This is a genomic window from Pseudomonas sp. NPDC087612, from assembly GCF_044743505.1.
Taxonomy (GTDB): Bacteria; Pseudomonadota; Gammaproteobacteria; order Pseudomonadales; family Pseudomonadaceae; genus Aquipseudomonas.
In genome coordinates this window covers 129,765-184,709 of sequence record NZ_JBIUWO010000005.1, presented here as the reverse complement: position 1 = coordinate 184,709, position 54,945 = coordinate 129,765, and the positions used below count along the sequence as shown (strand labels likewise).

55 protein-coding genes (1 of these 55 cut by a window edge) are annotated in these 54,945 nt (G+C 62.6%); 28 read left to right on the top strand and 27 right to left on the bottom strand.

Going from position 1 to position 54,945, the window contains the following annotated elements:
- The 8 genes from ACIOVF_RS12065 to ACIOVF_RS12030 all read right to left on the bottom strand — a co-directional run.
- Positions 1-890: the 5' portion of an ABC transporter ATP-binding protein gene (locus ACIOVF_RS12065; protein ID WP_045196592.1), read on the bottom strand. Its footprint begins 79 nt before the window's first position; only the first 890 of its 969 coding nucleotides appear in the window; it begins with the start codon at positions 888-890; its stop codon lies beyond the left edge, outside the window.
- Positions 891-900: 10 nt separating this feature from the next.
- Positions 901-1,830, bottom strand: a complete 930-nt coding sequence (locus ACIOVF_RS12060; protein ID WP_045196274.1) for an ABC transporter permease subunit — start codon at positions 1,828-1,830, stop codon at positions 901-903.
- A 10-nt stretch (positions 1,831-1,840) separates the two neighbouring features.
- The gene (locus tag ACIOVF_RS12055; protein ID WP_036993941.1) at positions 1,841-2,851 is read right to left on the bottom strand and encodes an ABC transporter permease subunit; all 1,011 of its coding nucleotides are present in this window, start codon (positions 2,849-2,851) and stop codon (positions 1,841-1,843) included.
- A 74-nt stretch (positions 2,852-2,925) separates the two neighbouring features.
- Complete coding sequence (locus ACIOVF_RS12050; protein ID WP_045196276.1) at positions 2,926-4,521, bottom strand: ABC transporter substrate-binding protein; 1,596 nt, start codon at positions 4,519-4,521, stop codon at positions 2,926-2,928.
- Between the two features lie 72 nt (positions 4,522-4,593).
- On the bottom strand, positions 4,594-5,919 hold the full coding sequence (locus ACIOVF_RS12045; RefSeq protein WP_401289972.1) for an OprD family porin: 1,326 nt from the start codon (positions 5,917-5,919) through the stop codon (positions 4,594-4,596).
- A gap of 225 nt (positions 5,920-6,144) precedes the next feature.
- Positions 6,145-7,737, bottom strand: coding sequence for an ABC transporter substrate-binding protein (locus ACIOVF_RS12040; RefSeq protein WP_401289633.1), 1,593 nt, complete (start codon positions 7,735-7,737; stop codon positions 6,145-6,147).
- Between the two features lie 254 nt (positions 7,738-7,991).
- Positions 7,992-9,617 (bottom strand): ABC transporter substrate-binding protein, encoded by a 1,626-nt coding sequence (locus ACIOVF_RS12035; protein WP_045196280.1) that lies wholly within the window; start codon positions 9,615-9,617, stop codon positions 7,992-7,994.
- Positions 9,618-9,931: 314 nt separating this feature from the next.
- Positions 9,932-10,651, bottom strand: coding sequence for an SIMPL domain-containing protein (locus tag ACIOVF_RS12030; protein ID WP_093388139.1), 720 nt, complete (start codon positions 10,649-10,651; stop codon positions 9,932-9,934).
- A gap of 202 nt (positions 10,652-10,853) precedes the next feature.
- Here ACIOVF_RS12030 and ACIOVF_RS12025 point away from each other — a divergent pair, with 202 nt between their 5' ends.
- Both ACIOVF_RS12025 and ACIOVF_RS12020 read left to right on the top strand, forming a co-directional pair.
- Positions 10,854-12,110, top strand: a complete 1,257-nt coding sequence (locus tag ACIOVF_RS12025; RefSeq protein WP_045196284.1) for an ATP-binding protein — start codon at positions 10,854-10,856, stop codon at positions 12,108-12,110.
- Positions 12,110-12,670 (top strand): response regulator transcription factor, encoded by a 561-nt coding sequence (locus ACIOVF_RS12020; protein WP_010223415.1) that lies wholly within the window; start codon positions 12,110-12,112, stop codon positions 12,668-12,670. The genes ACIOVF_RS12025 and ACIOVF_RS12020 overlap by 1 nt, the downstream gene beginning before the upstream one ends.
- Positions 12,671-12,729: 59 nt before the next feature.
- Here ACIOVF_RS12020 and ACIOVF_RS12015 read toward each other — a convergent pair whose 3' ends face one another.
- The gene (locus tag ACIOVF_RS12015) at positions 12,730-12,921 is read right to left on the bottom strand and encodes a hypothetical protein (RefSeq protein WP_093388142.1); all 192 of its coding nucleotides are present in this window, start codon (positions 12,919-12,921) and stop codon (positions 12,730-12,732) included.
- A gap of 14 nt (positions 12,922-12,935) precedes the next feature.
- Positions 12,936-14,576, bottom strand: a complete 1,641-nt coding sequence (locus tag ACIOVF_RS12010; protein WP_401289627.1) for a phospholipase — start codon at positions 14,574-14,576, stop codon at positions 12,936-12,938.
- A 182-nt stretch (positions 14,577-14,758) separates the two neighbouring features.
- On the opposite strand from ACIOVF_RS12010, the gene ACIOVF_RS12005 reads away from it, so the two are divergent.
- Both ACIOVF_RS12005 and ACIOVF_RS12000 read left to right on the top strand, forming a co-directional pair.
- Entirely contained in the window at positions 14,759-15,700 is a 942-nt protein-coding gene (locus ACIOVF_RS12005) for an AEC family transporter (protein ID WP_093388147.1), read from the top strand.
- Positions 15,701-15,752: 52 nt separating this feature from the next.
- The gene (locus ACIOVF_RS12000; protein ID WP_045196293.1) at positions 15,753-17,126 is read left to right on the top strand and encodes an amino acid permease; all 1,374 of its coding nucleotides are present in this window, start codon (positions 15,753-15,755) and stop codon (positions 17,124-17,126) included.
- Positions 17,127-17,148: 22 nt separating this feature from the next.
- Here the strand turns inward: ACIOVF_RS12000 and ACIOVF_RS11995 are convergent, their stop codons facing one another.
- The 6 genes from ACIOVF_RS11995 to gatC all read right to left on the bottom strand — a co-directional run bounded on the left by ACIOVF_RS11995 (position 17,149) and on the right by gatC (position 22,363).
- Positions 17,149-17,526 (bottom strand): carboxymuconolactone decarboxylase family protein, encoded by a 378-nt coding sequence (locus ACIOVF_RS11995; RefSeq protein WP_045196295.1) that lies wholly within the window; start codon positions 17,524-17,526, stop codon positions 17,149-17,151.
- 10 nt (positions 17,527-17,536) lie between these two features.
- Entirely contained in the window at positions 17,537-18,580 is a 1,044-nt protein-coding gene (locus ACIOVF_RS11990) for a calcium/sodium antiporter (RefSeq protein WP_045196297.1), read from the bottom strand.
- Between the two features lie 62 nt (positions 18,581-18,642).
- Positions 18,643-19,014 carry a septal ring lytic transglycosylase RlpA family protein gene (locus ACIOVF_RS11985; protein ID WP_045196299.1) on the bottom strand — a complete coding sequence of 124 codons (372 nt, stop codon included), beginning with the start codon at positions 19,012-19,014 and terminating at the stop codon, positions 18,643-18,645.
- A 136-nt stretch (positions 19,015-19,150) separates the two neighbouring features.
- A complete protein-coding gene (gene gatB, locus ACIOVF_RS11980; RefSeq protein WP_045196301.1) occupies positions 19,151-20,596 on the bottom strand; it encodes an Asp-tRNA(Asn)/Glu-tRNA(Gln) amidotransferase subunit GatB in 1,446 nt (481 codons plus the stop codon).
- A gap of 11 nt (positions 20,597-20,607) precedes the next feature.
- Positions 20,608-22,059, bottom strand: a complete 1,452-nt coding sequence (gatA, locus tag ACIOVF_RS11975) for an Asp-tRNA(Asn)/Glu-tRNA(Gln) amidotransferase subunit GatA (protein WP_401289620.1) — start codon at positions 22,057-22,059, stop codon at positions 20,608-20,610.
- Positions 22,060-22,075: 16 nt separating this feature from the next.
- Positions 22,076-22,363, bottom strand: a complete 288-nt coding sequence (gene gatC, locus ACIOVF_RS11970; protein WP_045196305.1) for an Asp-tRNA(Asn)/Glu-tRNA(Gln) amidotransferase subunit GatC — start codon at positions 22,361-22,363, stop codon at positions 22,076-22,078.
- Positions 22,364-22,565: 202 nt separating this feature from the next.
- Here gatC and mreB point away from each other — a divergent pair, with 202 nt between their 5' ends.
- The 8 genes from mreB to tldD all read left to right on the top strand — a co-directional run bounded on the left by mreB (position 22,566) and on the right by tldD (position 33,708).
- Entirely contained in the window at positions 22,566-23,603 is a 1,038-nt protein-coding gene (gene mreB / locus ACIOVF_RS11965) for a rod shape-determining protein MreB (protein WP_008371426.1), read from the top strand.
- 167 nt (positions 23,604-23,770) lie between these two features.
- Positions 23,771-24,838 carry a rod shape-determining protein MreC gene (mreC, locus tag ACIOVF_RS11960; protein ID WP_093388156.1) on the top strand — a complete coding sequence of 356 codons (1,068 nt, stop codon included), beginning with the start codon at positions 23,771-23,773 and terminating at the stop codon, positions 24,836-24,838.
- Positions 24,838-25,326, top strand: coding sequence for a rod shape-determining protein MreD (gene mreD, locus ACIOVF_RS11955; protein ID WP_045196310.1), 489 nt, complete (start codon positions 24,838-24,840; stop codon positions 25,324-25,326). The genes mreC and mreD overlap by 1 nt, the downstream gene beginning before the upstream one ends.
- A 35-nt stretch (positions 25,327-25,361) precedes the next feature.
- A complete protein-coding gene (locus ACIOVF_RS11950; RefSeq protein ID WP_045196312.1) occupies positions 25,362-25,964 on the top strand; it encodes a nucleoside triphosphate pyrophosphatase in 603 nt (200 codons plus the stop codon).
- A gap of 80 nt (positions 25,965-26,044) precedes the next feature.
- Positions 26,045-27,502 carry a ribonuclease G gene (rng, locus tag ACIOVF_RS11945; RefSeq protein WP_045196314.1) on the top strand — a complete coding sequence of 486 codons (1,458 nt, stop codon included), beginning with the start codon at positions 26,045-26,047 and terminating at the stop codon, positions 27,500-27,502.
- 88 nt (positions 27,503-27,590) lie between these two features.
- The gene (locus ACIOVF_RS11940) at positions 27,591-31,406 is read left to right on the top strand and encodes a YhdP family protein (protein ID WP_401289614.1); all 3,816 of its coding nucleotides are present in this window, start codon (positions 27,591-27,593) and stop codon (positions 31,404-31,406) included.
- 8 nt (positions 31,407-31,414) lie between these two features.
- On the top strand, positions 31,415-32,266 hold the full coding sequence (locus ACIOVF_RS11935) for a carbon-nitrogen hydrolase family protein (RefSeq protein ID WP_401289611.1): 852 nt from the start codon (positions 31,415-31,417) through the stop codon (positions 32,264-32,266).
- Between the two features lie 2 nt (positions 32,267-32,268).
- The gene (gene tldD, locus ACIOVF_RS11930; RefSeq protein ID WP_093388168.1) at positions 32,269-33,708 is read left to right on the top strand and encodes a metalloprotease TldD; all 1,440 of its coding nucleotides are present in this window, start codon (positions 32,269-32,271) and stop codon (positions 33,706-33,708) included.
- A 42-nt stretch (positions 33,709-33,750) separates the two neighbouring features.
- On the opposite strand, the gene yjgA is transcribed toward tldD, so the two are convergent.
- Entirely contained in the window at positions 33,751-34,272 is a 522-nt protein-coding gene (gene yjgA, locus ACIOVF_RS11925; RefSeq protein ID WP_045196322.1) for a ribosome biogenesis factor YjgA, read from the bottom strand.
- Between the two features lie 108 nt (positions 34,273-34,380).
- Here yjgA and pmbA point away from each other — a divergent pair, with 108 nt between their 5' ends.
- The 6 genes from pmbA to ACIOVF_RS11895 all read left to right on the top strand — a co-directional run bounded on the left by pmbA (position 34,381) and on the right by ACIOVF_RS11895 (position 39,623).
- Positions 34,381-35,727 (top strand): metalloprotease PmbA, encoded by a 1,347-nt coding sequence (gene pmbA, locus ACIOVF_RS11920; RefSeq protein ID WP_195885732.1) that lies wholly within the window; start codon positions 34,381-34,383, stop codon positions 35,725-35,727.
- A 118-nt stretch (positions 35,728-35,845) separates the two neighbouring features.
- Entirely contained in the window at positions 35,846-36,247 is a 402-nt protein-coding gene (locus ACIOVF_RS11915; RefSeq protein WP_082075425.1) for a FagA protein, read from the top strand.
- Positions 36,240-37,616, top strand: a complete 1,377-nt coding sequence (locus ACIOVF_RS11910; protein WP_045196328.1) for a lyase family protein — start codon at positions 36,240-36,242, stop codon at positions 37,614-37,616. The genes ACIOVF_RS11915 and ACIOVF_RS11910 overlap by 8 nt, the downstream gene beginning before the upstream one ends.
- Positions 37,617-37,643: 27 nt before the next feature.
- The gene (locus ACIOVF_RS11905; RefSeq protein ID WP_045196331.1) at positions 37,644-38,105 is read left to right on the top strand and encodes a hypothetical protein; all 462 of its coding nucleotides are present in this window, start codon (positions 37,644-37,646) and stop codon (positions 38,103-38,105) included.
- A gap of 1 nt (position 38,106) precedes the next feature.
- Positions 38,107-38,718, top strand: coding sequence for a superoxide dismutase (locus tag ACIOVF_RS11900; protein WP_045196333.1), 612 nt, complete (start codon positions 38,107-38,109; stop codon positions 38,716-38,718).
- A gap of 11 nt (positions 38,719-38,729) precedes the next feature.
- Positions 38,730-39,623 carry a ZIP family metal transporter gene (locus tag ACIOVF_RS11895; protein WP_045196335.1) on the top strand — a complete coding sequence of 298 codons (894 nt, stop codon included), beginning with the start codon at positions 38,730-38,732 and terminating at the stop codon, positions 39,621-39,623.
- A 14-nt stretch (positions 39,624-39,637) separates the two neighbouring features.
- On the opposite strand, the gene ACIOVF_RS11890 is transcribed toward ACIOVF_RS11895, so the two are convergent.
- The 10 genes from ACIOVF_RS11890 to ACIOVF_RS11845 all read right to left on the bottom strand — a co-directional run bounded on the left by ACIOVF_RS11890 (position 39,638) and on the right by ACIOVF_RS11845 (position 46,648).
- On the bottom strand, positions 39,638-39,910 hold the full coding sequence (locus ACIOVF_RS11890; RefSeq protein ID WP_045196337.1) for an HPr family phosphocarrier protein: 273 nt from the start codon (positions 39,908-39,910) through the stop codon (positions 39,638-39,640).
- A 20-nt stretch (positions 39,911-39,930) separates the two neighbouring features.
- Complete coding sequence (gene rapZ, locus ACIOVF_RS11885; RefSeq protein WP_045196339.1) at positions 39,931-40,785, bottom strand: RNase adapter RapZ; 855 nt, start codon at positions 40,783-40,785, stop codon at positions 39,931-39,933.
- A 2-nt stretch (positions 40,786-40,787) separates the two neighbouring features.
- Entirely contained in the window at positions 40,788-41,252 is a 465-nt protein-coding gene (gene ptsN / locus ACIOVF_RS11880; RefSeq protein WP_045196342.1) for a PTS IIA-like nitrogen regulatory protein PtsN, read from the bottom strand.
- A 12-nt stretch (positions 41,253-41,264) separates the two neighbouring features.
- Positions 41,265-41,573, bottom strand: a complete 309-nt coding sequence (gene hpf, locus ACIOVF_RS11875) for a ribosome hibernation-promoting factor, HPF/YfiA family (RefSeq protein ID WP_010223385.1) — start codon at positions 41,571-41,573, stop codon at positions 41,265-41,267.
- An 81-nt stretch (positions 41,574-41,654) separates the two neighbouring features.
- Entirely contained in the window at positions 41,655-43,148 is a 1,494-nt protein-coding gene (locus ACIOVF_RS11870) for an RNA polymerase factor sigma-54 (RefSeq protein ID WP_045196344.1), read from the bottom strand.
- 179 nt (positions 43,149-43,327) lie between these two features.
- Positions 43,328-44,053, bottom strand: a complete 726-nt coding sequence (lptB, locus tag ACIOVF_RS11865) for an LPS export ABC transporter ATP-binding protein (RefSeq protein WP_038996944.1) — start codon at positions 44,051-44,053, stop codon at positions 43,328-43,330.
- On the bottom strand, positions 44,054-44,578 hold the full coding sequence (gene lptA / locus ACIOVF_RS11860; RefSeq protein WP_045196347.1) for a lipopolysaccharide transport periplasmic protein LptA: 525 nt from the start codon (positions 44,576-44,578) through the stop codon (positions 44,054-44,056).
- Positions 44,565-45,140, bottom strand: coding sequence for an LPS export ABC transporter periplasmic protein LptC (lptC, locus tag ACIOVF_RS11855; RefSeq protein ID WP_045196349.1), 576 nt, complete (start codon positions 45,138-45,140; stop codon positions 44,565-44,567). The genes lptA and lptC overlap by 14 nt, the downstream gene beginning before the upstream one ends.
- Positions 45,141-45,148: 8 nt before the next feature.
- Entirely contained in the window at positions 45,149-45,673 is a 525-nt protein-coding gene (locus tag ACIOVF_RS11850) for an HAD family hydrolase (RefSeq protein WP_045196351.1), read from the bottom strand.
- Positions 45,674-46,648, bottom strand: a complete 975-nt coding sequence (locus ACIOVF_RS11845) for a KpsF/GutQ family sugar-phosphate isomerase (protein WP_045196353.1) — start codon at positions 46,646-46,648, stop codon at positions 45,674-45,676.
- A 244-nt stretch (positions 46,649-46,892) separates the two neighbouring features.
- On the opposite strand from ACIOVF_RS11845, the gene ACIOVF_RS11840 reads away from it, so the two are divergent.
- The 10 genes from ACIOVF_RS11840 to hisC all read left to right on the top strand — a co-directional run bounded on the left by ACIOVF_RS11840 (position 46,893) and on the right by hisC (position 54,825).
- Positions 46,893-47,702 (top strand): ATP-binding cassette domain-containing protein, encoded by an 810-nt coding sequence (locus ACIOVF_RS11840; protein ID WP_045196354.1) that lies wholly within the window; start codon positions 46,893-46,895, stop codon positions 47,700-47,702.
- On the top strand, positions 47,702-48,499 hold the full coding sequence (gene mlaE, locus ACIOVF_RS11835; protein WP_045196357.1) for a lipid asymmetry maintenance ABC transporter permease subunit MlaE: 798 nt from the start codon (positions 47,702-47,704) through the stop codon (positions 48,497-48,499). Before ACIOVF_RS11840 ends, mlaE begins: the two co-directional genes overlap by 1 nt.
- Positions 48,499-48,966, top strand: coding sequence for an outer membrane lipid asymmetry maintenance protein MlaD (gene mlaD, locus ACIOVF_RS11830; protein WP_010223376.1), 468 nt, complete (start codon positions 48,499-48,501; stop codon positions 48,964-48,966). Before mlaE ends, mlaD begins: the two co-directional genes overlap by 1 nt.
- 9 nt (positions 48,967-48,975) lie before the next feature.
- Complete coding sequence (locus ACIOVF_RS11825) at positions 48,976-49,626, top strand: phospholipid-binding protein MlaC (protein ID WP_401289595.1); 651 nt, start codon at positions 48,976-48,978, stop codon at positions 49,624-49,626.
- Positions 49,623-49,928, top strand: coding sequence for a lipid asymmetry maintenance protein MlaB (locus tag ACIOVF_RS11820; RefSeq protein ID WP_045196361.1), 306 nt, complete (start codon positions 49,623-49,625; stop codon positions 49,926-49,928). The genes ACIOVF_RS11825 and ACIOVF_RS11820 overlap by 4 nt, the downstream gene beginning before the upstream one ends.
- Before the next feature lie 115 nt (positions 49,929-50,043).
- Complete coding sequence (locus ACIOVF_RS11815) at positions 50,044-50,283, top strand: BolA family protein (RefSeq protein WP_010223373.1); 240 nt, start codon at positions 50,044-50,046, stop codon at positions 50,281-50,283.
- Positions 50,284-50,306: 23 nt separating this feature from the next.
- On the top strand, positions 50,307-51,572 hold the full coding sequence (murA, locus tag ACIOVF_RS11810; protein WP_010223372.1) for a UDP-N-acetylglucosamine 1-carboxyvinyltransferase: 1,266 nt from the start codon (positions 50,307-50,309) through the stop codon (positions 51,570-51,572).
- Between the two features lie 107 nt (positions 51,573-51,679).
- Entirely contained in the window at positions 51,680-52,315 is a 636-nt protein-coding gene (gene hisG / locus ACIOVF_RS11805; protein WP_038996931.1) for an ATP phosphoribosyltransferase, read from the top strand.
- Positions 52,316-52,450: 135 nt separating this feature from the next.
- Positions 52,451-53,776: a histidinol dehydrogenase gene (gene hisD, locus ACIOVF_RS11800; RefSeq protein WP_401289590.1), complete on the top strand. Its 1,326-nt coding sequence runs from the start codon at positions 52,451-52,453 to the stop codon at positions 53,774-53,776.
- Positions 53,777-53,778: 2 nt separating this feature from the next.
- A complete protein-coding gene (gene hisC, locus ACIOVF_RS11795; protein ID WP_045196367.1) occupies positions 53,779-54,825 on the top strand; it encodes a histidinol-phosphate transaminase in 1,047 nt (348 codons plus the stop codon).
- Positions 54,826-54,945: the final 120 nt, after the last annotated feature.

The following is a 54,945-nucleotide window of genomic DNA, read 5'->3' as shown; positions in this document are numbered from 1 at the left end:
CGGCAGTTTTCCTGCACGTATGGGCAGCGCGGCGACAGCAGGCAACCTTGAGGGCGGTCATAGCGGCCGGGGACGATGCCCGGCAGGGTCGCCAGGCGCTCGGCGCCTTCGCTGTGCTCCGGAATCGCCGCCAGCAGTGCTTCGCTGTAGGGGTGGGCGGGGACGTCGAACAGTTCCGGCACCTGGCCGACTTCCACCGCTTGGCCGGCGTACATCACGCACACCCGCTTGGCGGTTTCGGCGACCACGGCGAGGTCGTGGGTGATCAGGATCAGCGCCATGTTCTGCTCTTTTTGCAGGTTCAGCAGCAGCTCCATGATCTGCGCCTGGATGGTCACGTCGAGGGCGGTGGTCGGCTCGTCGGCGATCAGCAGCTTGGGTTCGCCGGCAATCGCCATGGCGATCGCCACCCGTTGGCTCATGCCACCGGAAAGCTGGTGCGGGTAGGCGTCCAGGCGGCTTTCGGCGCCGGGGATTTCAACCTTCTTGAGCAGTTCCAGGGCACGCTGGCGGGCCGCCTTGCCGCGCAGGCCAAGGTGCTGGCGCAGCACTTCCTCGATCTGGAAGCCTACGGTGTAGCTGGGGTTGAGGGCGGTCATCGGGTCCTGGAAGACCATGGCCATATCCTTGCCAACCACCTTGCGCCGTTGCCGGCCGCTGAGCTTGAGCATGTTGGTGCCATCGAAGGTCAGGGCATCGGCGGTGATGCGCCCGGGGGCGTCGATCAGGCCCATCAGCGCCATCATGGTCACCGATTTACCGGAGCCCGACTCGCCGACGATGGCCAGGACCTCACCTTCATCGACCGTCAGGTCCAGTCCATCGACCACCGGTACCGCATTGGCGTCGCCAAAGCGCACGTTCAGATTGTTGATTTGCAGAAGTGACATGGCGATCTCCTCAGGCGGCATTCTTGAGTTTCGGGTCCAGCGCGTCGCGCAGTCCGTCACCCATCAGGTTGATTGCCAGCACGCTGAGCAAAATGGTCAGGCCAGGCAGGCTCACTACCCACCAGGCGCGTTCGATGTAGTCGCGGGCCGAGGCCAGCATGGTGCCCCACTCGGGGGTTGGCGGCTGCACGCCAAGGCCGAGAAAGCCCAGGGCGGCGGCGTCGAGGATTGCCGAGGAGAAACTCAGGGTGGCCTGCACGATCAGCGGCGCCATGCAGTTGGGCAGCACGGTGACGAACATCAGCCGGGGCAGGCTGGCACCGGCCAGGCGCGCGGCGGTGACGTAGTCGCGGTTCAGTTCGCCCATCACCGCGGCGCGGGTCAGGCGCACATAGGACGGCAGCGAGACGATGGCGATGGCGATAACGGTGTTGATCAGGCCAGGGCCGAGGATGGCGACAATCGCCACGGCCAGCAGCAGCGAGGGCAGGGCCAGCATCACGTCCATCAGGCGCATGATCGACGGGCCGAGGATGCGCGGAAAGAACCCGGCCAACAGGCCGAGGAAAATCCCCGGAATCAGCGAGATCACTACCGATGACAGGCCGATCAGCAGCGACAGCCGCGAGCCCTGGATCAGCCGCGAAAGCAGGTCGCGGCCGAGCTCGTCGGTGCCGAGGATGAACTGCCAGTTGCCGCCTTCCAGCCACACCGGCGGGGTCAGCAGAAAATCACGGTACTGCTCGCTGGGGCTGTGCGGCGCCACCCAGGGGGCGAACAGTGCGCAGAACACGATCAGGCTCATGAACATCAGCCCGGCGACCGCGCCCTTGTTGCGTGAAAAGGCCTGCCAGAACTCCTTGTACGGCGAGGGGTAAAGCAGGCTCTGGTCGACAGCGGTGGCCGGGGTGGTGACAGATTTTGCAAGTGGGGTAGTCATGACGAGGCCCTCAGCGCTGATGACGGATGCGTGGGTTGGCCAGGCCGTAGAGGATGTCCACGACGAAGTTGACCAGGATCACCAGGCAGGCAATCAACAGGATGCCGTTCTGTACCACGGGGTAATCACGGGCGCCGATGGCTTCGATCAGCCACTTGCCGATGCCCGGCCAGGAAAAAATGGTTTCAGTCAGTACCGCACCGGCGAGCAGGGTGCCGACCTGCAGGCCGAACACCGTCAGTACCGGGATCAGCGCGTTGCGCAGGCCGTGCACGAACACCACCCGGGCCGGCGACAGGCCCTTGGCGCGGGCGGTGCGGATGTAGTCTTCGCGCAGCACTTCGAGCATCGAGGAGCGGGTCATGCGCGCGATCACCGCCAGCGGAATGGTGCCCAGGACAATGGCCGGCAGGATCAGGTGCATCAGTGCATCCTTGAAGGCGCCTTCTTCGTCGCTGAGCAGGGTGTCGATGAGCATGAAGCCGGTTTTCGGCTCGATGTCGTAGAGCAGGTCGATGCGCCCGGACACCGGGGTCCAGCCCAGGCTCACGGAGAAGAACATGATCAGGATCAGGCCCCACCAGAAGATCGGCATCGAGTAGCCGGCAAGGGAGATACCCATGACCCCATGATCGAACAATGAGCCACGCTTGAGCGCGGCGATGACCCCGGCCAGCAGGCCGATCACCCCGGCAAAGAACAGCGCCGCCATGGCCAGTTCCAGGGTTGCCGGGAACAGTGCGAGGAACTCGGTCCAGACGCTTTCGCGGGTGCGCAGCGATTCGCCGAGGTCACCCTGGGCGAGCTTGCTGACGTAGTCCAGGTACTGTTCGGGCAGCGGTTTGTTCAGGCCCAGTCGCTCCATGGCCTGGGCGTGCATTTCCGGGTCGACCCGCCGTTCGCCCATCATGACTTCAACCGGATCGCCGGGTATCAGCCGTATGAGCGCAAACGTCAGCAAGGTGATGCCGAAGAAGGTCGGGATCAGCAATCCCAGTCGCCGGGCAATAAAACTAAACATCTTCTGGAGTACCTCATCAGCCGGTCAGGCATGCCCGCCGGCACCCGGGTGGGGCGCCGGCGGTCGTTCTTGTTCTACTTCACCTGGGTAGTGGCGAAGTTGTTATTGGTGAGGGGGTTGATGTGGTACCCCTCAACGTTGTTGCGCATGGCGGTAAACATTTGCGGATGGGCCATGCTGATCCACGGTTGATCTTCATCGTACACCGCCAGGGCCTTTACATAGAGCGCTGCACGCTCATTGTTGTCGGTAACCTCGCGGGCCTTGGTGATCAACTGCTGGAAGGTTTGATTGCACCAGCGCGCATAGTTCTCGCCACTTTTCACCGCGTCGCAACTAAGCAGCGGGCTGAGGAAGTTGTCCGGGTCGCCGTTGTCGCTGGCCCAGCCGGTCGAGACCATGTCGGCTTCGCCCTTCTTGGCCCGGCGCAGCATCTCGGCCCATTCCATCACGCGGATATCGACGGTCAGGCCGATCCTGGCCAGGTCCGCCTGAAGCATTTCAGCGCTCAGGCGCGGGTTGGGGTTGGTCGGGCCGCCGCCGTTGCGGGTGAACAGGGTCAGCACCGTGCCTTCGGGCACGCCGGCTTCCTTGAGCAGGGCGCGGGCCTTGTCGAGGTCACGGGGCGGGTTCTGGTTGTCGGTGTTGTAGCCGATCATGCTCGGCGGGTAAGGGTTGACCGCGACCAGCGCGTTGCCCTTGCCGAACAGCTGGTCGACGTGGGTCTGGCGGTCGAAGGCGATGTTGATGGCTTTGCGCACGCGCACATCGCTCAGGTACTTGTGTTCGGTGTTGAGCGAGATGTAGCCGGTGGTCAGCGCTTCCATCTCGGCCACTTTCAATTTGGGGTCGGCCTTGATGCTGGGGATGTCATCGGGCTTGGGGTACAGCGCCACCTGGCACTCGTTGGCCTTGAGCTTTTGCAGGCGCACGTTGTTGTCGTTGGCAATGGCGAAGATCAGCGCGTCGGCCGGTGGCTTGCCACGGAAGTAGTCCGGGTTGGCCTTGTAGCGCACCTGGGCGTCCTTGTTGTAGCGCTGGAAGATGAACGGGCCGGTGCCGATCGGCTTGTTGTTGAGGTCGCCGGTCTTGTTGGCCTTGAGCAACTGGTCGCCGTATTCGGCGGAGTAGATCGAGGTGAAGGCCATGGCCAGGTCACGCAAAAAAGGCGCTTCGGGCCGGGTCAGGGTGAAGACCACGGTGTGCTCGTCGGTCTTCTCGACGCTTTTGAGCAGGTCCTTGAAACCCATGCTCTCGAAGTAGGGGAAACCGATGCTGGTCTTGTTGTGCCACGGGTGATTAGGGTCCAGCTGTCGTCGGAAACTCCACAGCACGTCGTCGGCATTCATCTCGCGGGTAGGGGTGAAATAGTCGGTGGTGTGGAACTTGACCCCTTCGCGCAAGTGGAAGGTGTAGGTCAGGCCGTCATCGCTGATGTCCCAGCGCTCGGCCAGGGCCGGCTGGATATCGGTGGTGCCCGGGCGGAAGTCGACCAGGCGGTTGAAGATGGCCTCGGCCGAGGCGTCGGCGGTTACGGCGGTGGTGTACTGGACGATATCGAAGCCTTCCGGGCTGGCCTCGGTACACACCACCAGCGGCTTGGCTGAGAGGCCCGCCGCAGTACTCAACAGGACGGCTGCCAGGGCAGCCTGTAGCGGTAGCAGTTTCATGAAACCTCCTGCAATCGATTAACCAGAGTAGCCGTCCCGGCCGATTCGGCGAACCGACCGGGAAACCGCGTTCTAGAGGAAGTTGAAGGGAATGGTGGTGACAATCCGCAGCTCGTCCAGGCTACCGTCGATCTGGGCCTTGCTGGCCCGGTGCGCGGTGTAGGTGGCACGAATGGTGGTGTCCTTGAGCGAGCCGCTCTGCACCGCATAGGTGGTGCCGATGCCCCACTCGTAGTGGTTCTCGCCGTCCAGGCCACGCACGTCGTAGCCGCTGCCGGTGTAGTGGGTGCCGTCGATGCCCCAGCCGCGCGCGTTATAGAGGTTGAACTTGAGGCCCGGCACGCCGTACTGGGCCATGTTCAGCACGTAGGCGATCTGCATCGATTTTTCGTTCGGGCCGTTGAAGTCCGAAAGCAGGGAGTTGGCCAGGAAGATCGCGTTGGTGTCGTGCAGGTAGTCGAAGTACTCGTTACCGTTGACCTGCTGGTAGGAGAAGGTCAGGTTGTGGGCCTGGTGGGTCAGGCCGAACGACAGGCTGTAGGTGTCGTTGTCGATGTCGCCAAGCTTGCTTTGGCCTTCATCCTTGGTCTTGTAGTAGTTCAGGCCGGTGGTCAGGCTCAGCACCGCGCTGTCGCCCAGCTCATGGCTGGCGCCGAAGTAGTACTGGTTCCACAGGTCTTCGACGTTGGACACGTAGAAGCTGGTTTTCAGGCTTTTCAGCGGCTGGTAGTTCACACCGGCAATGTTGACGTGATCGGCTGAAAAGGCGCGATCACCGTACTCGGCAACGAATTTGCTGGTGCCCTGTTCGGTCCGGTTCGAGAGCCGGTCGAAGGTGCCGACATCAAACGACAGGTTGTCGAATTCTTCGCTGTGCAGGCTCACACCTTCGAAGCTCGACGGCAAGGCGCGGTTGCCGATGTAGGCCAGTACCGGGGTGTCCATCGATTGGCGGCCGGCGGTCAGGGTGGTGTTGGACACCCGCGCCTTGACGTTGGCCAGGCCCATCTTGCTCCACTGGCCGATGACATCGCCGTCGCTGTGGGTCAGGGTGCGGTTGTTCGGCCCGGCCACCGCCGCGCGGCCACGCTCCAGGGCGATGGCGTTGTAGACGGCGACCTCGGTGCTGAAGCCGAAGGTACCTTCGGTAAAGCCCGAGGTGTAATTGAGGATGGTGCCCTGCACCCAGTTGTCACGGCTGTGGGTGTCGTGCTGGCTGCCGTCGCTCTTGTAGTACTTGAACAGCGGTGCGCGGGTGGCGCGTTCGCGGCCATACCAGTTGCGGGTCGAGCCGGACAGGCTCTGGCCTTCGATGAAGCCCTTGGCTTCACTCTGGGCGCTGGTGGCTTTGGCGCTGACCGGAACATAGTCCTGGCTGGCGGGTTCGGCCTGGGCCATGGCTGACAGACCACTGAGGGACAGTGCCAGTACTGCGGTTTTGGTTCGTCTCAAGGTAAAGCTCCCTTTTCTTTTCTTCTTTTTAGTTACCGCCTGGCCTTGTGAGCTGGGCGTCTTGCCGGTTGGAACAAGGGTTTGCAATCGTTTGCTGCAAGGCAATCGGGCATATTCAGGCTGAGTTCGCCCGCGAAGGCGCTGCGCGCCCCCGAGGGAGAAAGCGGTTTTTTATTCGGTACTGACGCCTGAGAAGTTGTTGCGCCCGAAAGGGCTTACCTTGAAATCCACGACCTTGGCACTGAGCGGCTGGTTGACCGTCGAGTGGGCGATCGGGGTGATGGGCAACTGTTGCCTGAGGCGCTGCTGCGCCTGCTGGTAGAGCAGGGTGCGTTGCTCGCGGTCGGTGATGGTCTTGGCTTTCTTGACCAGCGCGTCGTACTGCGGGTCGCACCACATGGAGTAGTTGTTGCTGCCTATCGCGTCACAGCTGTACAGGGTGCCCAGCCAGTTGTCCGGGTCGCCGTTATCGCCGGTCCAGCCTATCAGCGAGATGTCGTGTTCACCGTCCTTGGTGCGCTTGAGATATTCGCCCCACTCGTAGCTGACGATTTTCACTTTGAGGCCGACCTTGCCCCAGTCGGCCTGAAGCATTTCGGCCATCAGCTTGGCGTTGGGGTTGTACGGGCGTTGCACGGGCATGGCCCAGAGGGTGATTTCAGTGCCTTCCTTGACCCCGGCGGCCTTGAGCAGTTCGCGGGCCTTTTGCGGGTTGTAGCCGGCATCCTTGATGCTGTCGTCGTAGGACCACTGGGTCGGCGGCATGCTGCCCACCGCCAGTTGCCCGGCCTCCTGGTACACCGCCTTGACGATGGCCGGCTTGTTCACCGCCATGTCCATGGCCTGGCGTACTTCAAGCTGGTCGAAGGGTTTGTGCTGAACGTTGTAGGCGATGTAGCCGAGGTTGAAGCCGGGTTTTTCGATGACCTGCAGCTTGGGGTCGCTCTTGAGTGCATCGAGATCGGCCGGGCGTGGATGCAGGGTGACCTGGCATTCGTTCTTGCGCAGCTTCTGGATGCGCACCGAGGGGTCGGTATTGATCGAGAAGATCAACTGCTCGATCTTCACCTGGCTCGGGTCCCAGTAGTCCTTGTTGCCGCGGTAGCGGATCTGCGAGTCCTTCTGGTAGCGCTGGAACACGAACGGGCCAGTGCCGATCGGCTTCTGGTTGATGTCGCTGGGGCGCCCGGAGGCCATCAACTGTTCAGCGTATTCGGCCGAGAGTACGGCGGCAAAACTCATTGCCAGGTTCTGCACGAAGGCGGCATCGATGCTGTTGAGGGTAAAGACCACGGTCATCGGCGCGGTCTTTTCGATGCGGGCGATGTTCTTGTCCAGGCTCATGCCGACGAAGTAGGGGAATTCGGTGGGGTAGGCCTTGCGAAACGGGTGGTCGCGGTCGAGCATGCGATTGAAGGTGAACAGCACGTCGTCAGCGTTGAAATCGCGACTGGGGGTGAAATCCTTGTTGTTGTGGAACTTGACCCCTTCGCGTAGGTGGAAGGTGTAGGTCAGGCCGCCGTCGGACACCTCCCAGCTCTTTGCCAGGGCCGGTTTGACGGCGGTCGCGCCGCGTTCGAATTCCACCAGGCGGTTGTAGATCGGCTCGGCGGCGTCGTTGTCGGTGGCGCTGGTGTATTGGGCGGTATCAAAACCGCCGGGGCTGCCTTCGGAGCAGAACACCAGGTTCTTGGCCAGGCCCGCAGGGGCCTGGGCGAGCAGGCCGAAGCCCAGCAGCGCTGCATAGATTGGAGTGTGGCGCATGACGATCCCTTCTCTCTTGTTGTTTTTTTCGCGGTCCATGGCGCACAGCCATACGAATCGCGCCGACTCTGCTGCACCCTTGACGGTAGAGCCATCAAAGCGCTGCAGATAGGTGCGATTACGCAGAGGTGTGTAGGAGGTACCCGATAGGGCGTGCGACTGTTCCGTGTCGATGCGCTAGCGGCTGACCTGCCAGGCCATCAGGCTGCGGCCCCGGCTGCCGTGTGGCGTCGCGGGGCCGAGCCAGATGGCTGCTATTTGGTCACGCTGACCCCATAGAAGGAGTTCAAGCCAAACGGGCTGATCTTGAAGTCCTGTACGGTTGAACGCATAGGTTGATACACCGTCGAGTGAGCGATGGGTGTCATCGGAACCTGTTCTTTGAGGATGTGTTGCGCTTGCTTGTACAGCTCGGTGCGCTTGGCCTGGTCGGAGGTGGCCTTGGCTTGCTTGACCAGGTCGTCGTACGGCTTGTAGCACCACTTGGAGAAGTTGTTGCCTTCCAGGGCATCGCAGCCAAACAGGGTGCCCAGCCAGTTGTCCGGGTCACCGTTGTCACCGCTCCAGCCAATCAGCATGGCGCCGTTCTCGCCGCCCTTGGAGCGCTTGATGTACTCGCCCCACTCGTAGCTGACGATCTTGGCCTTGATGCCGATCTTGGCCCAGTCCGATTGCAGCATCTCGGCCATCAGCTTGGCATTGGGGTTGTACGGGCGTTGCACCGGCATGGCCCAGAGGTTGATCTCGGTGCCTTCCTTGATGCCGGCTTCCTTGAGCAGCTGCTTGGCCTTCTCGGGATCGTACTTGGCGTCCTTGATGGTGGTGTCGTAGGACCACTGGGTCGGCGGCATGGCGTTGACCGCCAGCTGGCCGGCGCCCTGGTACACCGAGTCGATGATCTGCTGCTTGTTTACCGCCATGTCCAGCGCTTCGCGAACCTTGAGCTGGGCCATCGGGTTGGGCTCGTTGCTGCCCTTGATCTTGTCCATCACGTTGTAGGCGATGTAGCCGAGGTTGAAGCCGGCCTGGTCAGGCATCTTCAGGTTCGGGTCGTTTTTAAGTGGCTCGATGTCGGCCGGGCGCGGGAACAGGGTGACCTGGCACTCGTTCTTTTTCAGCTTCTGCATGCGCACCGAGGCGTCGGTGGTGATGGCGAAGATCAGGTTGTCGATCTTCACATCCTCAGGCTTCCAGTAGTCCTTGTTGCCCTTGAAGCGGATCTGCGCGTCTTTCTGGTACTTGCTGAACACGAACGGGCCGGTGCCGATCGGCTTCTGGTTGATGTCGGCGGGCTTGCCCTGCTTGAGCAACTGGTCGGCGTATTCGGCGGACTGGATCGAGGCGAAGCTCATGGCCAGGTTCTGGATGAACGCTGCGTCGACGCCGTTGAGGGTGAACTTGACCGTGTGCTCGTCGAGCTTTTCGACCTTGGCGATGTTCTTGTCCATGCCCATGTCGGTGAAGTACGGGAACTCGGTAGGGTAGGCCTTGCGAAACGGCATGTCCTTGTCGAGCATCCGATTGAAGGTGAACAGCACGTCGTCGGCATTGAAGGCGCGCGTCGGCTTGAAGAATTCGGTGGTATGGAACTTGACCCCTTCGCGCAGGTGGAAGGTGTAGGTCAGGCCATCGTCGGAAATGTCCCAGCTGGTCGCCAGGCCCGGGATCACTGCGGTGCCGCCACGCTCGAACTGGCTCAGGCGGTTGAAGACGGTCTCGGCTGAGGCATCGAAGTCGGTTCCGGTGGTGTACTGGCCCGGGTCGAAGCCCGCGGGGCTGCCTTCGGAGCAAAACACCAGGTTAGTCGCCGCAAGGGCGGAGGGTGCGCCGGCAAGCAAGCCTGCGCCGACCAGAAACGGAATGACCGCGTGTTTGAGCATGGTGGCCTCATTGTTGTCATTTTTGATTTGAGGGGGCCTTGTGAGCCGACCTGCGGATACTTATGCAGGCCCCATACCCAATGCAACACTCAAAGGGATGGGTGACGGTAAACAGTGGGACGAACGTACAGGAATGTCGCATCCGTATAATTTTTTACGGAGTTGATCGTTTGCGAGGGGGTGTTTCAGGTTGTTTCGAAGACGTTGTCTCACTATTGAGTCAGTCTCTGCACTAATTTGGGGCGCGAGGTGCTACAAGTAACAGGGTTCGCGACAGCCGAAACTGCCGCGAACCAGCAGAAAAGTAACGCGGCTTACTGCATCTGGACTTCAATGGTGCCATCGGCACTCATGGTCACGTCGGTGGTGCCGGCTTCGATTTCCGGAGCGGGCGCTGCGTCTGCGGCCATGCCGGCGGCTTTCATCATCATCGGTGCGCTACGGGCATAAGGATGCGGGTAACCGCTGCTGTTGAGGTTCAGGTTGACCACTTTGTAGCCTTTGCCGCCCAGGGCTTCGGTGGCCAGTTGGGCACGGGCCTTGAAGGCGTTGACGGCATCCTTGAGCAGGTCGTCTTCGCTGGTTTTGCGCGTGGCCGGGGCGATGGAGAAGTCCATGCCGCCCATTTTCAGGTCCTGCAGCAGGGTGCCGGTGAGTTGCGACAGGGCCGGGAAGTTGGCGCTTTCCAGGCGCAGCTCGGCGCGTTCGCGCCAGCCGGTGATCTTCTGGCCCTTGTTGTCGTAGATCGGGTAGCTGTTGCGGCTGCCCTGGCTGATCTTCACATCCTTGACTTCGCGCGCCTGTTTCACCGCCTTGTTCATGGTTTCGGTGATTTCAGTGGCCAGCTTGCCCGGGTCGGTATTCTGCGCTTCGCTGTACAGGGTCACGACCATCAGGTCGCGGGCCACTTCCTTGCTGACTTCGGCGCGCAGCGAAATCTGGTTGTAGCGCGGGGCCTCATCGGCCAGGGCCGGAAGGCTGGCTAGCAAGCTGGTGGCCATCGCCAGGGCGGCGCTGCTGCGGGTGATCGACATGTATGACTCCTTGAAAGTGTGGCGCGGGCACTGAACACAAGCAGTGCACGCTGGCCCATGAGACTGGCAACAGTGTAGTGAGGTTCAAAATGGCCATCATTGTTATGTAAAAAAGTGTGGCGCTTTGCCGCATCACTGCAGACCAGGCCGCAGCTTCGGTATACTCGCGACGATTCGCCTGGAGCACTCATCAGGAGAGCTCATGCTCGCCCCCGTACAAATGCTGTCTGCAACCCGTCAGAACCTCTGGCGCCTGACCTTCATCCGCATCCTGGTGCTTGCCGCCCAGGCCGGCTCGGTCGGTGTCGCCTACTGGACCGAACTGCTGCCGCTACCGTGGCTGTCGCTGGTCATTACCCTCGGCCTGTCGATGCTGCTGTGCGCGTTCACGGCCCTGCGCCTGCGCCTGACCCTGCCGGTCACCGAGCTGGAATATGCCTTCCAGCTGGCCTGTGACCTGCTGATCCACAGTGCCTTGCTGTATTACTCGGGCGGTTCGACCAACCCCTTCGTGTCCTATTACCTGGTGCCGCTGGCCATTGCCGCGGTGACCTTGCCCTGGGTCTACTCGCTGATCCTCTCCGGTATTGCCCTGGCCGCCTACAGCTTGCTGCTGGTGCAGTTCTATCCGCTCGAGACCTTCCCTATGGCCCGGGAGAAGATGCAGGTCTACGGCATGTGGCTGAGTATCGCCCTGGCAGCGGCGGTGATTACCTTCTTCGCCGCGAAGATGGCCGAAGAGCTGCGCCGCCAGGAGCAACTGCGCGCCGAACGCCGAGAGGAGGGCCTGCGCGACCAGCAACTGCTGGCCGTGGCCACCCAGGCCGCTGGCGCTGCCCATGAGCTGGGCACGCCCCTGGCGACCATGAGCGTATTGATCAAGGAAATGCGCCAGGACCACAGCGACCCGCTGCTGCAGGAAGACCTGGCAGTGCTGCAGGACCAGGTCAAGTTGTGTAAAGAGACCCTGCAGAACCTGGTGCGTGCTGCTGAAGCCAACCGGCGCCTGGCGGTCGAGAACCAGGAAGTGACCTTCTGGCTCGACGAAGCGCTCAACCGCTGGCACCTGATGCGCCCCGAGGCCAGTTACCGCTTCCAGCGCCTGGGCCAGGGCAATGTGCCGCGCCTGGCGCCGCCGCCGGACCTCACCCAGGCCTTGCTGAACCTGTTGAACAATGCCGCCGATGCTTGCCCGGACGACCTGGAAGTGCGCCTGGACTGGGACGCCCAGGACATGGTGATCAGCATCCGCGACCACGGCCCGGGCGTGCCGGCAGCGATTGCCGAATCGATCGGCAAACCCTTCTTTACCACCAAGGGCAAAGGCTTCGGCCTGGGCCTGTTCTTGAGCAAGGCCAGCGTGACCCGTGCTGGTGGCTCGGTAAAACTCTATAGTCATGAAGAAGGCGGTACGCTCACCGAGCTGCGCCTGCCGCGTGACGCGCGAGGAGATGTGTGATGAGTGATGAAATCCAGGTTGAAGGCGAAGAGCTGCCGCACCTGCTGCTGGTTGACGACGACGCCACTTTTACCCGGGTAATGGCCCGGGCCATGAGTCGCCGCGGGTTTCGCGTGAGCACTGCAGGTTCTGCCGAAGAGGGCCTGAAAATCGCCCAGGACGACGTGCCGGACTATGCCACGCTGGACCTGAAGATGGATGGCGATTCGGGCCTGGTACTGTTGCCCAAGCTGCTGGAGCTGGACCCGGAAATGCGCGTGGTGATCCTCACCGGTTACTCGAGCATCGCCACCGCGGTCGAGGCGATCAAGCGCGGTGCCTGCAACTACCTGTGCAAGCCGGCCGACGCCGACGATGTGCTGGCCGCGCTACTTTCCGAGCACGCCGACCTCGACAGCCTGGTGCCGGAAAACCCGATGTCGGTGGACCGCCTGCAGTGGGAACACATCCAGCGCGTGCTGACTGAACATGAAGGCAATATCTCCGCCACCGCCCGGGCCCTGGGCATGCACCGGCGGACCTTGCAGCGCAAGCTGCAAAAGCGCCCGGTTCGGCGCTGATTGACTATCGCGGGGCAAGCCCGTTCCTACTGTAGGAGCGGGCTTGCCCCGCGATCAATTTATTTGCCGCCGAGGATCGTTCGATCCACCCGCACTGCCAGTTGCCCGGCCCCGTGCGCGGCATCGAATACCACCTTGCCGCTTTCAGCCAGCTTGGCCCGACCCACCACCACGCCATCGCGCAGCAGCTCCAGGGGTACATCCTTGAGGGACTGGCCCGACGCCAGCTCAATATTCAGGGTAATGCTCATGAGTGATTTCCTTATCACGGCTGTTGATCGATATAGGTCGTGGTGCCCGCATCCAGCGAGGCGATCAGTTCCGGCGAGCCGCCGCGGAACTGGCGGAACAGATTGCGCGACACCGACTTGCCGGAGGTATCCAGCGGCACCGTCAGGGTCGGTTGGAAACGCTCGGTCAGTTCGGCGTAGTCGCTCCACGGGCCAATGTAGGACTCGTTGAAACCGTTGACCACGCTCACCGCATAACGCACGGCATGGCCGGGCAGCCAGTTGGGCTGGCTCGGTACCTGGGTCTGCCAGCCGTCGGCGCGAATGCTCGGGGCGCTGGCAGGGGCATCGAGGTAGCCGGTGGGTTTGTTCGGGCTGTAGTCCTTGAGCAGCAGGTAGGTACTCCAGCCCCACCAGTTGTCGATCTGCGCCGGGTCATTGAGGTTGTTGACGTCGGCGCGGCGCATCAGCTTGCCGTTGCGCAGGGCAAACAGTGGGGCGAAGTTGCCTGGCACCTGTCCTTCCACAGCAGCTTGCAAGTCAGCGGCGATGCGCAGGGCACCATAGGCTGTCGGCGCCGGCAGGTTGCCGGTGTCGAATGCCTGGAAGATCTCATCGGCAGACTTCTGCACCGCCAGGCCCACCTGTTTGCGGTTGGCGACGTCGATGCTGTCGAAGTAGCGCTTGTCGCCATAGCCGCGCCAGGTATCGCCCTGGGCATTGCGCAGCACCAGGCCGTACTTGCTGTCTTCATCGTGCATGAAGCGCGAGATCAGCGAGCCGAGATCGGCCGGGGTGACGTTGTCCTTGATCGCCTTGCGCGGTACCCGCACGTGGCCGGCGGAGAACAGGTCAGTGAGGAAGTGGTCGGCGAAGGCGTTCATCGCGTAGGCCAGTTCCAGCTGCCCGTCATCGCCGCTGGTGCGAGCTTTCACGGCCTGGCGCAAGGCGGCGGTATGGCCGGCGACATACGCCAGCAGCGCCCATTCACCGAAGTGGTCCCAGTTGCTGGCGGCCAGCTTGAGATAGCGACCCAGGGGGAACATCGGCGAGACGAAACTGCCGCCGCCGGTGATCTTGTTCCACTCTTCCGAGAGGGTGTCGCCCAACTGGTCGTAGGCTTCATGAGGCTGGCGACCGTCTTTGATCGCCTGGTTGGCGGCGGCGATTTCCCGCTGCATGACCGCGAGGATCTTGCCGGCTTCTTCCCGGGAGGCGGGAAGCACGGCCAGTGAATCAAAGGCGGCGACAAAACGTTCAACGCGTTCTTCGGCTGTGGCGCCATCGGCAATCGGCCGCTCGGGAATGCCATAGAAATCGCCGCCCAGGGCGACGATCTGGCCGTAGCTTAGGCTCAGGCCATTGGCCAGGTGCAGGGCGACTTTCCAGGCCGGGATCGGCGCGCTGTCGTGGCTGAAGCGCAGCAGGGTGTTGTCGCCGATGGCGGTGTGTTCGCCGCCTTCGAAGCGCAGTACCGGCTTGCCACTGGCAGGCGGTTTGGCCGCCAGGCCAAGGCGGTGGTATTTGATCGTGTGATGGCCGTCGAGCACCAGCACCAGGCGGGCGTCAGGGCCGGGAATGTTGATGCCGCTGACGCTGAACAGGGCGTCGAGGTCGGCGACCACGGTAGTGGCGAGCGCCTTTTGGGCGTGCAGTCCAGTTTGCATACCTGACATATTCAACTCCTTTGAGATGTCATGGATTTACCTAAACAACTGTATGCATGTACAGTTATTTCGATCATATCCAAACCATTTCCTACGTCAACAACTCTTTTTTCTTACACCAGATTACGATTCATCAATCGACGGCTGACGTATCATTAGCCCCCTAACGACAGCCATCGGGACCACCCTGCATGCTCGCCCTCTTTATCCAGACGCTGAACATCACGGCGCCGGTGTTCGCCATGCTGTTCATGGGCGTGCTGCTCAAACGCATCAAGGCCATCAACGACGGCTTCATCCACACCGCCTCGTCGCTGGTGTTCAACGTGTGCATGCCGGCGCTGCTGTTTTTGGGGATCTACCACGCCGACCTGACGGCGGCGGTCAAGCCCGGGCTGCTGGTGTTCTTCGTGGTCGCCACCCTGGGCAGTTTTGCCCTGGCCTGGGGCTTCGCCCTGTGGCGCTGCCCGCGTGAAGACCGCGGCATCTACACCCAGGGCGGCTTTCGCGGCAACAACGGGGTTATCGGCCTGGCACTGGCGGCAAGCATGTATGGCGATTACGGCATTTCGCTGGGGGCGATCCTCGCCGGCCTGGTGATACTGCTGTACAACTCGCTGTCGTCGGTGGTGCTGGCGGTGTACAGCCCGAGCATGAAGTCCGACCCCTGGAGCATCTGCAAGAGTATCCTGCGCAACCCGCTGATCATCAGCGTGCTGCTCGCCACGCCCATGGCCTACGGGCAAGTGCCGCTGCCCAACTGGTTGCTGACCTCCGGTGATTACCTGGCGCAGATGACCCTGCCGCTGGCATTGATCTGCATTGGCGGTACCCTGTCGCTGGCGTCACTGCGCGAAAGCGGTGGCCTGGCGGTCAGCGCCAGCCTGGTGAAGATGATCTGGTTGCCGGTGATCGGCACCCTGGCGGCCTGGCTTTGCGGCTTTCGCGGCGCGGAGCTGGGTATCCTGTTCCTGTACATCGGCAGCCCGACCGCCGCGGCCAGTTATGTGATGGCCCGCGCGGCCAACGGTAACCATGAACTGGCCGCCTCGATCATCGTAATTACTACGCTGATGGCCGCCATAACCACGAATATCGGCATTTTCCTCTTGCAGTGGGGCGGCTGGATCTAGATTCTGTGCCGACAATAAAGCCAACACTGCCTTCCACCTTCAAGGACATTTCATGCAAGAACAGAACCCCCCAGAGCGATTACAGCGCGGGTTGAAGAATCGCCATATCCAGTTGATTGCCCTGGGTGGCGCCATCGGTACCGGCCTGTTCCTGGGTATTGCCCAGACCATCCAGATGGCCGGTCCGGCCGTGCTGCTGGGGTATGCGATTGCCGGCCTGATGGCGTTCTTTATCATGCGCCAGCTGGGCGAGATGGTGGTCGACGAGCCGGTAGCCGGCAGCTTCAGCCACTTTGCCCACCGCTACTGGAACGAGTTCGCCGGTTTTGTTTCCGGCTGGAACTACTGGGTGGTCTATGTGCTGGTCGGCATGGCCGAGCTGACGGCCGTGGGTATCTACGTGCAGTACTGGTGGCCGGACTTCCCGACCTGGGCGACGGCGGCGATCTTCTTCGTGGTGATCAACCTGATCAACCTCACCCAGGTGAAGGTCTACGGCGAAATGGAGTTCTGGTTCGCCCTGGTCAAGGTCATCGCCATCGTCAGCATGATCGGCTTTGGCGCCTGGCTGCTGGCCAGCGGCAATGGCGGGCCGGACGCCAGTGTCGCCAACCTCTGGCAGTACGGCGGCTTCTTCCCCAATGGCTTCAGCGGTTTGCTGATGGCCATGGCGGTGATCATGTTCTCCTTCGGCGGCCTGGAATTGGTCGGTATCACCGCTGCCGAAGCCGACAACCCGCGCCACAGCATCCCGCGTGCCACCAACCAGGTGGTCTATCGCATCCTGATTTTCTACATCGGCGCCCTGGCGGTGCTGCTGTCGCTGTACCCGTGGCAGAAGGTGGTGCAGGGCGGCAGCCCGTTCGTGATGATCTTCCACAACCTGGACAGCAACCTGGTAGCGACCATCCTCAACGTGGTGGTACTGACCGCCGCGCTGTCGGTGTACAACAGTTGCGTGTACTGCAACAGCCGCATGCTGTTCGGTCTGGCCAGCCAGGGTGACGCGCCGCGTGCGCTGCTCAAGGTCAACCGCCGTGGCGTGCCGCTGACGGCCCTCGGTGTTTCTGCCCTGGCCACCGGCTTGTGCGTGCTGATCAACTACCTGATGCCGGGCGAAGCCTTCGGCCTGCTGATGGCCCTGGCGGTTTCGGCGCTGGTGATCAACTGGGCCAGCATCAGCATTACCCACCTTAAATTCCGCCGCGCCAAGCAGGCGTCGGGCGAGTCGACCTTCTACAAGAGCTGGGGCCACCCGGTGACCAACTACCTGTGCCTGGCGTTCATCGGCCTGATTCTGGTGGTGATGTACCTGACCCCGCCGATCCGCATTTCGGTGATGTTGATCCCGGCCTGGATCGCCACCCTGGGTGTGGCGTTCTGGCTGAAGAAGAAAAGTCAGAAGGCCGTCGTCGTCAGCAACTGACGGCCTTGGCGCAAGTGATCGATCAGCTCTGCGGGTAGCTGTCGATCACTTCCTGGGCGGCGCGAAAGGCATCGACCGCTGCCGGCACGCCGGCGTACACCGCGCAGTGCAGCAGCGCCTCGCGAATTTCCTCGACCGTACAACCGTTGTTCAGGGCGCCACGCACGTGGCCCTTGAGCTCCTGCGGGCATTTGAGTGCGGTGAGGGCGGCAAGGGTGATCAGGCTGCGGGTTTTCAGCGGCAGGCCTTCGCGGCTCCAGACGCTGCCCCAGGCATGTTCGTTGACGAAGTCCTGCAGCGGCTGGCTGAAGTCGGTGGCATTGCTCAAAGCGCGATCGACGAAGGCATCGCCCATGACCTGGCGGCGAACCTGTTCGCCGGATTTGTTGTTGTCGCCCATGTTGTTTTCCTTAGTGTTGGCGGCGCCAGGCACGCAGGGTGGTGTACAGCAGCAACGCCCCCAGTGCTGGCAATGCGTAGAACAGCATCAGTTTTTCAAGCCGGCTGGCCAGCGGCATGCCGGTGGTGAAAGCCACCACATGCAGACCATAAGCCAGGTACAGGCAGAGGAACACCAGCCCTTCGGCGCGGGTCACCCGGTAACCGGAGTAGAACACCGGCAGCGCCAGCACCGCGACCCCGAGCATCACCGGCAGGTCGAAGGCCAGGGCATTGGGCGAGATCGACAGCGGCTCGGGGGCGACCAACGCGGTCAGGCCGAGCACCGCCAGCAGGTTGAACAGGTTGCTGCCGATCACGTTGCCCACGGCGATCTCCCGCTCGCCACGCAGGGCGGCGATCAGCGAGGTGGCCAGTTCCGGTAGCGAGGTGCAGACCGCGACCACAGTCAGGCCGATGACCCGCTCTGACAGGCCCAGGTCTTGCGCCACCTCTACCGCTGCCTCAAGCAGCAGATGGCCGGCCAGGCTGAGCAGGCCAAGCCCGGCCAGCATCAGCAGCACACTACCAAGCCAGAACCGGCCGCCACGCTGCGGGCGCGGTCCGGGGGACGGGTAGGTGCGCGCGTGGTGGCGGGACTGGTGCCAGAGGATCGCCAGGTAGCCGAACAGGCCACACAGCAGCAGGGCTCCTTCCAGGCGCCCGAGCAGTTCGTTGAAGGCCAGCAGGTACACCGCCAGGCTCGCGGCGATCATCAGCGGGATGTCCAGGCGAACCAGCTGGCGCGAGACCCGCAGCGGGATGATCAGCGCGGCCAGGCCCAGGGTCACGAGGATGTTGAAGATGTTACTGCCGATCACGCTGCCGACCGCGACATCCGGCGCGCCGGTGTAGGCCGCCTGCAGGCTGACGGTCAGTTGCGGCGCGCTGCTGCCGAATGCCACCAGGCTCAGGCCGATGATCAATGGCCGCACTTGCAGGCTGGCGGCCAGGCGCAGGGCGGCGCGCACCAGCAGTTCGGCGCCGGCGATCAGCAACAGCAGGCCGATGCTCAACTGCAGCAGGCTGAAAGTGGGTAAAGCGGCCAGGTCGAAAATGGTCGGGCTCCGGGGTCAGGTCAATCGCTGAGACTTTGTACCCGTACGCGCGCGGTTCCGCTACGGATCATCCCGAGTTTATCCGCGGCGGCGCGCGACAGGTCGATCAGCCGGCCACGGGTATGCGGGCCGCGGTCGTTGATGCGCACCACGACGCTGCGTTCGTTGTTGAGGTTGGTGACCTTGACCCGTGTGCCGAAGGGCAGGCTGCGGTGGGCGGCGGTCATGCCGTGCTGGTTGAAAGGCTCGCCACTGGCGGTGCGTTTACCGTGGTGACGGGAGCCGTAATAGGAGGCGGTGCCGGTCTTGTCGTAACCGCGGGGGTCGATATCGTGGCTGGCGCAACCGGCCAGCAGGCTGAAGAGCGCGAGTGCGCTGAGGGGACGCCACATCAAATCAGTTGCTCCGAGGTGAAGTGATCACCTGTGGGAGCCGGCGTTGCCGGCGATGGGCTGCTCGGCAGCCCCAGAAACTGGCAAGGCTTCGCCTTGCATCGCCGGCAACGCCGGCTCCCACAGGGTGACGCGATTACCCTTCGAGCTTGCTCTTGAGCAATTGGTTCACTTGCTGCGGGTTGGCCTTGCCTTTGGAGGCTTTCATGGCCTGGCCGACGAAGAAGCCGAACATCTTGCCGCGCTTGGCTTCATCAGCAGCGCGGTATTGCTCGACCTGCTCGGCGTTGGCGGCCAGCACTTCGTCCAGGACCTTCTCGATCGCACCGCTGTCGGTGACCTGCTTGAGGCCCTCGGCTTCGATGATCTGGTCGGCATCGCCGTCGCCAGCGGCCATCTTCTCGAACACCACCTTGGCAATCTTGCCGCTGATGGTGTTGTCGAGGATGCGCTTGAGCATGCCGCCCAGGTGCTCGGCAGTGACCGGCGACTGGTCGATTTCCAGGCCCAGCTTGTTCAGCAGGCTGCCCAGCTCGACCATGACCCAGTTGGCGGCAAGCTTGGCGTCGCCGCACACACCGACCACTTGTTCGAAGTAGTCGGCCTGTTCGCGGCTGGTCGCCAGGACGTTGGCGTCATAGGCCGAAAGGCCGAACTGGCTCTGGAAGCGCTCACGCTTTTGCGGTGGCAGTTCCGGCAAGGTGGCGCGCACCTCTTCAAGGAAGGCACTTTCGATGACCACCGGCAGCAGGTCCGGGTCGGGGAAGTAACGGTAGTCGTTGGCTTCCTCCTTGCTGCGCATGGAGCGGGTCTCGTCCTTGTTCGGATCGTACAGGCGGGTTTCCTGGATGACCCGGCCGCCGTCTTCGATCAGCTCGATCTGGCGCTGCACTTCGGTGTTGATCGCGCGCTCGATGAAGCGGAACGAGTTGACGTTCTTGATCTCGCAGCGGGTACCGAACTCGGCCTGGCCCTTGGGGCGAACCGAGACGTTGCAGTCGCAACGCAGCGAGCCTTCGGCCATGTTGCCGTCGCAGATGCCCAGGTAGCGCACCAGGGCGTGGATGGCCTTGACGTAGGCCACGGCCTCCTTGGCGTTGCGCATGTCCGGCTCGGAGACGATCTCCAGCAGCGGGGTGCCGGCGCGGTTGAGGTCGATGCCGGTGGAGCCGCTGAAGTCTTCGTGCAGGCTCTTGCCGGCGTCTTCTTCAAGGTGCGCACGGGTAATGCCAACGCGCTTGACCGTGCCGTCTTCGAGGGCGATGTCCAGGTGGCCCTTGCCAACGATCGGCAGCTCCATCTGGCTGATCTGGTAGCCCTTGGGCAGGTCGGGGTAGAAGTAGTTCTTGCGCGCGAACACGTTGTGCTGGCCGATCTCGGCATCGATGGCCAGGCCGAACATGCAGGCCATGCGCACCGCTTCCTGGTTGAGCACCGGCAGTACGCCGGGCATGCCCAGATCGATCAGGCTGGCCTGGGTGTTCGGCTCGGAGCCGAAAGTGGTGGCGCTGCCGGAGAAAATCTTCGACTGGGTGGCGAGCTGGGTGTGAATCTCCAGCCCGATGACAACTTCCCATTGCATGTGGTGATCCCTCAGAAGCCGTTAGGTGCGCGAGTGTGCCAGTCAGTCACTTGCTGGTAGCGGTGCGCGACGTTGAGCAGGCGGCCTTCGTGGAAATACGGTGCCAGCAGCTGCACGCCAACCGGCAGACCATCGACGAAACCGGCCGGCATCGACAGGCCTGGCAGGCCGGCGAGGTTGGCGGTGATGGTGTAGACGTCTTCCAGGTACTCGGCGACCGGGTCGTTGTTCTTGGCGCCGATCTTCCAGGCCAGGTTTGGCGTGGTCGGGCCGAGGATCACGTCGACGTCGTTGAAGGCCGCCATGAAGTCGTTCTTGATCAGGCGGCGGATTTTCTGTGCCTGCAGGTAGTAGGCATCGTAGTAACCGGCCGACAGGGCGTAGGCCCCGACCATGATCCGGCGCTGTACTTCAGGGCCGAAGCCTTCGCCGCGGGAGCGCTTGTACAGGTCGGTGAGGTCGACCGGGCTCTCGCAGCGGTAGCCAAAACGTACACCGTCGAAACGCGACAGGTTGGACGAGGCCTCCGCCGGGGCGATCACGTAGTAGGCCGGGATGGCGTGCTGCATGTTCGGCAGGCTGATTTCCTTGACCACCGCGCCGAGCTTTTCCAGCTCCTTGACGCTGGCCTGGACCAGGTCGGCGATGCGCGGGTCGAGGCCGGCACCGAAGTATTCCTTCGGCAGGCCGATGCGCAGGCCCTGGAGCGAGGCGTTGAGGCTGGCGCTGTAGTCCGGCACCGGTTCGTCGATGCTGGTGGAGTCCTTGGCGTCGAAACCGGCCATGCCTTGCAGCAGCAGCGCGCAGTCTTCGGCAGTGCGGGCCAGCGGGCCGGCCTGGTCGAGGCTCGAGGCGTAGGCGATCATGCCCCAGCGCGAAATCCGACCGTAGGTCGGTTTCAGCCCGGTCAGGCTGGTCAGCGCCGCCGGCTGTCGGATCGAACCACCGGTGTCGGTGGCGGTGGCGCCAGGCAGCAGGCGCGCAGCAACCGCGGCCGCCGAGCCACCGGACGAACCGCCCGGCACGTGCTCGAGGTTCCACGGGTTTTTCACCGCACCGTAGTAGCTGCTCTCGTTGGCCGAACCCATGGCGAATTCGTCCATGTTGGTCTTGCCCAGGGTCACGGCGCCAGCGTCGGCCAGCTTGCTGACCACGGTGGCGTCATACGGCGCCTTGAAGTTGTCGAGCATCTTCGAGCCGCAACTGGTGCGGATGCCCTGGGTGCAGAACAGGTCCTTGTGGCCGATCGGTGCACCGAGCAGGGCGCCGCTCTCGCCGGCGGCGCGGCGGGCGTCGGCGGCCCGGGCCTGGCTGATGGCCAGGTCTTCGGTGACGCTGATGAAGCTGTTGATTTGCGGGTCGAGCTGGTTGATGCGCGCCAACAGGGCGCGGGTCAGCTCTTCGGAAGAAAACTTCTTGTCGGCGAGTCCGCGGGCGATCTCGGCCAGGGTCAGTTGATGCATGGCAGGCTCTATTCCCTTACTCGATGACTTTCGGAACCAGGTACAGGCCGTTTTCCGTCGCCGGGGCGATGGCCTGGTAGCTGTCGCGATGGTTACTTTCTGTTACCACGTCGGCGCGCAGGCGCTGGGTGGCTTCCAGAGGGTGGGCCAGTGGCTCGATGCCAGTGGTGTCGACCGCTTGCATCTGGTCGACCAGTCCCAGAATACTGTTCAGGGCATCGGTAGTGCGTGGCAGATCGGCTTCATTCAGGCCCAGTCGGGCCAAATGAGCGATCTTTTCCACGTCGCAGCGTTCAAGCGCCATGGGGATCTCCTGGGAAAACAGAAACGGATTTGCTCCGCGATGAGGAACATGCTGGCAGTATTACGGTCATAAGGCCGCGATCATGTGCAGGCTTGCTCGGAAAAACCGCCAATTTAACATATTGGTGCCTTGCCCAAAATCCCCGCCGTTGTTAGAGTTTGCCGCACTTTTTTACCCACGCGTTGCCTAGGGTCACTTTCCCATGTTCAAGAAACTGCGTGGCATGTTTTCCAGCGATCTTTCCATCGACCTGGGCACTGCCAACACCCTTATTTACGTGCGTGAGCGCGGTATCGTCCTGAATGAGCCATCGGTTGTGGCCATTCGTACTCACGGCAACCAGAAAAGTGTCGTCGCTGTCGGTACCGAGGCAAAGCGCATGCTGGGCCGTACGCCTGGCAACATTGCTGCCATTCGTCCGATGAAAGACGGCGTGATCGCCGATTTCAGCGTTTGCGAAAAAATGCTGCAGTACTTCATCAACAAGGTTCACGAAAACAGCTTCCTGCAGCCAAGCCCGCGGGTACTGATCTGCGTGCCGTGCAAATCGACCCAGGTCGAGCGCCGGGCCATTCGTGAGTCGGCGCTGGGCGCCGGCGCCCGTGAAGTGTTCCTGATCGAAGAGCCAATGGCCGCCGCCATCGGTGCCGGCCTGCCGGTCGAGGAAGCCCGCGGTTCGATGGTCGTCGATATCGGTGGTGGTACCACTGAAATCGCGCTGATCTCCTTGAACGGTGTGGTTTACGCCGAATCCGTACGGGTCGGTGGCGACCGTTTCGACGAAGCCATCGTCACCTACGTGCGCCGCAACTACGGCAGCCTGATCGGTGAGTCCACCGCCGAGCGCATCAAGCAGGAAATCGGTACCGCCTATCCGGGTGGCGAAGTTCGTGAAGTCGATGTCCGCGGCCGCAACCTGGCCGAGGGCGTGCCACGTGCCTTCACCCTGAACTCCAACGAAGTGCTGGAAGCGTTGCAGGAATCCCTGGCGACCATCGTCCAGGCGGTCAAGAGCGCCCTGGAGCAGTCGCCGCCGGAGCTGGCTTCGGACATCGCCGAGCGTGGCCTGGTGCTGACCGGTGGTGGCGCCCTGCTGCGCGACCTCGACAAGCTGCTGGCACAGGAAACCGGCCTGCCGGTAATCGTCGCCGAAGACCCGCTGACCTGCGTGGCTCGCGGTGGTGGCCGTGCCCTGGAAATGATGGACAAACACACCATGGACCTGCTCTCCAGCGAATAAGCCGGAGCCCGCAGTTCACGCCGCCCGGTTTACAGGTAGTGCCCACAGTGCTACCTGTATGTGCTGGGCTGACGTCCGTGTGGGCGTCGTTTTCCGTCAATCCGCAAGCAGGCCGGTGCGTTGCCGTATGAATGACCTCTTGAATCGTCGTCCACGAGGAGCGGCCCATTAAACCGCTTTTCGCCAAGGGCCCTTCGCTGGGCGTACGCCTGCTCGTGCTGGTTGTGCTGTCGATCACCCTGATGGTGGTCGACGCGCGCTTCACCCTGCTCAAGCCAATGCGTAGCCAGATGGGCCTGGTGCTGATGCCGTCCTACCTGGTTACCGATCTGCCCCAACGCGTGTGGCAGGGGGTTGCCAGCCAGTTTGGCAGCCGTACCGAACTCGCCGCTGAAAACGAAAAACTCAAGACCGAAGCCTTGCTCCTGCAAGGTCGCCTGCAGAAGCTGGCGGCCCTGACCGAGCAGAACGTGCGCCTGCGCGAGTTGCTCAACTCCTCGGCGCTGGTCAACGAGAAGGTCGAAGTTGCTGAGCTGATCGGCGTCGATCCCAATCCTTTCACTCACCGGATCCTGATCAACAAGGGCGAGCGCGATGGCGTGGTCCTCGGTCAGCCGGTGCTCGACGCGCGTGGCCTGATGGGCCAGGTGGTCGAACTGATGCCCTACACCTCGCGGGTACTGCTGCTGACCGACACCACTCACAGCATTCCGGTGCAGGTCAACCGCAACGGCTTGCGGGCAATTGCCAGCGGTACCGGCAACCCCGAGCGCCTCGAACTGCGCCATGTGGCCGACACCGCCGACATCAAGGAAGGCGACCTGCTGGTCAGCTCCGGCCTCGGCCAGCGCTTCCCGGCCGGTTACCCGGTGGCCACGGTCAAGGAAGTGATCCACGACTCAGGCCAGCCGTTTGCCATTGTCCGGGCGATTCCGACTGCTGCGCTCAACCGCAGCCGCTACTTGCTGCTGGTGTTCACCGATAGCCGCTCGCCCGAGCAACGTGCCAGCGATGCCGCGATTGCCCAGGAAGAGGCTGATCGCCAGGGCCTGCCCGCTTCGGCGGCCGCGCCTGCGCCTGGCAGCGCCCCGGCTGCACCGGCTGCGGCCACCCCGGCGCCGGCTGCCACGACGCCAGCCGCACCGGCAACCAGTGCCCATCCGCCCGCCACGGCAGCCCCCGCAGCCCCTGCTGCGGTACCCGGCGCGCCAGTCATTACCCGGGAGAGACACTGATGGTAAGCACCCGCAGCCGTAATGGCTGGGTCATCTGGCTGAGCTTTCTGATCGGCATGCTGCTCAGCGTGTCGCCCATGCCGCAGTTCGCCGAAGTGTTCCGGCCGATGTGGCTGGCCCTGTTGCTGGCCTTCTGGACCCTGGCCGTGCCGCACCGGGTCGGGATGACCACTGCATTCGTCCTCGGCCTGGCTGAGGATGTGCTGTATGGCACCTTGCTGGGGCAGAACGCCCTGGTGCTGACCCTGATCACTTTCCTGGTGCTGTCGTTGCAACAGCGCCTGCGGATGTTCCCGATGTGGCAGCAGAGCCTGGTGATCCTGGTGATTTTCGGCCTGGCCCAGTTGATCCAGCTGTGGCTCAGCGCCCTGACCGGCAACCGCTTGCCGACCCTGGCGCTGATCTGGTCGGCGGTCATCAGCGCCTTGCTCTGGCCGTGGATCAGCTATGGCCTGCGTGGTCTGCGCCGACGCCTGAGCATCAACTGAGCACTCACATTCAACGCTGACAGGGAGACGTCAAGATGACCCTGCTGTACCTGGCCTCTGGCTCGCCACGCCGCCGTGAGTTGCTGACCCAGATCGGTGTTCCCTTTACTTCGCTCAGTGCCGCGATCGACGAGACGCCGCTGCCCGCAGAGGCTGCAGCAGCTTACGTCGAGCGTCTGGCGCGGGAGAAAGCGTGCGCTGGCCTTGCGTCACTACCCGAAGGTAGCGAGGGCCCAGTAGCAGTGCTGGGCGCCGATACCGCCGTGGTGCTCGAAGGTCGAATTCTCGGTAAACCGCAAAACCGCGAAGATGCCCTGGCCATGCTGGCAGCCCTGTCCGGGCACGAGCACCAGGTAATGACGGCGGTGGCCGTGGCCGATCATCAGCGTTGCCTGAGCGTCAATGTCACAAGCCGTGTGCTGTTTCGCCCCATCAGTGCCGAGGAAGCCGAGGCCTACTGGGCCAGCGGCGAACCTGCCGACAAGGCCGGAAGCTACGCCATTCAGGGCCTGGGGGCGGTATTCGTCCAGCGCCTTGAAGGCAGCTATTCGGCCGTGGTCGGCCTGCCCTTGAACGAAACCGCCGAACTGCTCGGTCAATTCGCCATCCCCTGCTGGCAGCGTCTGCCGGCCTGTTGAGCGAGGATTAGCCAGAACTGCCCTAGCCAGTCGCCCGCGAGCGATCCATGATTACTGAAGTCCTTTGACGAGAGCCTGCCATGAGTGAAGAGATTCTGATCAACATCACACCGATGGAATCACGCGTGGCGGTGGTGGAGAACGGTGTACTGCAGGAGGTGCATGTCGAGCGCACCCAGCGCCGTGGCATCGTCGGCAACATCTACAAAGGCAAGGTGGTGCGGGTACTGCCGGGCATGCAGGCGGCCTTCGTCGACATCGGCCTGGACCGTGCGGCGTTCATCCACGCCTCGGAAATCTCCCTGCGCGAAGGCTCGTCGGTCGAGAGCATCAGCGCCCTGGTGCACGAAGGCCAGAGCCTGGTGGTGCAGGTGACCAAGGACCCGATCGGCTCCAAGGGCGCGCGCCTGACCACCCAGCTGTCGATCCCGTCGCGCTACCTGGTGTACATGCCGCGCACCAGCCATGTCGGTATTTCGCTGAAGATCGAAGACGAAGCCGAGCGCGAGCGCCTCAAGCAGGTGGTGACTGACTGCATCGCCCAGGAAAATATCCAGGACGCCGGTGGTTTCATCCTGCGTACCGCCGCTGAAGGCGCCGGGGCCGATGAAATCCTCATGGACATCCGCTACCTGCGCAGGCTCTGGGAGCAGATCGGCGCGCAGATCAAGACCGTCGGCGCGCCGACCGAAATCTACGAAGACCTCGGCCTGGCCCTGCGCACTCTGCGCGATCTGGTTAACCCGAAAATCGAGAAGATCCGCATCGATTCGCGGGAAACATTTCAGAAAACCACGCAGTTTGTCGCCGAATTGATGCCGGAAATCGCCGATCGTCTGGAACACTACCCGGGCGAGCGACCGATCTTCGACCTCTACGGCGTCGAAGACGAGATCCAGCGCGCCCTGGACCGCAAGGTGCCGCTCAAATCCGGCGGTTACCTGGTAGTCGACCCGGCCGAGGCGATGACCACCATCGACGTCAATACCGGGGCTTTTGTCGGCCACCGCAACCTTGAAGAGACCATCTTCAAAACCAACCTCGAGGCGGCCACCGCCATTGCCCGGCAACTGCGCCTGCGCAATATCGGCGGGATCATCATCATTGACTTCATCGACATGGAAGATGAAGAGCACCAGCGCCAGGTACTGCGGACCCTGGAAAAACAGCTGGAGCGCGACCACGCCAAGACCAACATCATCGGCATCACCGAGCTGGGCCTGGTGCAGATGACCCGCAAGCGCACCCGCGAAAGCCTCGAGCAGGTACTCTGTGAGCCCTGCTATTGCTGCCAGGGCCGGGGCAAGCTGAAAACCCCCGAGACCGTCTGTTACGAAATTTTCCGCGAGATCCTCCGCGAAGCCCGCGCCTACCAGGCTGAAGGCTACCGGGTGCTGGCCAACCAGAAAGTGGTCGACCGCCTGCTGGATGAAGAATCGGGTAACGTTGCCGAACTTGAAGCCTTCATTGGTCGAACCATTCGCTTCCAGGTCGAGTCCATGTATTCCCAGGAACAATATGATGTGGTGCTCCTCTGACTCGGTCTGAACAACATTGCGCAGTGCGCCGGCTGGCAAACCGCCGGGTTGCGGCCATAGTTAAGGCACGATCTGGAGGGCCACAGGCATGGAACGACTGATGCGCGTTCTCGGCGCCTTGACCCGCTGGGGGTTGGGCATCAGTGCCTTGCTGGCGGTGTTGGTGGCGCTTTATGTCAGTCTCGGCCGGCAGTTCATCCCGCTGGTGGCCGAGTACCGTGCCGAGGTCGAGGACAAGGCCGAGCAAGCCTTGGGCCTGCCGGTGCATATCGGTGCCCTGGAAGGGCACTGGAGCGGCCTGGCGCCGATCGTGAGGGTACGCGATATCCAGGTCGGCGAAGGGCCCAGTGCCCTGCGCCTGGACGGCGTCAGGCTGGTGCCGGACCTGTGGGCCAGCCTGGTCGAGCGCCAGGTGCGCCTGGCCAACCTCGAAGTTGGCGGCCTGCAACTGAGCCTGCGCGAGGACCAGAACGGCGCCTGGGCCCTGGAAGGCCTGCCGAAAAAAGACGATAAGCCACTCGACCCCGAGCAACTGCTCAAGCAGATCCAGGTGGTGTCGAAAGTCACCGTGGTCGACAGCCAGGTGACCCTGGAGCCGTTCCAGCGCGAACCCATGACCCTCACTTACGTCAGCCTCGGCCTGCAGACCGGCAGTGTGCGCCAGCGCCTGGACGCGCGCGTGACCCTGCCCGATGGCCAGCCACTGGCGTTGAGCCTGCGCAGCCGCATTCGCCCCAGCCAGTGGCGCGACGGTGAAATCGATGCCTACCTGAGCCTGCCGCAAAGCGACTGGGCGCGCTGGCTGCCGCCACGCCTGCTGGGCCAGTGGCAGGCCACTGAGCTGCGCGCCGGTGGCGAGCTGTGGCTGAACTGGGGCAAGGGCCAGTTGCAAAGCGCGGTGGTGCGCCTGAATGCGCCAGAGCTGCGCGGCAATCATGCCGAACGCAAGCCCGTGCAGATTGACAACCTGGCCCTCAATGCCTGGTTCCAGCGCGGCGACAAGGGCCTGGAGGTGTTGGTCGACTCGCTGGCCATGAGCCTGGGCAAGACCCGCTGGGAATCCCATGTGCAGCTCAAGCAGACGGCCGCGACCGAGTCGAGCGAGGAAACCTGGGCGATCCAGGCCGACCGTCTCGACCTGACCCCGGTTACGCCGCTGATCGACGCCCTGGCGCCGCTGCCGGAAAAACTCATGGCCGTGGTCGATGGCCTCAAGGTCACTGGGGCCTTGCGTAACGTGCGCCTGGATGTGCGGCCTAAAGCTACCGGCGACCAGCGCCTGAGTTTTGCTGCCAACCTTGAGCGGGTTGGCTTTGACGCCTATCACGGTGCACCGGCTGCCGGTAATGTCAGCGGCAGTATCAGCGGTGACCTCGGCCAGGGCGAACTGCGCCTGGATACCGATGCCTTCATGTTGCACCTGTACCCGATCTTCGAGAAACCCTGGCATTACCAGAAAGCCAACGCACGCCTGACCTGGCGCCTGGACCAGGAAGGCTTCACCCTGATCGCGCCGTACCTGAAGGTGCTGGGCGAGGAGGGCAAGATTGCCGGCGACTTCCTCATTCGCCTGCTGTTCGATGAAACCCGTGAAGACTACATGGACCTGCGCGTCGGCCTGGTCGACGGCGATGGCCGCTACACCGCCAAGTACCTGCCCGAAGTACTAAGCCCGGCGCTGGATGAATGGCTGCGCACGGCGATCCTCAAGGGCGCGGTCGATGAGGGTTACTTCCAGTACCAGGGCTCGCTCAACCACGGCGCCTCGGAGCAGGCCCGCAGTATCAGCCTGTTCTTCAAAGTCCATGATGCCGCCCTGGATTTTCAGCCCGGCTGGCCTCAGGTGCAGAAAGTCGCCGGTGACGTGTTTATCGACGACGATGGTGTGCGCATCAAGGCGCAAAGCGGACAGTTACTCAATACTCAGGTACGCAACGTCGAGGTCAACATTCCCCATGTTGCCGCCGGTGAACACAATCACCTGTACCTGGACGGCGAATTTGACGGCGGGCTTGGCGACGGCCTGAAGATCCTCCAGGACGCGCCTATCGGCACCGGGCCGATGTTTGCCGGCTGGGAGGGCGAGGGCGATCTCAAGGGCAAGCTCAAGCTGGATATTCCCCTGGCCAAAGGCCAGCAACCCAAGGTGGTCGTTGACTTCAATGTTCGCGATGCACGGCTGAAGATCGCTTCACCTGCCCTGGAACTCCATCAGCTCAAGGGTGACTTGCGCTTTGACTTCGACAAAGGCTTGAGCGGCGAGAACATCAGTGCGCGGGCTTTCGACAAGCCGATCACCGCGCAGATCTTTGCCGAAGGCAAGCCCGGGCAGATGCAGACCCGCATCAACGCCAAAGGGCAGATGCCGCTCAAGTCACTGACCGACTGGCTGCAGGTCAAACAGGCCCTGCCGCTTTCCGGGGAGCTGCCTTACCAGTTGCAGGTCAGCCTGGGCAGCCGCGACAACACCTTGACTGTCGATTCCAGCCTCAAGGGCCTGGCGGTGGATTTGCCCGCGCCGTTCGGCAAGGCCGCCAACGAGACCCGCAACAGCCAGTTCAGCATGGGGCTGCAGGGGCCGGAGCGGCGCTTTAATGTCACTTATGCCGACGTTGCCAAGGCCATCTACGCCGCGCCCATGGACAAGCTCGACCAGGGCCGCGGTGAACTGCTGTTCGGCGCCGGTACCGCACAGTTGCCGCCTGGCCAGGGCCTGCGTGTGCGCGGTCGCCTGGCCGAGCTGGACCTGGAGCCCTGGCAGAAGCAGTTCGAGCGCTTTGCCGGCAACGACCCGGGTGGCAGTGCCAAGCAGACGCTGCGTGGCGTCGACCTGAGTATTGGCCAGCTCAAGGGCTTTGGCCTGAACCTGGCGCAGGCGGTGGTGCGTGTCGATCGCGGTGGCAACCTCTGGGTCGTGCGCCTGGACAGCAAGGAAGTCATCGGCAACGCGCGGATCCCGGATGCCAAGGGCGCGCCAATGGTGATCAACCTGCAGACCATTCACCTGCCGGCCGCGGACCCCGCCGAAGCGTCTTCCGATGACGGCCCGGACCCGATGGCGAGTATTGATCCGCGCAAGATTCCGGCCGTTGATCTTTCCATCGACAAGCTGTTCCGTGGCGATGACCTGCTCGGCAGCTGGGCGGTCAAAGTTCGTCCGACTGCCAAGGGCATCGCCCTCAATGACCTCGATGTCAGTGTCAAAGGCCTGCAGATCGACGGTAATGGCGGTTGGGAAGGGGCGCCAGGGGCGAGCAGCAGTTGGTACAAGGGCCGTCTGGAAGGCAAGAACCTGGCGGACATCCTCAAGGCTTTCAACTTTGCGCCGACCGTCACCAGCCGGGACTTTCGCCTGGATGTCGACGGCCGCTGGCCCGGCTCGCCAGCCTGGGTCGGCCTCAAGCGCTTCTCCGGCAGCCTCGACGCCGCCTTGCGCAAAGGCCAGTTCGTCGAAGTCGAAGGTGGCGCCCAGGCCCTGCGCGTGTTCGGCCTGCTCAACTTCAACTCGATTGGCCGGCGCCTGCGTCTGGACTTCTCCGACTTGCTCGACAAGGGCCTGAGCTACGACCGGGTCAAAGGCCTGCTGGTGGCCAGTGAAGGGGTGTATGTGACCCGCGAGCCGATCACCGTCACCGGCCCCTCCAGCAACCTTGAGCTGGACGGCACCCTGGACATGGTCCGTGACCGGGTCGACGCCAACCTGCTGGTGACCCTGCCGGTGACCAACAACCTGCCGATTGCCGCGCTGATCGTCGGTGCGCCGGCCATCGGCGGGGCGCTGTTCCTGGTTGATCGCCTGCTCGGTGACCGGGTGGCGCGCTACGCCAGCGTGCATTATCGCGTCGAGGGTCCGTGGAAAGAGCCTAAGATAAGCTTTATCAAACCTTTCGAAAAATCACGCTAGGAGCCGGGATGAAGTCAGCGGTTATCCAGATGGTCAGCCAGAGCGACGTTCTGGCCAACCTGGTGCGCGCCCGGCAACTGCTTGAGCAGGCAGCCGCAGGCGGTGCACGGCTTGCCGTGCTGCCGGAGAACTTCGCTGCCATGGGCCGGCGCGACAGCGCCGCAATCGGCCGCGCCGAAGCCCTGGGCGAAGGCCCGATCCTGCCCTGGTTGAAACAGACCGCCCGCGACCTCAAGTTATGGATAGTGGCCGGGACCTTGCCGCTGCCGGCGGTCGGCCAGGCCGAAGCTAAGGCCCATGCCTGCTCGTTGCTGATCGATGAGCACGGTGAGCAGGTGGCGCGCTACGACAAGCTGCACCTGTTCGATGTCGATGTCGCCGATAACCGTGGCCGCTATCGCGAATCCGATGACTACGCCCATGGCGGCCAGGTAGTGGTCGCCGATACCCCGGTCGGGCGCCTGGGCCTGAGCGTCTGCTATGACCTGCGCTTCCCCGAGCTGTACAGCGCGCTGCGCGAAGCCGGGGCTGAGCTAATCAGTGCGCCGTCGGCCTTCACCGCCGTGACCGGTGCCGCGCACTGGGAAGTGTTGATTCGCGCGCGGGCGATTGAAACCCAATGTTATGTCCTGGCCGCGGCCCAGGGCGGAACTCACCCGGGGCCCCGGGAAACCTATGGCCATGCGGCGATCGTCGACCCCTGGGGGCGCATCGTCGCCGAACAGGCCAGCGGCGAAGCCGTGCTGCTGGGCGAACGTGACAGCAGCGAACAGGCGTCCATCCGGGCGCGGATGCCGGTGACCTTGCACCGGCGCTTTTTCTCGCAGGACGCCTTGCGGCCTGCGCACACCTCGGAGTGACTATGAGCGAGATGTTATCCACTGTCAGCGAACACCTGCTGGCGCCGGGCGGCCTGACCCTCGACAGCCTGCAGTCAGTGCTGGGCGAGCTGGCCGGGCCAGGCATCGATGCCGCCGACCTGTACTTCCAGGGGCAGATTTCCGAATCCTGGGCGCTGGAAGACGGTATCGTCAAAGAAGGCAGTTTCAACCTCGACCAGGGCGTGGGCGTACGTGCCCAGTCCGGCGAGAAGACCGGTTTTGCCTACAGCAACGCCATTAACCTCGAAGCCCTGACTTCGGCGGCCCGTGCGGCGCGCTCGATTTCCCGTGCCGGGCAGAACGGCAGCGTGCAGGCGTTCAACAGCCAGGACGTTACCCAGCTGTATGGCACCGACAATCCGCTTGAGGTCATCAGCCGCGCCGACAAGGTCGAGCTGCTCAAGCGTGTCGACGCCGCCACGCGCAAGCTCGATCCGCGTATCCAGCAAGTCACCGTGAGCATGGCCGGGGTCTGGGAGCGCATCCTGGTCGCCGCCGCCGATGGCAGCCTGGCCGCCGACATTCGCCCGCTGGTGCGTTTCAACGTCAGTGTCATCGTCGAGCAGAACGGCCGTCGCGAGCGCGGCGGTCACGGTGGCGGCGGGCGTACCGACTACCGCTATTTCACCGACGAACGGGTCATGGGCTATGCCCGTGAGGCCCTGCGCCAGGCGCTGGTCAACCTCGAAGCCATCCCGGCGCCGGCCGGTACCCTGCCGGTGGTGCTCGGCTCCGGCTGGTCGGGCGTATTGCTGCACGAAGCGGTCGGCCATGGCCTGGAGGGTGATTTCAACCGCAAGGGCAGTTCGGCCTACAGCGGCCACATGGGCGAGAAGGTGGCTTCGAGCCTGTGCACCATTGTCGATGACGGCACCCTGGAAGGTCGTCGCGGATCACTGAGCGTCGATGACGAAGGTACCCCGACCGAGTGCACCACGCTGATCGAGAACGGCATCCTCAAGGGCTACATGCAGGACAAGCTCAACGCCCGCCTGATGGGCATGGCCCGCACCGGCAACGGCCGACGCGAATCCTACGCGCACCTGCCGATGCCGCGCATGACCAACACCTACATGCGTGCCGGTGAAAGCGACCCGGCTGAAATCATTGCCTCGGTGAAAAGGGGTATTTACTGCGCCAACCTCGGTGGTGGCCAGGTGGACATCACCAGCGGCAAGTTCGTGTTCTCCACCAGTGAGGCGTACCTGATCGAAGACGGCAAGATTACCGCGCCGGTCAAAGGCGCAACCCTGATCGGCAACGGGCCGGAAGCCATGAGCCGGGTATCGATGGTCGGCAACGACCTGTCGCTGGACAGCGGTGTCGGTACATGCGGCAAGGATGGTCAGTCGGTGCCGGTGGGCGTTGGCCAGCCGACCCTGAAGATCGATGCGATCACCGTCGGTGGCACCGGCGCATGAAGATGAAACCGGGCAGGCAGGGCGCCTGCCCGTGTGCGGGGTTCAACGCAGGCCGCGTTGGACCTCGTCGAGTTCGCGGATGTACTTGAAGATTTTGCGGCTCGCGCTTGGCGGCTTGTTGCGCGCCAGCTCGTGCTGGGCCTGGCGGATCAGCGAGCGCAGTTGCTGGCGATCGGCATCGGGGTATTCCTGGACGAACTTCTCCAGGACCTCGTCGGTACCATCGATCAGCCGGTCACGCCAGCGTTCAAGGTTGTGGAAGCGCTCGTTGTATTGGCGCGAGGAGGCGTCGAGCTGGTCAAGCAGGGCATTGATCGCGTCGATGTCCTGGTCGCGCATCAGCTTGCCGATGAACGACTTGTGACGCCGTTTGGCCTCGTTCGCGGTGTGCCGCTTGTGCTCTTCCAGGGCCGCGCGCAACTCGTCGGTCAACGGCAGTTTGGCCAGGGTATCGGGCTTGAGCAAGGTAAGGCGCTCGCCCATCTCGACCAGCGCCTGCATTTCGCGCTTGACCTGGGTTTTGCTTTTTTCGCCGTCAAAGGCGGTGTCGTAAGAATCAACCATGGGGGCAGTCCGCTGAGAATCGCCGCCATGATAACCAGTCGGGGGCCGCTTGTCCGGTCCGGTCGTAGATTGACCCGCGCCGAACGCAGAATTTGAGTGGAGAAAACCATGAGTGCAGTCCAGAGCGTAGGTCCGCAGGCCCTGCCGGCGTTGCAGGAACAGGTCGAACAGATCATTGCCGAAGCCCGGCGCCAGGGTGCCAGCGCCTGCGAAGTGGCGGTATCGCTGGAGCAGGGGTTGTCGACTTCGGTGCGCCAGCGTGAAGTCGAGACCGTCGAATTCAACCGTGACCAGGGTTTTGGCATCACCTTGTACGTGGGCCAGCGCAAAGGCTCGGCGAGCACCTCGGCCAGCGGCAGCGAGGCGATCCGGGAAACCGTCGCCGCCGCCCTGGCAATTGCCAAGCACACTTCCGAAGACGAGTGCGCCGGGCTTGCCGATCCGGCGCTGATGGCCCGCGAGCAGGCGGATTTCGACCTCTATCATGCCTGGGACATCACCCCTGAGCAGGCCATCGAAAAGGCCTTGGAGTGCGAAGCCGCAGCTTTCGATGCCGATGCGCGGATCAAGAACGCCGACGGCACCACCCTCAACACCCACCAGGGCTGTCGCGTGTATGGCAACAGCCATGGCTTTATCGGCGGCTACGCTTCGACCCGGCACAGCCTGAGCTGCGTGATGATTGCCGAAGCCGACGGGCAGATGCAGCGCGACTACTGGTATGACGTCAATCGCCAGGGCGAATTGCTCGCCGACCCGCGCAGCATCGGTATCCGCGCTGCGCAACGGGCAGCCAGCCGCCTGGGCGCGCGTCCGGTACCCACCTGTGAAGTGCCGGTACTGTTCTCGGCCGAGCTGGCAGGGGGGCTGTTCGGCAGCTTCCTTTCGGCGATTTCCGGCGGCAACCTGTACCGCAAGTCTTCGTTCCTCGATGGTGCCATGGGCCAACGGCTGTTCCCGACCTGGCTGACCCTGGACGAGCGCCCGCACCTGCAGCGTGCCCTGGGCAGCGCCGCGTTCGATGGTGACGGTTTGGCCACCTATGCCAAGCCATTCGTTGAAAACGGCCAACTGGTGTCCTACGTGCTGGGTACCTATTCCGGGCGCAAGCTGGGCTTGCCGAGCACTGCCAACGCCGGCGGCGTGCACAACCTGTTCGTCACCCATGGGGTCGAAGACCAGGCTGCCCTGCTGCGGCGCATGGGTCGTGGGCTGCTGGTTACCGAGCTGATGGGCCATGGTCTGAACATGGTCACCGGCGACTACTCGCGCGGTGCTGCAGGCTACTGGGTAGAAAACGGCGAGATTCAGTTCGCCGTTCAGGAAGTGACGATCGCCGGTAATATGAAGGATATGTTCGAGCAAATTGTCGCGATTGGTAATGATCTGGAAACCCGCAGCAATATTCACACAGGCTCGGTGCTGATCGAGCGGATGACCGTCGCGGGCAGTTAACGCCCGGTGTTGCTCCCCCTTCGAAGCCCGGCCATGTGTCGGGCTTTTTGTTTTTCTTTTTTCATTTTGTTGAACTGATTCTGATTATCACTTAATAATGAATATCATTATCTAGGCGATGATGTTCATGAAACCAGTCCTCCACGAATTGCCCTACCTGGAAAACTGGCGCTGGCTGAGCCGGCGCATTCGCTGTGCACTCGATCCGGACGAGCCGCGCCTGATCGAGCACTACCTCACCGAAGGCCGTTACCTGGTGTGTTGCACCGATACCAGCGCCTGGACCATCGCCTTGACTTCATTCCGCCTGCTGCTGGACACCGCCTGCGATCGCGCGCTGCCCTGGCATTGGCGCTGCCTGTGCCTGGACCAGGCCTGGCGGCCGCTGCTGGAGCTGCGCAACCTCGATCGGCGCGAAAACAACCAGCGCTGGCAGCCCTTCGCCCTGCAACTGGCGAACTGCGTACTGCTGCCTTCGATTTCCTACGATGAACTGATGCAAGGACTTGATGATGAGTAATACCCGTATCGAGCGCGACAGCATGGGTGAACTGCTGGTGCCAGCCGAGGCCCTGTATGGCGCCCAGACCCAGCGCGCGGTAAACAACTTCCCGATCAGCCAGCAACGCATGCCGACCCAGTTCATCCGCGCACTGCTGCTGGCCAAGGCTGCTGCGGCCAAGGCCAACATCGAGCTCAAGCAACTGGAGCAGGCCCGCGGCGAGGCGATCGTCAAAGCCGTGGAGCAGTTGCTGGCCGCTGACTTCATGCAGCATTTCCCGGTGGATATCTTCCAGACCGGCTCCGGTACCAGTTCGAACATGAACGCCAACGAGGTGATCGCGACCCTGGCCAGCCGCGTGCTGGGCGATACGGTCAACCCCAACGATCACGTCAACTGCGGGCAAAGCAGCAACGACATCATCCCCACCACCATTCATGTCAGTGCCGCGCTGGCCCTGCACGAGCAGTTGCTGCCGGCGCTGCAGCATCTGGTCAAGGTGATCGACGCCAAGGCCGAGCAGGTGCATCCGTTCATCAAGACCGGCCGCACCCACCTGATGGATGCCATGCCGGTGCGCATGAGCCAGGTGCTGGGTGGATGGTCGGCGCAAGTCAAGGCGGCCATTGCTCATCTGCAAGCCACCTTGCCAAGCCTGCAAGCCCTGGCCCAGGGCGGCACCGCCGTGGGCACTGGCATCAATGCCCATCCTGAGTTCGCTGCGCGCTTCAGCCAGCAACTGACAGCGCTTACCGGCGTCGAATTTGTTCCGGGGCACAACCTGTTCGCCTTGATTGGTTCGCAAGACACCGCAGTGGCGGTATCCGGCCAGCTCAAGACCACCGCTGTGGCACTGATGAAAATCGCCAACGACCTGCGCTGGATGAACTCCGGGCCGCTGGCCGGCCTGGGCGAAATCGAGCTCGAAGGCTTGCAGCCGGGCTCTTCGATCATGCCAGGCAAGGTCAACCCGGTAATCCCGGAAGCGACTGCCATGGTCGCCGCGCAGGTGATCGGCAACGACGCGACCATCGCCGTGGCCGGGCAGTCGGGCAACTTCGAACTCAACGTGATGCTGCCGATTATTGCCCAGAACCTGCTCAGCAGCATCGAGCTGATGGCCAATGCCAGCCGCTTGCTGGCCGACAAGGCGATTGCCAGCTTCACGGTCAATGAACCCAAGCTCAAGGAAGCCCTGGCGCGCAACCCGATTCTGGTCACTGCCCTGAACCCGATCATCGGCTACCAGAAGGCTGCCGAAATCGCCAAGACCGCTTACAAGCAAGGCCGCCCGATTATCGACGTAGCCCTCGAAAACACCGACCTGCCGCGCAGCCAGCTTGAAGCGCTGCTCGATCCGGAAAAGCTCACCGCCGGCGGGATCTGAGCCGGCCCACCGCTCTGGAGGTTTGTCATGCAGCACTGGAAACGCACCACCGAAATTGCCAACCGCCTGTTCGAACAGGGCGAGTTGGTCGATGCCCGCGAGTTGTATCTGCAAGCCCTGGCGCTTGCCCAGGTGTTGTTTGAACGCTGGCATGACGCCGACGAAGCGGTGGCCGTGTGCGTCATCGCCCACCACAACCTGGCTGACCTGCACCTGCGGCTGAATCAGCCGCAGGAAAGCGCCGAGTACCTGTGCGCCATTCACCAGCGGTTGTTGCAGACCGCCCAGGACCCGCGCATGGCGCCAATGCTGCGCGAAGCTGCGTTGCGCCACAGCAGCAAGACCTACACCGAGTTGCTGAGCTTTATCAGCGAGTACGGCCAGTACCCCCGTACCGAACGTCTGCTCTACCGGCACGAGCCGCAGCCGGCCCTGCATGCCGGCCAGGAAAGCGCCGCGCCTTCAGTCCTACAATATGGAATCCAGTGATATGCCTTATACCTTGCCTGCATTGCCTTACGCCTACGATGCGCTGGAACCGCACATCGATACCCAGACCATGCAGATTCACCACAGCAAGCACCACCAGACTTACATCAACAACCTCAACGCGGCGGTCGAAGGCAGCGAGTATGCCGAGTGGCCGGTGGAAAAACTGGTGGCCAGCGTCAAGCAACTGCCGGAAAAATTGCACAACGCGGTAATCAACCAGGGCGGCGGTCACGCCAACCATTCGCTGTTCTGGACCGTGATGTCGCCCCAGGGCGGCGGCCTGCCACAAGGCGCTGTGGCCAAGGCCATTGATGAGCAATTGGGTGGCTTCGAGGCGTTCAAGGACGCCTTCACCAAGGCTGCGCTGACTCGCTTTGGCAGCGGTTGGGCCTGGCTGAGCGTGACCCCGGCCAAGACCCTGGTGGTTGAAAGCAGTGGTAATCAGGACAGCCCGCTGATGAACGGCAATACGCCAATCCTCGGCCTGGACGTCTGGGAGCATGCTTACTACCTGCTGTACCAGAACCGTCGTCCGGAATACATCAACGCCTTCTACAACGTGATCGACTGGTCCGAGGTAGAGCGTCGTTACGCAGCTGCGCTTGTGTGAGTCGCAGCGCAATGCGTTCGGATGTGATGTCGATTGCCGGCGTGCGGCTGTTTCGCCTGGCGCTCGGTACCCTGTTGCTGCTGGTCGGCTTCGCCCTGCTGGTGGCCCAGGGTATCGCCTGGCTGGACCTGGAACCGCGCATGTTACGGGCGCTCGAAGGCGGTGCGCTGTGCGCCCTGGGTACGGCCTTGGGCGCGGTGCCGGTGCTGGTGATCCGCAACATGCCAGTGGCGTTGGCCGATACCTTGCTGGGCTTTGGTGCCGGGGTGATGCTGGCGGCCACGGCCTTTTCGCTGATCATTCCCGGGCTGGATGCCGCCCAGGCCATTGGCCTGGGTAAATGGGGCGCCGGTGGTTTGGTCAGCTTCGGCTTGCTGTTCGGGGCCTTCTGCCTGTACCTGGTCGACCTCAAGGTGTCCGGTGCATCGCCCGAGGCCCTGGTCGGCACGCCGCAGCAACCGGTTATCGCCGCGCGGATCTGGGTGTTCGTCATTGCCATCATTGCCCATAACATCCCCGAAGGCATGGCCATTGGCGTGTCTGCCGGTGGTGGCATGCCCGATGCCGACAGCCTTGCCATGGGCATTGCCCTGCAGGATGTGCCGGAAGGCCTGGTGATTGCCCTGGTGTTGGCAGGGGCGGGGATGGCCCGCTTCAAGGCGTTTCTGATTGGTGCGGCTTCTGGTCTGGTCGAGCCGCTGGCAGCGGTGGTGTGTGCCTGGCTGGTGACCGTGGCAGAGTTGTTGCTGCCACTGGGCTTGGCGTGTGCTGCCGGGGCGATGTTGCTGGTCGTGACCCAGGAAATCATTCCCGAGTCGCGCAGCAATGGCCATCACCGGCTAGCCAGCCTGGGCCTGTGCATCGGCTTCTGCCTGATGATGGTGATGGATACGGCGCTTTCGTGAGAAAACGGGGGCGGTTACTCGCCCTCGTCGAAGTAATTGTTGATCAGTTCGATCAGGGCGTTGAGTGCATCATCGTCCTGCTCGCCCTCGGTGTGCAGATGAATGGCGGTGCCCTTGCCGGCCGCCAGCATCATGACCGCCATGATGCTCTTGCCATCAACCAGGGATTGCGGATTACGCCCAACGCGAACCTGGCAGGGAAACTTGCCCGCAACGCCAACGAACTTTGCCGCTGCCCGGGCGTGCAGCCCCAGCTTGTTGATGATGGTGATTTCTTTTGCGGGCATCGAGGCGCTGGTCCTGTGGGCTAGAGGTCGCGGTGGCGAACCTGGACATTCTTTAACGATTGTTGCAGTAACTGGCCCAGACGCTCGGTCAGGTACACCGAACGGTGGTGGCCACCCGTGCAGCCAATGGCAATGGTGACATAGGCACGGTTGCTGGCGGCAAAGCGCGGTAACCACTTGAGCAGGTAGCTGGAGATGTCCTGGAACATGTCCTCGACATCCGGCTGCGCAGCCAGGTAATCGATCACCGGTTGCTCCAGGCCCGAATGGTCGCGCAGTTCCGGCTTCCAGTAAGGGTTGGGCAGGCAGCGCACATCGAACACCAGGTCGGCATCGACCGGCATGCCGCGTTTGAAACCGAAGGATTCGACCAGGAAGGCCGTACCGGGCTCCGGCTGGTTGAGCAGGCGCAATTTGATCGAGTCACGCAACTGATACAGGTTCAGGTTGGTGGTATCGATCTTCAGGTCGGCGAGGTCGGCAATCGGCCCGAGCAGCTCGCTTTCGACTTCGATCGCTTCGGCCAGCGAGCGTTCGTTGTTGGTCAGCGGGTGGCGGCGGCGGGTTTCCGAGAAGCGCTTGAGCAATGTTTCTTCATCGGCATCCAGGTACAGCACATCACACTGGATGTGCCGGCTACGGGCGTCCTCAAGCAGCTCGGGAAAGCGCGACAAGTGGCTGGGCAAGTTGCGCGCGTCAATCGAAACGGCCACCTTGGGCTGCATCAATTCCGTGTTGATCAGGGCGCTTTCGGCCAGTTGCGGCAGCAAGCCAGCAGGCAGGTTGTCGATGCAGTAGTAGCCGTTGTCCTCAAGTACATCGAGGGCGGTACTCTTGCCGGAGCCAGACCGGCCGCTAACGATGATCAAGCGCATGTTCAATGCCCGTTCTGTACGTCCAGTACGACCTGGTACAAGGCTTCGTTACTGGTGGCCGCACGCAGTTTTTCGCGTACGTCCTTGCTATCGAGCATGCTGGCGATCTGGCGCAGCAGCTCCAGGTGCGCATCGGTAGCCGCTTCCGGGACCAGCAGTACGAACAGCAGGTCGACCGGGGCGCCATCGATGGCGTCGAAATCGATAGGGGCGTCAAGGTGCAACAGCGCGCTGACCGGCGACTCACAGCCCTTGAGGCGGCAGTGGGGAATGGCAATGCCGTTGCCGAAGCCGGTGGAGCCCAGTTTCTCCCGGGCGATCAAGGCTTCGTACACGATCTGGGTGTCCAGCTCGGGCACTTCTCTGCCGATCAGATTGGCGATCTGTTCGAGCGCACGCTTTTTACTGCCGCCCGGCACGTTCACAAGGGAACGGCCGGGGGTCAGGATGGTTTCAAGTCGGATCATGGATGAGGGGGATCAGCGGGCCGCTGCACCTTGCAGCAGGCTTTGCTGTTTTTCCTTGTGTTTTTTCAGTTGGCGGTCGAGCTTGTCGGTCAAGGCGTCGATCGCTGCATACATGTCTTGGTGTTCGGCATTTGCAACCACTTCGCCGCCGGGAATGAACAGCGTCGCTTCAATCTTCTGCTGCAGCTTTTCGACCTTCATGATTACCGTCACATTGGTAATCTTGTCGAAATGCCCCTCCAGTCGTTTCAATTTCTGCTCGACGTACTCACGCAGGGGCTGAGTAACTTCTACATGCTGTCCACTGATATTGACTTGCATACAGCTTCTCCTTTGTTGCCGGTGCATAAGAGGCAGGTATTGCGCCTGCCACTGAACTGCGGTGGCACACCTCAGGAGCCGTTACATCAATCGCTTGCGCTCGCTCGACGGTGCGATGCCGAGGGACTCGCGGTACTTGGCGACGGTGCGACGTGCTACCTGGATGCCTTGTGCCTCCAGTAAACCAGCGATCTTGCTGTCACTCAATGGCTTTTTCTGATTTTCCGCTGCAACCAGTTTCTTGATGATTGCGCGGATCGCTGTGGACGAGCATTCGCCGCCTTCGGAGGTGCTGACGTGGCTGGAGAAAAAGTACTTCAGCTCGTAAATTCCGCGCGGCGTGTGCATGTATTTCTGCGTGGTCACCCGGGAAATGGTCGACTCGTGCATGCCCACCGCTTCGGCGATGTCGTGCAGCACCAGCGGCTTCATCGCCTCGTCACCGTGATCGAGGAAGCCGCGCTGGTGCTCGACGATCTGGGTGGCGACCTTCATCAGGGTTTCGTTGCGGCTTTGCAGGCTCTTGATGAACCAGCGCGCCTCCTGCAACTGGTTGCGCATGAAGGTGTTGTCGGCGCTGGTGTCGGCGCGACGGACGAAACCGGCGTACTGCGGGTTGACCCGCAGGCGCGGGACCGCTTCCTGGTTGAGTTCGACCAGCCAGCGCTCGTTGTCCTTGCGCACGATCACGTCGGGCACCACGTATTCGGCTTCGCTGGACTCGATTTGCGAGCCCGGGCGCGGGTTGAGGCTCTGTACCAGTTCGATGACCTGGCGCAGCTCGTCTTCCTTGAGCTTCATGCGGCGCATCAGCTGGCTGTAGTCGCGGCCGCCGAGCAGGTCGATGTAGTCGCTGACCAGGCGCTGGGCTTCGGCCATCCACGGGGTACGCGGCGGCAGCTGGCGCAGTTGCAGCAACAGGCACTCGCTGAGGTTGCGCGCGCCGATGCCGGCGGGTTCGAATTGCTGGATACGGTGCAGCACGGCTTCGACTTCATCCAGCTCGATGTCGAGCTCGGGGTCGAAGGATTCGCAGACTTCTTCCAGGGTTTCGTCGAGATAACCCTGGTTGTTGATGCAGTCGATCAGGGTCACGGCGATCAGCCGGTCGGTGTCGGACATCGGTGCCAGGTTGAGCTGCCAGAGCAGGTGGCTCTGCAAGCTTTCGCCAGCCGAAGTGCGGGTGGTGAAGTCCCACTCGTCATCGTCGTTGCTGGGCAGGCTGCTGGCGCTGGTCTGGTAGATGTCTTCCCAGGCGGTGTCGACCGGCAACTCGTTGGGGATGCGCTCGTTCCACTCGCCCTCTTCGAGGTTGTCCACCGTTGGGGCGGTCTCCTGGAAGCTGGTTTCCTGAACGTCGGCGACGGGTTTGCTCTCGGCGTTGTCGGCCATCGGGTCGCTGTTGTCGAAGTCGTCGCCTTCTTCCTGGCGCTCGAGCATCGGGTTTGATTCCAGCGCTTCCTGGATTTCCTGCTGGAGGTCCAGGGTAGAAAGCTGGAGCAGACGTATGGCCTGTTGCAACTGCGGGGTCATCGTCAGTTGCTGGCCCATTCTTAGGACGAGCGATGGTTTCATGGCAGGGGCTTAACACCTTATTTGCCGGCGCACATGCGCCATCCACTACAAGGGCACCGAAGCGCCAACTTTAAGCAAATTATATGCCTGAAATTGCAGCGTTTGCCTAGAGCGCCGTAACAATTAAGCCATTATCTGGCTTGTTTACGAGCGCTCCGGCAGCGCCTTACACCTTGAGCCTACAGGCGGAACTCATGGCCGAGGTAAACCTCTTTGACCAGGTCGTTGGCCAGGATGGTCTCTGCATCGCCTTCGGCGATCAGTTGGCCATCGTTGACGATGTAAGCGGTTTCGCAGATATCCAGGGTTTCACGGACGTTGTGGTCGGTGATCAGAACGCCAATACCCTTGGCCTTCAGGTGGTGGATGATCTGCTTGATGTCGCCGACCGAAATCGGGTCGACACCGGCAAAGGGTTCGTCGAGCAGGATGAACTTGGGCGCGGTGGCCAGGGCGCGGGCAATCTCGACGCGGCGGCGTTCACCACCGGAGAGGCTCATGCCGAGGTTGTCGCGGATGTGGCTGATGTGGAACTCCTGCAGCAGGCTTTCCAGCTCTTTGCGCCGGCCATCGCGGTCCAGGTCCTTGCGGGTTTCGAGGATCGCCATGATGTTGTCGGCCACCGACAGCTTGCGAAAGATCGAGGCTTCCTGCGGCAGGTAGCCGATACCGGCGCGGGCGCGGCCGTGCATGGGTTGGTGGCTGACATCGAGGTCGTCGATCAGGACGCGGCCCTGGTCGGCCTGAACCAGGCCGACGATCATGTAGAAGCAGGTGGTCTTGCCGGCGCCGTTAGGGCCGAGCAGGCCGACGATCTGGCCACTGTCGATCGACAGGCTGACGTCGCGGACCACTTGCCGGCTCTTGTAGCTCTTGGCCAGGTGCTGGGCTTTGAGGGTTGCCATTTACTCGGCCTTCTTCTTCGGCTGGATCACCATGTCGATACGCGGACGCGACTCGGTGACTTTGCCACCGCGACCGGCGGTAGCGATCTGTTTCACCGTGTCGTAGACGATTTTCTCGCCCTCGGTGGTGTTGCCTTCGTTGATGACCTTGGCGCGGTCGATCAGGACGATGCGGTTTTGCGGCGCATTGTACTGGATGGTCTTGCCGTAGCCCTGCATCTTGTCTGGCTTGGCGGCGCTCTGCTGCTGCTCGAAGTAGGCCAGGTTGCCCACCGAGGTCACCACGTCGATGTCGCCACCGGCGGTACGGGTGATGGTCACGGTGTTGCCTTTGATCATCATCGAACCCTGGGTGATGATCACGTCACCGGTGTAGGTGGCGATGCCTTTTTTGTCGTCCAGTTGAGCGTGGTCGGCCTGGATGCGGATCGGCTGGTCACGGTCGTTCGGCAGGGCCCAGGCGCTCGCGCTTCCCAGTGCTGCGCTCAGGCTGAGCAAAAAGGGGAGGGTTTTAACGAGCCTCATACTGTCCTCTTACGTTGGACAGCAGGTCCATCCTGCCGTCTTTCAAATACGCTTTCATTCCATTGCCCGTAGTGACGCCACCGGCGCCGTCGATTCTAACGGCTTGCTCGGTTTGCGCATATTGCTTCTGCGGGAATACCGTCATGCGGCTGCTGGTAATGATCATGGTGCGGTTCTTTTCGTCGGTGCGGGCGACCCTTACCGAATCGATCAGTTCGACTTCGCTGCCGTCGGGGTTGACCTCGCCGCGCTCGCTCTGCACGTGCCACGGATAAGTGGTGCCGCGGTACATCTGCAGGTCGGGCTTGGTCAGCAGGGTGACTTCGCTGGCCTTGAGGTGCTCGACCTTGTCGGCGGTCATCTCGTACTGCATCTTGCCATCAGGCAAAAACTGCACGCTGTGGGCGTTCACCGCGTAATAGTCGATGGCGCTCTGGTCCGGCCCGGCAACCGGCTTGTTGTCGAGGAAGCTCTCGGGGCTGATGTTCCAGTAGCCGACCGCCACCAGCAGGGCGGCGATCACACTGAACAGCGCAATGTTGCGGATTTTCTTACTGAACATGTGTCGCTCTACAGGTAATGGGCGTTGGCCGCGTCGAGGTTGCCCTGGGCTTGCAGGATCAGTTCGCAAAATTCGCGGGCTGCACCTTCGCCGCCACGTGCCAGGGTTACCCCGTGGGCGTGCTCGCGGACGAACGCGGCAGCATTGGCCACCGCCATGCCCAGGCCGACCCGGCGGATTACCGGCAGGTCAGGCAGGTCGTCGCCCAGATAGGCGACCTGTTCATAGCTTAGGTTGAGCTGGCCAAGAAGCTCGTCCAATACCACCAGTTTATCTTCCCGGCCCTGGTACAGGTGAGGAATGCCGAGGTTCTTTGCCCGGCGCTCGACCACCGGGGTCTTGCGACCGCTGATGATCGCCGTGGTCACGCCCGAGTTCATGAGCATCTTGATGCCCTGGCCGTCGAGGGTGTTGAAGGTCTTGAATTCGCTGCCATCTTCGAGGAAGTACAGGCGACCGTCGGTGAGCACGCCGTCTACGTCAAAAACCGCCAGTTTGATGGCCTTGCCGCGCTGGAGCAGGTCCTGGGTCATTTACATCACTCCCGCACGCAACAGGTCGTGCATGTTCAGGGCGCCGACCGGGCGCTCGTCCTTGTCGATCACCACCAGGGCGCTGATCTTGTGGTCTTCCATGATCTTCAGGGCTTCGGCGGCGAGCATCTCGGCGCGGGCGGTCTTGCCGTGGGCGGTCATGACTTCTTCGATGAGGGTCTTGTGCACGTCGATATTGCGATCGAGGCTGCGGCGCAGGTCGCCGTCGGTGAAGATCCCGGCCAACCGTCCGTCGGCTTCGAGCACCACGGTCATGCCCAGGCCCTTGCGAGACATTTCAAGCAGCGCGTCCTTGAGCAGGGTGCCGCGTTGCACCTGCGGCAGCTCGTCGCCGGCGTGCATGACGTTCTCGACTTTCAGCAGCAGGCGTCGGCCGAGGGCGCCGCCGGGGTGCGAGAAGGCGAAATCTTCAGCGGTAAAGCCGCGGGCCTCGAGCAGGGCGATGGACAGGGCGTCGCCCAGCACCAGCGCGGCGGTAGTCGAGGAGGTCGGTGCCAGGTTCAGCGGGCAGGCCTCCTGGGCAACGCGGGCGTCGAGGTTGACCTCGGCGGCCTTGGCCAGGGGCGAATCGGGGTTGCCGGTGAGGCTGATCAGCTGGATACCCAGACGCTTGATCAGCGGCAGCAGGGTGACGATCTCGGCGGTGGAGCCCGAGTTGGACAGGGCCAGGATCACGTCGTCGCGGGTGATCATGCCCATGTCGCCATGGCTGGCTTCGGCCGGGTGAACGAAAAACGCCGGCGTACCGGTGCTGGCCAGGGTCGCGGCGATCTTGTTGCCGATGTGCCCCGACTTGCCCATGCCGACCACCACCACCCGGCCCTTGCTGGCCAGGATCAGCTCGCATGCCTTGACGAAATCGGCGTCGATGTGGGCCAGCAGGCCCTCAACCGCCTCGAGTTCGAAACGGATGGTGCGCTGCGCGGATTGGATCAGGTCGCTGGATTGGCTCATGTCGAAAATCGGATTGCCTGATGAAAAGGCGGCGATTATAGCGGTAATGGGCGAAAGCCTCACCTTGTGATTGTCATACATTCGCCCGGTTGGCTTAACCATAGCTGAACAAGCACTTCGGCGGCCTTGGGGCGGCCCTATCAGCGGTGCTATAGTTCGCCGCTGTTCGGCCCGCTTGGTGCGTGCGTGCCTCCACGAAGGGGGCGCGCGTCTGAGTGAGAAGGCTGCATCGCAAGGAGTCTAGATGAGCGTTGATAACGCCTACGCGGTCGAATTGAAGGGCGTTTCCTTCAAGCGCGGTTCGCGCAGCATCTTCAATAATGTCGACATACGCATTCCCCGTGGCAAGGTTACCGGCATCATGGGGCCTTCCGGGTGCGGCAAAACCACGCTGCTGCGGCTGATGGGTGCACAACTGCGCCCGGCCAGTGGCGAGGTCTGGGTGGCCGGGCAGAACCTGCCGACCCTGTCGCGCAGTGACCTGTTCGATGCCCGCAAGCAGATGGGCGTGCTGTTCCAGAGTGGCGCGCTGTTCACCGATCTCGATGTGTTCGAGAACGTCGCCTTCCCGTTGCGCGTGCATACCCAGCTGTCTGACGAGATGATTCGCGACATTGTCCTGATGAAACTCCAGGCTGTTGGCCTGCGTGGCGCCATCGAGCTGATGCCCGACGAGCTGTCCGGCGGCATGAAACGTCGTGTGGCGCTGGCCCGGGCGATTGCCCTGGATCCGCAAATCCTCATGTACGATGAACCGTTCGTCGGCCAGGACCCGATTGCCATGGGCGTGCTGGTGCGGCTGATCCGCCTGCTCAACGATGCCCTGGGCATCACCAGCATCGTGGTTTCTCACGACCTGGCCGAAACCGCCAGCATCGCCGACTACATCTACGTGGTCGGTGACGGCCAGGTATTGGGGCAGGGCACGCCGCAAGAGCTGATGGGCTCCGACAACCCGCGCATTCGTCAATTCATGAAAGGCGATCCGGATGGCCCGGTGCCCTTTCACTTTCCTGCGCCGGATTACCGCGCCGATCTTCTGGGGAAGCGTTGATGCGCAGAAAATCCTTACTCGAACGTATTCGTCGCTTTGGCCGATCGGCCATCGACGTGCTGGCCATTCTCGGCCGCTCCTTCCTGTTCCTGCTGCATTCGCTGGTCGGGCGCAGCGGCACCGGCGGCGGCTTTCAGTTGCTGGTTCGCCAGCTCTATTCGGTTGGCGTGCTGTCGCTGGCGATCATCGTCGTGTCCGGTGTGTTCATCGGCATGGTCCTGGCCCTGCAGGGCTTCAGCATCCTCACCAAGTACGGTTCGGAGCAGGCGGTGGGGCAGATGGTCGCCCTGACCCTGCTGCGTGAACTGGGCCCGGTGGTTACCGCGCTGCTGTTCGCCGGCCGTGCAGGCTCGGCGCTGACCGCCGAAATCGGCAACATGAAGTCCACCGAGCAGCTGTCCAGCCTGGAAATGATCGGTGTCGATCCGCTCAAGTACATCGTCGCGCCGCGGCTATGGGCCGGTTTCATCTCGCTGCCGTTGCTGGCTTTGATCTTCAGCGTGGTCGGTATCTGGGGTGGTTCGTGGGTTGCCGTCGACTGGCTGGGCGTTTACGAGGGCTCGTTCTGGGCCAACATGCAGAACAGTGTTTCCTTTACCGACGATGTGCTCAACGGGGTGATAAAAAGCCTGGTGTTTGCCTTCGTCGTGACCTGGATTGCCGTATTCCAGGGTTATGACTGCGAGCCCACTTCAGAAGGGATCAGTCGTGCCACCACCAAGACCGTGGTCTATGCCTCATTGGCAGTCCTGGGTCTGGACTTTATTCTGACCGCCTTGATGTTTGGAGATTTCTGATGCAAAACCGCACCCTGGAAATCGGTGTCGGCCTGTTCCTCCTGGCCGGGATCCTGGCGCTGATCCTGCTGGCCCTGCGCGTCAGCGGCCTGTCGGCGAGCCCGAGCAGCGACACGTATAAACTTTATGCCAACTTCGACAATATCGCCGGTTTGACGGTCAGAGCTAAAGTGACCATGGCCGGTGTGACCATCGGCAAGGTCACTGCCATCGATCTGGATCGTGACACCTTCACCGGTCGGGTGACGCTGCAGCTGGAAAAACGGGTCGATAACCTGCCTGTCGATTCCACTGCATCTATCCTCACCGCAGGGCTGCTCGGCGAGAAATACATCGGTATCAGCGTGGGCGGAGAAGATGCGGTGCTCAAGGATGGTGCAACCATCCACGACACCCAGTCGGCGCTGGTACTGGAAGACCTGATTGGCAAGTTCCTGCTCAATACCGTTGGCAAAGAAGCTAAATAAGGAGTTTCCATGATTTCTATCCTGCGACGCGGCTTGCTGGTGTTGCTGGCAGCACTGCCGCTGATGGCCAGTGCAGCTGCTCTGTCACCCAAGCAGGTGATCGAGAAGACCACCACCCAGTTGCTGGCTGACCTGAAAGCCAACAAGGAGCAATACAAGGCCAACCCGAGCGCCTTCTACGATGCGCTCAATGCCAACCTGGGGCCGGTCGTCGATGCCGATGGCATCTCGAAAAGCATCATGACCGTCAAGTATTCGCGCAAGGCTACCCCGGCGCAGATGCAGCGCTTCCAGGAAAACTTCAAGCGCAGCCTGATGCAGTTCTACGGCAACGCCCTGCTCGAGTACAACAACCAGGGCATTACCGTCGGCAACGAGAAGAAGGACGGCGACGACCGTGCCAGCGTCGACATGAGCGTCAAGGGCAACAACGGTGCTGTCTATCCGGTGTCCTACACCCTGACCAGGCTCGACGGCGAGTGGAAGGTGCGTAACGTCATCGTCAACGGCATCAACATCGGCAAGCTGTTCCGTGACCAGTTCGCCGACGCCATGAACCGCAACGGCAACGATCTGGACAAGACCATCGACGGCTGGGCGGGCGAAGTGGCCAAGGCCAAGGAAAGCACCGAGCAAGCGGCCGAGAAGCCAGGGCAATGAGCGACAGTGTCGTGACCATGAGCGAGCCAGGCGTATTGAGCCTGGCCGGGGTGCTCGACTACCGCAGCGGGCCGGCCTTGCGCAAGCAGGGCAAGGCCCTGATTGCGGCGTGCAAGGCCCCCGGGCTGGTGCTCGATTGCGCGCAGGTGGAGAAGTCCAGCAGCGTCGGCCTGTCCCTGCTGCTGGCCTTCATGCGCGACGGCAAGGCGGCCGGCAAGGCCGTCGAGGTTCGCGCCATGCCCCAGGACATGCGGGAAATTGCCGAGGTTTATGACCTTGACGAGGTGCTGGCCGGTCAATGACCGCCAGCCAGTGACTGGCCCCTCTGTCAGAGTCTCCGATTACGGGGTTCGCAGGCGAGGGGCTTTTTTGTATGATGGCCGACCCGCGCGCAAAGGGCGCCGATTGAGGTTGAGCATGCAGGCCGTAGAAGTTAAGAACTTCCTTGAAGAAAAGTTGCCGGGAACCCGGGTCGAAGTTGAAGGCGAAGGCTGCAACTTCCAGTTGAACGTGATCAGCGACGAATTGGCGGCCCTGAGCCCGGTCAAGCGTCAGCAGCAGATCTATGCTCACCTTAACCCGTGGATCACCGATGGCAGCATCCATGCGGTAACCATGAAATTTTTCAGCAGCGCAGCCTGGGCTGAGCGCACCTGAGCCAACTTGGCGGCGAGACTCTAATGGACAAACTGATTATTACTGGCGGCGTTCGCCTCGATGGCGAAATCCGCATTTCCGGGGCAAAGAACGCTGCCCTGCCGATCCTGGCGGCCACCTTGCTCTGCGATGGCCCGGTCACCGTTGGCAACCTGCCGCACCTGCACGACATCACCACGATGATCGAGCTGTTCGGCCGCATGGGCATTGAGCCGGTGATCGACGAGAAACTCTCGGTCGAAATCGACCCACGCACCATCAAGACCCTGGTCGCGCCGTACGAGCTGGTGAAAACCATGCGTGCCTCGATCCTGGTACTGGGCCCGATGGTCGCCCGTTTTGGCGAAGCCGAAGTGGCCCTGCCTGGCGGTTGCGCCATTGGTTCGCGTCCGGTCGACCTGCACATCCGCGGCCTTGAGGCCATGGGCGCGAAGATCGAAGTCGAAGGCGGCTACATCAAGGCCAAGGCCCCTGAAGGCGGCCTGCGTGGCGCGCACTTCTTCTTCGATACCGTCAGCGTGACCGGTACCGAGAACATCATGATGGCCGCAGCCCTGGCCAAAGGCCGCAGCGTGCTGCAAAACGCTGCGCGCGAGCCGGAAGTGGTCGACCTTGCCAACTTCCTCAACGCCATGGGCGCGAAAGTCCAGGGCGCTGGTACCGACACCATTACCATCGATGGCGTCGAGCGCCTGGGTTCGGCGACCTACCGGGTCATGCCTGACCGTATCGAGACCGGTACCTACCTGGTTGCCGCTGCCGTGACCGGCGGCCGCGTCAAGGTCAAGGACACCGATCCGACCATCCTCGAAGCCGTCCTTGAAAAACTCAAGGAAGCCGGCGCCGAAGTTACCACTGGTGAAGACTGGATCGAGCTGGACATGCATGGCAAGCGGCCGAAAGCCGTCAACCTGCGTACCGCTCCGTACCCGGCGTTCCCGACCGACATGCAGGCGCAGTTCATCTCGCTCAACGCCATTGCCGAAGGCACTGGCGCGGTAATCGAGACGATCTTCGAAAACCGCTTCATGCACGTCTACGAGATGCACCGCATGGGTGCCCTGATCCAGGTCGAAGGCAACACTGCCATCGTTACCGGGACCAAGACCCTCAAAGGCGCTCCAGTGATGGCCACCGACCTGCGGGCTTCGGCCAGCCTGGTGCTGTCGGCGCTGGTTGCCGAAGGCGATACCCTGATCGACCGCATCTACCACATCGACCGTGGTTATGAGTGCATCGAAGAGAAACTGCAGATGCTCGGCGCCAAGATCCGCCGCGTGCCGGGCTAGTCTGTGAGTGGCGCAGGGACGCGCCAGCCAATTGCTGCACCGAATTGAATGCGGTCGGGCCTGTTAGCGCCCGGCCGGCTGTAGCCGCATAAGGACCGACGTTTCCCATGTTGACCATCGCGCTATCCAAAGGTCGGATTCTCGACGATACCCTGCCGCTGCTGGCGGAAGCCGGTATTGTGCCGACCGAAAACCCGGACAAGAGCCGCAAGCTGATCATCCCGACGACTCAGGAAGACGTGCGTCTGCTGATCGTGCGCGCCACCGACGTGCCGACCTATGTCGAGCATGGAGCCGCCGACCTGGGCGTGGCCGGCAAGGACGTGCTGATGGAGTACGGTGGCCAGGGCCTGTACGAGCCGCTGGACCTGCAGATTGCCCAGTGCAAGCTGATGACCGCCGGCAAAGTCGGCGCTGCCGAGCCCAAGGGCCGTCTGCGCATTGCCACCAAATTCGTCAACGTCGCCAAGCGCTACTATGCCGAACAAGGCCGTCAGGTCGATATCATCAAGCTGTATGGTTCGATGGAGCTGGCGCCGCTGATTGGCCTGGCCGACAAGATCATCGACGTTGTCGACACCGGTAACACCCTGCGTGCCAATGGCCTGGAACCCCAGGAACTGATTGCCACCATCAGCTCCCGGCTGGTGGTCAACAAGGCTTCGATGAAGATGCAGCACGCCCGCATCCAGAGCCTGATCGACACCTTGCGCCAGGCTGTCGAATCGCGACACCGCGGCTAAGACTTTCTACCTCCTGCGCGCGACCTTCGCTGTCGCGCCCGTCTATCCGCGTCATAGCCAATTTTCTCGGGTGCCCGCGCGGATGGACTGGTAGCTTAGGGCGCCTGAGCATTCGCCATTTATGAGGCCCTCGCTATGACCACGTCCACTGCAATCGCCCGACTCAATGCCGCTGACCCGGATTTCGCCCGACATCTGGATCATCTGCTGAGCTGGGAAAGTGTCTCTGACGACGCGGTCAACCAACGCGTACTCGACATCATCAAGGCCGTGCGCGAGCGTGGCGATGCGGCGCTGGTGGAGTTCACCCAGCGCTTTGATGGCGTGCAGGCGACTTCGATCAACGACCTGATCCTCGGTCACGAGCGCCTGGAACTGGCCCTGACCCGCATCACCCCGGCCCAGCGCGAAGCCCTGGAAAAAGCCGCCGAGCGCGTGCGCAGCTACCACGAGCGACAGAAGCAAGACTCCTGGAGCTACACCGAAGCCGACGGCACTGTGCTTGGCCAGAAGGTCACGCCGCTGGATCGTGCCGGCCTGTATGTGCCGGGCGGCAAGGCGTCGTACCCGTCATCGGTACTGATGAACGCGATTCCGGCCAAGGTCGCCGGCGTTGGTGAAGTGGTCATGGTGGTGCCGACCCCGCGTGGCGAGGTCAATGAGCTGGTGCTGGCCGCCGCTTGCATCGCCGGTGTCGACCGGGTTTTCACCATCGGTGGCGCCCAGGCGGTTGCCGCTCTGGCCTATGGCACCGAAAGCGTGCCGCAGGTCGACAAGGTGGTCGGCCCGGGCAACATTTATGTGGCCACCGCCAAGCGCCATGTGTTCGGTCAGGTCGGTATCGACATGATTGCCGGCCCGTCGGAGATTCTCGTGGTCTGTGACGGCCAGACCGATCCGGACTGGATCGCCATGGACCTGTTCTCCCAGGCCGAGCACGACGAAGACGCCCAGGCGATTCTGGTCAGCCCCGACGCCGAATTCCTCGACAAGGTCGCAGCCAGCATCGACAAGCTGCTGCCGACCATGGAGCGCGCCGAGATCATCAAGACCTCGATCAACGGCCGTGGTGCGCTGATCCAGGTGCGCGACATGCAGCAGGCCATGGACGTTGCCAACCGCATTGCCCCTGAGCACCTGGAGCTGTCGGTCGCCGACCCGCAGGCCTGGCTGCCGCAGATTCGCCACGCCGGCGCGATCTTTATGGGCCGCCACACCAGCGAAGCCCTGGGCGATTACTGCGCCGGCCCCAACCACGTACTGCCGACTTCCGGCACCGCGCGCTTCTCGTCGCCGCTGGGGGTGTATGACTTCCAGAAGCGTTCGTCGATCATCTTCTGCTCCGAGCAGGGCGCTTCCGAGCTCGGCCACACTGCCTCGGTACTGGCCCGTGGCGAGTCGCTGACCGCCCACGCCCGCAGCGCCGAATACCGCATCCTTGCCGACAAGAAGGGGAACTGAACATGAGTAAATTCTGGAGCCCCTTCGTCAAGGACCTGGTGCCTTACGTGCCGGGCGAGCAGCCAAAGCTGGCCAGGCTGGTCAAGCTCAACACCAACGAGAACCCCTACGGCCCGTCGCCCAAGGCGCTGGAAGCCATGCGCGGCGAACTCAACGACAACCTGCGCCTGTACCCGGACCCCAACAGCGACCTGCTAAAGCAGGCGGTAGCGGACTACTACGGTGTGCAGGGCAACCAGGTGTTCCTCGGCAACGGTTCGGATGAAGTGCTGGCGCACATCTTCCATGGCCTGTTCCAGCACGACGCGCCGTTGCTGTTCCCGGACATCAGCTACAGCTTCTACCCGGTCTACTGCGGCCTGTACGGCATCCCGTTTGAAGCAGTGGCGCTGGACGAGCAGTTCCAGATTCGGGTCGCTGACTACCGCAAGGCCAACGGCGGGATCATCTTCCCCAACCCCAACGCGCCGACCGGTTGCCTGCTGGCCCTCGAGGCCATCGAGCAACTGCTCGAGGCCAACCCGGACTCGGTGGTGGTGGTCGATGAAGCCTACATCGACTTTGGCGGCCAGACCGCCATCAGACTGGTGGATCGCTACGACAACCTGCTGGTCACCCAGACCCTGTCCAAGTCGCGTTCGCTGGCCGGCCTGCGGGTAGGCCTGGCGGTCGGCCATCCGGACCTGATCGAGGCGCTGGAGCGGATCAAGAATAGCTTCAACTCCTATCCACTGGACCGTATGGCGATTGTGGGTGCGGCGGCGGCGTTCGAGGACCGTGCCTACTTTGAAGAAACCTGCCGCAAGGTGATCGACAGTCGCGAGAAGGTGGTAGCTGAACTCACTGCCCGTGGCTTTGAAGTACTGCCCTCGGCAGCCAACTTCATCTTTGCCCGGCACCCGCAGCAGGATGCCGCCGAACTGGCAGCGCGCCTGCGCGAGCAGGGGGTGATCGTGCGTCACTTCAAGCAGGCGCGGATCGCCCAGTTCCTGCGCATCACCATTGGTACCCCGGAGCAGAATCAGGCGTTGCTTGATGCGCTGAACTGAAACTGCTCAGTCCTTATCGCGGGGCAAGTCGAGGCGGGGGGGGGGGGGGGGCCCCCGCGGGGGGGGGGGGGGGGGGGCGCCGGGTGGCCGCCCGGGGGGTTTTTGGGGATTTATTTATTA

What these genes read in the sequence shown, in the direction of transcription:
- hisG (WP_038996931.1), top strand. Translation starts at nt 51,680, where the DNA reads ATGTTGACCATCGCGCTATCCAAAGGTCGGATTCTCGACGATACCCTG.
- ACIOVF_RS11840 (WP_045196354.1), top strand. Translation starts at nt 46,893, where the DNA reads ATGAGCGTTGATAACGCCTACGCGGTCGAATTGAAGGGCGTTTCCTTC.
- yjgA (WP_045196322.1), bottom strand. Translation starts at nt 34,272, where the DNA reads ATGGTTGATTCTTACGACACCGCCTTTGACGGCGAAAAAAGCAAAACC.
- rng (WP_045196314.1), top strand. Translation starts at nt 26,045, where the DNA reads ATGAGTGAAGAGATTCTGATCAACATCACACCGATGGAATCACGCGTG.
- ACIOVF_RS11825 (WP_401289595.1), top strand. Translation starts at nt 48,976, where the DNA reads ATGATTTCTATCCTGCGACGCGGCTTGCTGGTGTTGCTGGCAGCACTG.
- lptB (WP_038996944.1), bottom strand. Translation starts at nt 44,053, where the DNA reads ATGGCAACCCTCAAAGCCCAGCACCTGGCCAAGAGCTACAAGAGCCGG.
- pmbA (WP_195885732.1), top strand. Translation starts at nt 34,381, where the DNA reads ATGAGTGCAGTCCAGAGCGTAGGTCCGCAGGCCCTGCCGGCGTTGCAG.
- ACIOVF_RS11985 (WP_045196299.1), bottom strand. Translation starts at nt 19,014, where the DNA reads ATGTGGCGTCCCCTCAGCGCACTCGCGCTCTTCAGCCTGCTGGCCGGT.
- ACIOVF_RS12050 (WP_045196276.1), bottom strand. Translation starts at nt 4,521, where the DNA reads ATGAAACTGCTACCGCTACAGGCTGCCCTGGCAGCCGTCCTGTTGAGT.
- ACIOVF_RS12055 (WP_036993941.1), bottom strand. Translation starts at nt 2,851, where the DNA reads ATGTTTAGTTTTATTGCCCGGCGACTGGGATTGCTGATCCCGACCTTC.
- ACIOVF_RS11910 (WP_045196328.1), top strand. Translation starts at nt 36,240, where the DNA reads ATGAGTAATACCCGTATCGAGCGCGACAGCATGGGTGAACTGCTGGTG.
- ACIOVF_RS12045 (WP_401289972.1), bottom strand. Translation starts at nt 5,919, where the DNA reads ATGGCCCAGGCCGAACCCGCCAGCCAGGACTATGTTCCGGTCAGCGCC.
- ACIOVF_RS11895 (WP_045196335.1), top strand. Translation starts at nt 38,730, where the DNA reads ATGCGTTCGGATGTGATGTCGATTGCCGGCGTGCGGCTGTTTCGCCTG.
- mreD (WP_045196310.1), top strand. Translation starts at nt 24,838, where the DNA reads ATGGTAAGCACCCGCAGCCGTAATGGCTGGGTCATCTGGCTGAGCTTT.
- hpf (WP_010223385.1), bottom strand. Translation starts at nt 41,573, where the DNA reads ATGCAAGTCAATATCAGTGGACAGCATGTAGAAGTTACTCAGCCCCTG.
- ACIOVF_RS11915 (WP_082075425.1), top strand. Translation starts at nt 35,846, where the DNA reads ATGATGTTCATGAAACCAGTCCTCCACGAATTGCCCTACCTGGAAAAC.
- ACIOVF_RS11900 (WP_045196333.1), top strand. Translation starts at nt 38,107, where the DNA reads ATGCCTTATACCTTGCCTGCATTGCCTTACGCCTACGATGCGCTGGAA.
- ACIOVF_RS12025 (WP_045196284.1), top strand. Translation starts at nt 10,854, where the DNA reads ATGCTCGCCCCCGTACAAATGCTGTCTGCAACCCGTCAGAACCTCTGG.
- ACIOVF_RS12060 (WP_045196274.1), bottom strand. Translation starts at nt 1,830, where the DNA reads ATGACTACCCCACTTGCAAAATCTGTCACCACCCCGGCCACCGCTGTC.
- mlaD (WP_010223376.1), top strand. Translation starts at nt 48,499, where the DNA reads ATGCAAAACCGCACCCTGGAAATCGGTGTCGGCCTGTTCCTCCTGGCC.
- gatA (WP_401289620.1), bottom strand. Translation starts at nt 22,059, where the DNA reads ATGCATCAACTGACCCTGGCCGAGATCGCCCGCGGACTCGCCGACAAG.
- gatB (WP_045196301.1), bottom strand. Translation starts at nt 20,596, where the DNA reads ATGCAATGGGAAGTTGTCATCGGGCTGGAGATTCACACCCAGCTCGCC.
- ACIOVF_RS11845 (WP_045196353.1), bottom strand. Translation starts at nt 46,648, where the DNA reads ATGAGCCAATCCAGCGACCTGATCCAATCCGCGCAGCGCACCATCCGT.
- ACIOVF_RS12000 (WP_045196293.1), top strand. Translation starts at nt 15,753, where the DNA reads ATGCAAGAACAGAACCCCCCAGAGCGATTACAGCGCGGGTTGAAGAAT.
- ACIOVF_RS11870 (WP_045196344.1), bottom strand. Translation starts at nt 43,148, where the DNA reads ATGAAACCATCGCTCGTCCTAAGAATGGGCCAGCAACTGACGATGACC.
- tldD (WP_093388168.1), top strand. Translation starts at nt 32,269, where the DNA reads ATGAGCGAGATGTTATCCACTGTCAGCGAACACCTGCTGGCGCCGGGC.
- ptsN (WP_045196342.1), bottom strand. Translation starts at nt 41,252, where the DNA reads ATGATCCGACTTGAAACCATCCTGACCCCCGGCCGTTCCCTTGTGAAC.
- ACIOVF_RS11905 (WP_045196331.1), top strand. Translation starts at nt 37,644, where the DNA reads ATGCAGCACTGGAAACGCACCACCGAAATTGCCAACCGCCTGTTCGAA.
- lptA (WP_045196347.1), bottom strand. Translation starts at nt 44,578, where the DNA reads ATGAGGCTCGTTAAAACCCTCCCCTTTTTGCTCAGCCTGAGCGCAGCA.
- ACIOVF_RS12040 (WP_401289633.1), bottom strand. Translation starts at nt 7,737, where the DNA reads ATGCGCCACACTCCAATCTATGCAGCGCTGCTGGGCTTCGGCCTGCTC.
- mreB (WP_008371426.1), top strand. Translation starts at nt 22,566, where the DNA reads ATGTTCAAGAAACTGCGTGGCATGTTTTCCAGCGATCTTTCCATCGAC.
- ACIOVF_RS11815 (WP_010223373.1), top strand. Translation starts at nt 50,044, where the DNA reads ATGCAGGCCGTAGAAGTTAAGAACTTCCTTGAAGAAAAGTTGCCGGGA.
- murA (WP_010223372.1), top strand. Translation starts at nt 50,307, where the DNA reads ATGGACAAACTGATTATTACTGGCGGCGTTCGCCTCGATGGCGAAATC.
- ACIOVF_RS12005 (WP_093388147.1), top strand. Translation starts at nt 14,759, where the DNA reads ATGCTCGCCCTCTTTATCCAGACGCTGAACATCACGGCGCCGGTGTTC.
- ACIOVF_RS11995 (WP_045196295.1), bottom strand. Translation starts at nt 17,526, where the DNA reads ATGGGCGACAACAACAAATCCGGCGAACAGGTTCGCCGCCAGGTCATG.
- ACIOVF_RS11950 (WP_045196312.1), top strand. Translation starts at nt 25,362, where the DNA reads ATGACCCTGCTGTACCTGGCCTCTGGCTCGCCACGCCGCCGTGAGTTG.
- ACIOVF_RS12020 (WP_010223415.1), top strand. Translation starts at nt 12,110, where the DNA reads ATGAGTGATGAAATCCAGGTTGAAGGCGAAGAGCTGCCGCACCTGCTG.
- mlaE (WP_045196357.1), top strand. Translation starts at nt 47,702, where the DNA reads ATGCGCAGAAAATCCTTACTCGAACGTATTCGTCGCTTTGGCCGATCG.
- ACIOVF_RS12030 (WP_093388139.1), bottom strand. Translation starts at nt 10,651, where the DNA reads ATGTCGATCACCCGCAGCAGCGCCGCCCTGGCGATGGCCACCAGCTTG.
- rapZ (WP_045196339.1), bottom strand. Translation starts at nt 40,785, where the DNA reads ATGCGCTTGATCATCGTTAGCGGCCGGTCTGGCTCCGGCAAGAGTACC.
- hisC (WP_045196367.1), top strand. Translation starts at nt 53,779, where the DNA reads ATGAGTAAATTCTGGAGCCCCTTCGTCAAGGACCTGGTGCCTTACGTG.
- ACIOVF_RS11940 (WP_401289614.1), top strand. Translation starts at nt 27,591, where the DNA reads ATGGAACGACTGATGCGCGTTCTCGGCGCCTTGACCCGCTGGGGGTTG.
- ACIOVF_RS12010 (WP_401289627.1), bottom strand. Translation starts at nt 14,576, where the DNA reads ATGTCAGGTATGCAAACTGGACTGCACGCCCAAAAGGCGCTCGCCACT.
- ACIOVF_RS12015 (WP_093388142.1), bottom strand. Translation starts at nt 12,921, where the DNA reads ATGAGCATTACCCTGAATATTGAGCTGGCGTCGGGCCAGTCCCTCAAG.
- ACIOVF_RS11820 (WP_045196361.1), top strand. Translation starts at nt 49,623, where the DNA reads ATGAGCGACAGTGTCGTGACCATGAGCGAGCCAGGCGTATTGAGCCTG.
- lptC (WP_045196349.1), bottom strand. Translation starts at nt 45,140, where the DNA reads ATGTTCAGTAAGAAAATCCGCAACATTGCGCTGTTCAGTGTGATCGCC.
- ACIOVF_RS11890 (WP_045196337.1), bottom strand. Translation starts at nt 39,910, where the DNA reads ATGCCCGCAAAAGAAATCACCATCATCAACAAGCTGGGGCTGCACGCC.
- ACIOVF_RS12035 (WP_045196280.1), bottom strand. Translation starts at nt 9,617, where the DNA reads ATGCTCAAACACGCGGTCATTCCGTTTCTGGTCGGCGCAGGCTTGCTT.
- ACIOVF_RS11935 (WP_401289611.1), top strand. Translation starts at nt 31,415, where the DNA reads ATGAAGTCAGCGGTTATCCAGATGGTCAGCCAGAGCGACGTTCTGGCC.
- ACIOVF_RS11850 (WP_045196351.1), bottom strand. Translation starts at nt 45,673, where the DNA reads ATGACCCAGGACCTGCTCCAGCGCGGCAAGGCCATCAAACTGGCGGTT.
- gatC (WP_045196305.1), bottom strand. Translation starts at nt 22,363, where the DNA reads ATGGCGCTTGAACGCTGCGACGTGGAAAAGATCGCTCATTTGGCCCGA.
- hisD (WP_401289590.1), top strand. Translation starts at nt 52,451, where the DNA reads ATGACCACGTCCACTGCAATCGCCCGACTCAATGCCGCTGACCCGGAT.